The organism is Prochlorococcus marinus str. GP2, assembly GCF_000759885.1.
Taxonomy (GTDB): domain Bacteria; phylum Cyanobacteriota; class Cyanobacteriia; order PCC-6307; family Cyanobiaceae; genus Prochlorococcus_A; species Prochlorococcus_A marinus_J.
The window spans coordinates 286,053-340,815 of the sequence record NZ_JNAH01000003.1 but is presented as its reverse complement, the minus strand read 5'-3'; the positions used below and the strand labels follow the sequence as shown (position 1 = coordinate 340,815).

The 54,763-nt window shown below is 32.3% G+C and carries 72 protein-coding genes, 5 tRNA genes and 3 rRNA genes (2 of these 80 only partly in view); 38 read left to right on the top strand and 42 right to left on the bottom strand.

The genetic code is table 11. The features are described 5' to 3' along the window. Positions 1–617 carry the 5' portion of a lipoyl(octanoyl) transferase LipB gene (gene lipB, locus EU91_RS05780; RefSeq protein WP_032524118.1) on the bottom strand. The gene continues 34 nt to the left of window position 1, outside the view, so only the first 617 of its 651 coding nucleotides appear in the window; its start codon is at positions 615–617; its stop codon lies beyond the left edge, outside the window. 44 nt (positions 618–661) lie between these two features. Between lipB and hpf the strand changes: the two genes are divergently transcribed. The 4 genes from hpf to EU91_RS05800 all read left to right on the top strand — a co-directional run bounded on the left by hpf (position 662) and on the right by EU91_RS05800 (position 3,951). Next, a complete protein-coding gene (gene hpf, locus EU91_RS05785; RefSeq protein ID WP_032524117.1) occupies positions 662–1,246 on the top strand; it encodes a ribosome hibernation-promoting factor, HPF/YfiA family in 585 nt (194 codons plus the stop codon). Positions 1,247–1,253: 7 nt separating this feature from the next. Beyond that, entirely contained in the window at positions 1,254–1,913 is a 660-nt protein-coding gene (locus EU91_RS05790) for a deoxyribose-phosphate aldolase (protein WP_032524116.1), read from the top strand. Continuing rightward, a complete protein-coding gene (gene recO / locus EU91_RS05795) occupies positions 1,914–2,699 on the top strand; it encodes a DNA repair protein RecO (RefSeq protein WP_032524115.1) in 786 nt (261 codons plus the stop codon). 85 nt (positions 2,700–2,784) lie between these two features. After that, positions 2,785–3,951, top strand: coding sequence for a glycosyltransferase family 4 protein (locus EU91_RS05800; protein WP_032524114.1), 1,167 nt, complete (start codon positions 2,785–2,787; stop codon positions 3,949–3,951). On the opposite strand, the gene proC is transcribed toward EU91_RS05800, so the two are convergent. The 10 genes from proC to aroQ all read right to left on the bottom strand — a co-directional run bounded on the left by proC (position 3,948) and on the right by aroQ (position 11,076). Beyond that, entirely contained in the window at positions 3,948–4,760 is an 813-nt protein-coding gene (proC, locus tag EU91_RS05805; protein ID WP_032524113.1) for a pyrroline-5-carboxylate reductase, read from the bottom strand. The genes EU91_RS05800 and proC overlap by 4 nt on opposite strands. 7 nt (positions 4,761–4,767) lie before the next feature. Then, positions 4,768–5,340: a cell division protein SepF gene (locus tag EU91_RS05810; RefSeq protein WP_032524112.1), complete on the bottom strand. Its 573-nt coding sequence runs from the start codon at positions 5,338–5,340 to the stop codon at positions 4,768–4,770. Between the two features lie 144 nt (positions 5,341–5,484). Continuing rightward, positions 5,485–6,120, bottom strand: a complete 636-nt coding sequence (locus tag EU91_RS05815) for a YggS family pyridoxal phosphate-dependent enzyme (RefSeq protein ID WP_032524111.1) — start codon at positions 6,118–6,120, stop codon at positions 5,485–5,487. A gap of 3 nt (positions 6,121–6,123) precedes the next feature. Continuing rightward, a complete protein-coding gene (locus EU91_RS05820) occupies positions 6,124–6,390 on the bottom strand; it encodes a PII-interacting protein PipX family protein (RefSeq protein ID WP_032524110.1) in 267 nt (88 codons plus the stop codon). 18 nt (positions 6,391–6,408) lie between these two features. Beyond that, positions 6,409–7,323, bottom strand: a complete 915-nt coding sequence (locus tag EU91_RS05825; RefSeq protein WP_032524109.1) for an energy-coupling factor transporter transmembrane component T — start codon at positions 7,321–7,323, stop codon at positions 6,409–6,411. Further along, positions 7,323–8,696, bottom strand: a complete 1,374-nt coding sequence (gene der, locus EU91_RS05830) for a ribosome biogenesis GTPase Der (RefSeq protein ID WP_032524108.1) — start codon at positions 8,694–8,696, stop codon at positions 7,323–7,325. The genes EU91_RS05825 and der overlap by 1 nt, the downstream gene beginning before the upstream one ends. Positions 8,697–8,769: 73 nt before the next feature. Continuing rightward, entirely contained in the window at positions 8,770–9,255 is a 486-nt protein-coding gene (locus tag EU91_RS05835; protein ID WP_032524107.1) for a DUF1823 family protein, read from the bottom strand. Further along, on the bottom strand, positions 9,255–10,010 hold the full coding sequence (gene cobI / locus EU91_RS05840; RefSeq protein WP_032524106.1) for a precorrin-2 C(20)-methyltransferase: 756 nt from the start codon (positions 10,008–10,010) through the stop codon (positions 9,255–9,257). Before cobI ends, EU91_RS05835 begins: the two co-directional genes overlap by 1 nt. 16 nt (positions 10,011–10,026) lie before the next feature. Further along, on the bottom strand, positions 10,027–10,635 hold the full coding sequence (locus EU91_RS05845) for a tRNA-(ms[2]io[6]A)-hydroxylase (RefSeq protein ID WP_032524105.1): 609 nt from the start codon (positions 10,633–10,635) through the stop codon (positions 10,027–10,029). Next, positions 10,636–11,076, bottom strand: coding sequence for a type II 3-dehydroquinate dehydratase (gene aroQ / locus EU91_RS05850; RefSeq protein WP_032524199.1), 441 nt, complete (start codon positions 11,074–11,076; stop codon positions 10,636–10,638). A gap of 102 nt (positions 11,077–11,178) precedes the next feature. Here aroQ and EU91_RS05855 point away from each other — a divergent pair. From EU91_RS05855 to EU91_RS0108495, 5 genes are all read left to right on the top strand, one after another. After that, a tRNA-Tyr gene (locus EU91_RS05855) sits at positions 11,179–11,260 on the top strand. A gap of 9 nt (positions 11,261–11,269) precedes the next feature. Next, positions 11,270–11,341: transfer RNA gene (locus EU91_RS05860), tRNA-Thr, on the top strand. An 86-nt stretch (positions 11,342–11,427) separates the two neighbouring features. Further along, positions 11,428–11,619 carry a hypothetical protein gene (locus tag EU91_RS0108500; protein WP_032524104.1) on the top strand — a complete coding sequence of 64 codons (192 nt, stop codon included), beginning with the start codon at positions 11,428–11,430 and terminating at the stop codon, positions 11,617–11,619. Positions 11,620–11,843: 224 nt separating this feature from the next. Then, the gene (locus tag EU91_RS09285; RefSeq protein WP_193741588.1) at positions 11,844–11,981 is read left to right on the top strand and encodes a hypothetical protein; all 138 of its coding nucleotides are present in this window, start codon (positions 11,844–11,846) and stop codon (positions 11,979–11,981) included. A 28-nt stretch (positions 11,982–12,009) separates the two neighbouring features. After that, a complete protein-coding gene (locus EU91_RS0108495) occupies positions 12,010–12,195 on the top strand; it encodes a hypothetical protein (protein ID WP_032524103.1) in 186 nt (61 codons plus the stop codon). Positions 12,196–12,934: 739 nt separating this feature from the next. Here the strand turns inward: EU91_RS0108495 and EU91_RS0108490 are convergent. Together EU91_RS0108490 and EU91_RS09570 are read right to left on the bottom strand one after the other, a co-directional pair. After that, entirely contained in the window at positions 12,935–13,219 is a 285-nt protein-coding gene (locus EU91_RS0108490) for a DUF3764 family protein (RefSeq protein ID WP_011817861.1), read from the bottom strand. A 173-nt stretch (positions 13,220–13,392) separates the two neighbouring features. Then, positions 13,393–13,536, bottom strand: a complete 144-nt coding sequence (locus tag EU91_RS09570) for a hypothetical protein (RefSeq protein ID WP_241433921.1) — start codon at positions 13,534–13,536, stop codon at positions 13,393–13,395. 145 nt (positions 13,537–13,681) lie between these two features. Here EU91_RS09570 and EU91_RS0108480 point away from each other — a divergent pair, with 145 nt between their 5' ends. Beyond that, entirely contained in the window at positions 13,682–13,864 is a 183-nt protein-coding gene (locus EU91_RS0108480) for a hypothetical protein (protein WP_032524102.1), read from the top strand. A gap of 36 nt (positions 13,865–13,900) precedes the next feature. Here the strand turns inward: EU91_RS0108480 and EU91_RS05865 are convergent, their stop codons facing one another. The 3 genes from EU91_RS05865 to EU91_RS09280 form a co-directional block, all read right to left on the bottom strand. Beyond that, positions 13,901–14,278: a hypothetical protein gene (locus EU91_RS05865; RefSeq protein WP_032524101.1), complete on the bottom strand. Its 378-nt coding sequence runs from the start codon at positions 14,276–14,278 to the stop codon at positions 13,901–13,903. Positions 14,279–14,346: 68 nt separating this feature from the next. Continuing rightward, positions 14,347–14,814: a cupin domain-containing protein gene (locus tag EU91_RS05870; RefSeq protein ID WP_032524100.1), complete on the bottom strand. Its 468-nt coding sequence runs from the start codon at positions 14,812–14,814 to the stop codon at positions 14,347–14,349. 72 nt (positions 14,815–14,886) lie between these two features. Further along, on the bottom strand, positions 14,887–15,030 hold the full coding sequence (locus tag EU91_RS09280; RefSeq protein WP_193741587.1) for a hypothetical protein: 144 nt from the start codon (positions 15,028–15,030) through the stop codon (positions 14,887–14,889). Between the two features lie 182 nt (positions 15,031–15,212). On the opposite strand from EU91_RS09280, the gene EU91_RS09170 reads away from it, so the two are divergent. Beyond that, positions 15,213–15,398: a hypothetical protein gene (locus EU91_RS09170; RefSeq protein ID WP_152556166.1), complete on the top strand. Its 186-nt coding sequence runs from the start codon at positions 15,213–15,215 to the stop codon at positions 15,396–15,398. 18 nt (positions 15,399–15,416) lie between these two features. Here EU91_RS09170 and thiD read toward each other — a convergent pair whose 3' ends face one another. Both thiD and EU91_RS05880 read right to left on the bottom strand, forming a co-directional pair. After that, positions 15,417–16,196: a bifunctional hydroxymethylpyrimidine kinase/phosphomethylpyrimidine kinase gene (gene thiD, locus EU91_RS05875; protein ID WP_032524099.1), complete on the bottom strand. Its 780-nt coding sequence runs from the start codon at positions 16,194–16,196 to the stop codon at positions 15,417–15,419. A 49-nt stretch (positions 16,197–16,245) separates the two neighbouring features. Next, complete coding sequence (locus EU91_RS05880; RefSeq protein ID WP_032524098.1) at positions 16,246–16,869, bottom strand: TenA family protein; 624 nt, start codon at positions 16,867–16,869, stop codon at positions 16,246–16,248. An 86-nt stretch (positions 16,870–16,955) separates the two neighbouring features. On the opposite strand from EU91_RS05880, the gene EU91_RS05885 reads away from it, so the two are divergent. Both EU91_RS05885 and EU91_RS09275 read left to right on the top strand, forming a co-directional pair. Further along, positions 16,956–18,452 carry an FAD-binding domain-containing protein gene (locus EU91_RS05885; RefSeq protein ID WP_032524097.1) on the top strand — a complete coding sequence of 499 codons (1,497 nt, stop codon included), beginning with the start codon at positions 16,956–16,958 and terminating at the stop codon, positions 18,450–18,452. A gap of 125 nt (positions 18,453–18,577) precedes the next feature. Beyond that, a complete protein-coding gene (locus EU91_RS09275; RefSeq protein ID WP_179850524.1) occupies positions 18,578–18,751 on the top strand; it encodes a hypothetical protein in 174 nt (57 codons plus the stop codon). 23 nt (positions 18,752–18,774) lie between these two features. Here the strand turns inward: EU91_RS09275 and pip are convergent, their stop codons facing one another. Continuing rightward, entirely contained in the window at positions 18,775–19,725 is a 951-nt protein-coding gene (gene pip / locus EU91_RS05890; protein WP_032524096.1) for a prolyl aminopeptidase, read from the bottom strand. Between the two features lie 1,212 nt (positions 19,726–20,937). Here pip and EU91_RS05895 point away from each other — a divergent pair. Further along, entirely contained in the window at positions 20,938–21,135 is a 198-nt protein-coding gene (locus EU91_RS05895; protein ID WP_032524095.1) for a hypothetical protein, read from the top strand. A 29-nt stretch (positions 21,136–21,164) separates the two neighbouring features. Further along, the gene (locus EU91_RS05900; RefSeq protein ID WP_241433920.1) at positions 21,165–22,013 is read left to right on the top strand and encodes a CPBP family intramembrane glutamic endopeptidase; all 849 of its coding nucleotides are present in this window, start codon (positions 21,165–21,167) and stop codon (positions 22,011–22,013) included. 255 nt (positions 22,014–22,268) lie between these two features. Here the strand turns inward: EU91_RS05900 and EU91_RS0108475 are convergent, their stop codons facing one another. Beyond that, complete coding sequence (locus EU91_RS0108475) at positions 22,269–22,517, bottom strand: DUF1651 domain-containing protein (RefSeq protein ID WP_025891419.1); 249 nt, start codon at positions 22,515–22,517, stop codon at positions 22,269–22,271. A 72-nt stretch (positions 22,518–22,589) separates the two neighbouring features. Continuing rightward, entirely contained in the window at positions 22,590–23,018 is a 429-nt protein-coding gene (gene arfB / locus EU91_RS05905; protein ID WP_032524094.1) for an alternative ribosome rescue aminoacyl-tRNA hydrolase ArfB, read from the bottom strand. A gap of 203 nt (positions 23,019–23,221) precedes the next feature. On the opposite strand from arfB, the gene EU91_RS05910 reads away from it, so the two are divergent. Beyond that, positions 23,222–23,458, top strand: coding sequence for a hypothetical protein (locus EU91_RS05910; protein ID WP_012007144.1), 237 nt, complete (start codon positions 23,222–23,224; stop codon positions 23,456–23,458). A gap of 230 nt (positions 23,459–23,688) precedes the next feature. After that, complete coding sequence (locus EU91_RS05915; protein WP_032524093.1) at positions 23,689–24,033, top strand: hypothetical protein; 345 nt, start codon at positions 23,689–23,691, stop codon at positions 24,031–24,033. Between the two features lie 101 nt (positions 24,034–24,134). Here EU91_RS05915 and EU91_RS05920 read toward each other — a convergent pair whose 3' ends face one another. The 3 genes from EU91_RS05920 to EU91_RS0108470 form a co-directional block, all read right to left on the bottom strand. Further along, positions 24,135–24,407: a small RNA NsiR4-regulated ssr1528 family protein gene (locus tag EU91_RS05920; RefSeq protein WP_032524092.1), complete on the bottom strand. Its 273-nt coding sequence runs from the start codon at positions 24,405–24,407 to the stop codon at positions 24,135–24,137. Between the two features lie 67 nt (positions 24,408–24,474). Next, positions 24,475–24,924 (bottom strand): peroxiredoxin, encoded by a 450-nt coding sequence (locus EU91_RS05925; protein WP_082303025.1) that lies wholly within the window; start codon positions 24,922–24,924, stop codon positions 24,475–24,477. Between the two features lie 302 nt (positions 24,925–25,226). Further along, positions 25,227–25,466: a hypothetical protein gene (locus EU91_RS0108470; RefSeq protein WP_032524090.1), complete on the bottom strand. Its 240-nt coding sequence runs from the start codon at positions 25,464–25,466 to the stop codon at positions 25,227–25,229. Positions 25,467–25,859: 393 nt separating this feature from the next. Here EU91_RS0108470 and EU91_RS05930 point away from each other — a divergent pair, with 393 nt between their 5' ends. Beyond that, positions 25,860–26,126, top strand: coding sequence for a TatA/E family twin arginine-targeting protein translocase (locus EU91_RS05930; protein WP_032524089.1), 267 nt, complete (start codon positions 25,860–25,862; stop codon positions 26,124–26,126). Positions 26,127–26,130: 4 nt separating this feature from the next. Continuing rightward, positions 26,131–26,523, top strand: a complete 393-nt coding sequence (locus EU91_RS05935; RefSeq protein WP_032524088.1) for a hypothetical protein — start codon at positions 26,131–26,133, stop codon at positions 26,521–26,523. 11 nt (positions 26,524–26,534) lie between these two features. Here the strand turns inward: EU91_RS05935 and EU91_RS05940 are convergent, their stop codons facing one another. After that, the gene (locus tag EU91_RS05940; RefSeq protein ID WP_032524087.1) at positions 26,535–26,852 is read right to left on the bottom strand and encodes a hypothetical protein; all 318 of its coding nucleotides are present in this window, start codon (positions 26,850–26,852) and stop codon (positions 26,535–26,537) included. Between the two features lie 90 nt (positions 26,853–26,942). Here EU91_RS05940 and EU91_RS05945 point away from each other — a divergent pair, with 90 nt between their 5' ends. Then, the gene (locus EU91_RS05945) at positions 26,943–27,158 is read left to right on the top strand and encodes a Nif11-like leader peptide family natural product precursor (RefSeq protein ID WP_011817836.1); all 216 of its coding nucleotides are present in this window, start codon (positions 26,943–26,945) and stop codon (positions 27,156–27,158) included. Between the two features lies 1 nt (position 27,159). Here EU91_RS05945 and EU91_RS05950 read toward each other — a convergent pair whose 3' ends face one another. Next, a complete protein-coding gene (locus EU91_RS05950) occupies positions 27,160–27,645 on the bottom strand; it encodes a hypothetical protein (RefSeq protein WP_032524086.1) in 486 nt (161 codons plus the stop codon). 323 nt (positions 27,646–27,968) lie between these two features. On the opposite strand from EU91_RS05950, the gene EU91_RS05955 reads away from it, so the two are divergent. Together EU91_RS05955 and EU91_RS05960 are read left to right on the top strand one after the other, a co-directional pair. After that, positions 27,969–29,498, top strand: coding sequence for a phytoene desaturase family protein (locus EU91_RS05955; RefSeq protein ID WP_032524084.1), 1,530 nt, complete (start codon positions 27,969–27,971; stop codon positions 29,496–29,498). 117 nt (positions 29,499–29,615) lie between these two features. Continuing rightward, the gene (locus EU91_RS05960) at positions 29,616–29,819 is read left to right on the top strand and encodes a hypothetical protein (RefSeq protein ID WP_025931386.1); all 204 of its coding nucleotides are present in this window, start codon (positions 29,616–29,618) and stop codon (positions 29,817–29,819) included. Positions 29,820–29,830: 11 nt separating this feature from the next. Here the strand turns inward: EU91_RS05960 and EU91_RS05965 are convergent, their stop codons facing one another. Then, positions 29,831–30,121: a TIGR03894 family protein gene (locus EU91_RS05965; RefSeq protein WP_032524083.1), complete on the bottom strand. Its 291-nt coding sequence runs from the start codon at positions 30,119–30,121 to the stop codon at positions 29,831–29,833. 90 nt (positions 30,122–30,211) lie between these two features. Further along, positions 30,212–30,418: a hypothetical protein gene (locus EU91_RS05970; protein ID WP_032524082.1), complete on the bottom strand. Its 207-nt coding sequence runs from the start codon at positions 30,416–30,418 to the stop codon at positions 30,212–30,214. Between the two features lie 300 nt (positions 30,419–30,718). On the opposite strand from EU91_RS05970, the gene EU91_RS05975 reads away from it, so the two are divergent. Beyond that, positions 30,719–31,027, top strand: coding sequence for a hypothetical protein (locus EU91_RS05975; protein ID WP_032524197.1), 309 nt, complete (start codon positions 30,719–30,721; stop codon positions 31,025–31,027). 274 nt (positions 31,028–31,301) lie between these two features. On the opposite strand, the gene EU91_RS09270 is transcribed toward EU91_RS05975, so the two are convergent. Beyond that, positions 31,302–31,442, bottom strand: a complete 141-nt coding sequence (locus EU91_RS09270; RefSeq protein ID WP_193741586.1) for a hypothetical protein — start codon at positions 31,440–31,442, stop codon at positions 31,302–31,304. Positions 31,443–31,596: 154 nt separating this feature from the next. Here EU91_RS09270 and EU91_RS05980 point away from each other — a divergent pair, with 154 nt between their 5' ends. Further along, complete coding sequence (locus EU91_RS05980; RefSeq protein ID WP_032524081.1) at positions 31,597–32,106, top strand: alternative oxidase; 510 nt, start codon at positions 31,597–31,599, stop codon at positions 32,104–32,106. On the opposite strand, the gene EU91_RS05985 is transcribed toward EU91_RS05980, so the two are convergent. Then, positions 32,103–32,537: a hypothetical protein gene (locus EU91_RS05985; protein ID WP_032524080.1), complete on the bottom strand. Its 435-nt coding sequence runs from the start codon at positions 32,535–32,537 to the stop codon at positions 32,103–32,105. The genes EU91_RS05980 and EU91_RS05985 overlap by 4 nt on opposite strands. A 365-nt stretch (positions 32,538–32,902) precedes the next feature. On the opposite strand from EU91_RS05985, the gene EU91_RS09265 reads away from it, so the two are divergent. Together EU91_RS09265 and EU91_RS05990 are read left to right on the top strand one after the other, a co-directional pair. Continuing rightward, a complete protein-coding gene (locus EU91_RS09265) occupies positions 32,903–33,040 on the top strand; it encodes a hypothetical protein (RefSeq protein WP_002807298.1) in 138 nt (45 codons plus the stop codon). Between the two features lie 461 nt (positions 33,041–33,501). Next, the gene (locus EU91_RS05990) at positions 33,502–33,750 is read left to right on the top strand and encodes a DUF3104 domain-containing protein (protein ID WP_032524079.1); all 249 of its coding nucleotides are present in this window, start codon (positions 33,502–33,504) and stop codon (positions 33,748–33,750) included. Positions 33,751–33,822: 72 nt separating this feature from the next. Here the strand turns inward: EU91_RS05990 and EU91_RS05995 are convergent, their stop codons facing one another. Beyond that, positions 33,823–34,713 carry a GNAT family N-acetyltransferase gene (locus tag EU91_RS05995; RefSeq protein ID WP_032524078.1) on the bottom strand — a complete coding sequence of 297 codons (891 nt, stop codon included), beginning with the start codon at positions 34,711–34,713 and terminating at the stop codon, positions 33,823–33,825. A gap of 156 nt (positions 34,714–34,869) precedes the next feature. Here EU91_RS05995 and EU91_RS06000 point away from each other — a divergent pair, with 156 nt between their 5' ends. From EU91_RS06000 to EU91_RS06015, 4 genes are all read left to right on the top strand, one after another. Then, on the top strand, positions 34,870–36,261 hold the full coding sequence (locus tag EU91_RS06000) for an aldehyde dehydrogenase family protein (protein WP_032524077.1): 1,392 nt from the start codon (positions 34,870–34,872) through the stop codon (positions 36,259–36,261). Positions 36,262–36,333: 72 nt separating this feature from the next. After that, positions 36,334–37,095: a LysM peptidoglycan-binding domain-containing protein gene (locus EU91_RS06005; RefSeq protein ID WP_032524076.1), complete on the top strand. Its 762-nt coding sequence runs from the start codon at positions 36,334–36,336 to the stop codon at positions 37,093–37,095. Between the two features lie 80 nt (positions 37,096–37,175). Next, positions 37,176–37,385 carry a photosystem I reaction center subunit IV gene (locus EU91_RS06010; protein WP_011817817.1) on the top strand — a complete coding sequence of 70 codons (210 nt, stop codon included), beginning with the start codon at positions 37,176–37,178 and terminating at the stop codon, positions 37,383–37,385. Between the two features lie 4 nt (positions 37,386–37,389). Then, entirely contained in the window at positions 37,390–38,271 is an 882-nt protein-coding gene (locus EU91_RS06015; protein WP_032524075.1) for a DNA-formamidopyrimidine glycosylase, read from the top strand. 43 nt (positions 38,272–38,314) lie between these two features. Here the strand turns inward: EU91_RS06015 and rrf are convergent. From rrf to EU91_RS06040, 5 genes are all read right to left on the bottom strand, one after another. Beyond that, positions 38,315–38,431, bottom strand: a 5S ribosomal RNA gene (gene rrf / locus EU91_RS06020). Positions 38,432–38,494: 63 nt separating this feature from the next. After that, positions 38,495–41,370, bottom strand: a 23S ribosomal RNA gene (locus EU91_RS06025). Between the two features lie 259 nt (positions 41,371–41,629). Next, positions 41,630–41,702, bottom strand: a tRNA-Ala gene (locus EU91_RS06030). 12 nt (positions 41,703–41,714) lie between these two features. Further along, a tRNA-Ile gene (locus EU91_RS06035) sits at positions 41,715–41,788 on the bottom strand. 125 nt (positions 41,789–41,913) lie between these two features. Continuing rightward, a 16S ribosomal RNA gene (locus EU91_RS06040) occupies positions 41,914–43,398 on the bottom strand. Together the 16S, 23S and 5S rRNA genes with 2 tRNA genes alongside form the textbook arrangement of a ribosomal RNA operon. A gap of 615 nt (positions 43,399–44,013) precedes the next feature. Between EU91_RS06040 and EU91_RS06045 the strand changes: the two genes are divergently transcribed. Continuing rightward, a complete protein-coding gene (locus tag EU91_RS06045) occupies positions 44,014–45,453 on the top strand; it encodes a glycoside hydrolase 100 family protein (protein WP_032524073.1) in 1,440 nt (479 codons plus the stop codon). A gap of 2 nt (positions 45,454–45,455) precedes the next feature. Here EU91_RS06045 and petD read toward each other — a convergent pair whose 3' ends face one another. Together petD and petB are read right to left on the bottom strand one after the other, a co-directional pair. After that, a complete protein-coding gene (petD, locus tag EU91_RS06050; RefSeq protein WP_002808353.1) occupies positions 45,456–45,938 on the bottom strand; it encodes a cytochrome b6-f complex subunit IV in 483 nt (160 codons plus the stop codon). A gap of 32 nt (positions 45,939–45,970) precedes the next feature. Beyond that, complete coding sequence (gene petB / locus EU91_RS06055) at positions 45,971–46,627, bottom strand: cytochrome b6 (protein WP_011817812.1); 657 nt, start codon at positions 46,625–46,627, stop codon at positions 45,971–45,973. Positions 46,628–46,698: 71 nt separating this feature from the next. Here petB and ctpZ point away from each other — a divergent pair, with 71 nt between their 5' ends. The 6 genes from ctpZ (at position 46,699) to EU91_RS06080 (ending at position 51,341) form a co-directional block, all read left to right on the top strand. Next, complete coding sequence (ctpZ, locus tag EU91_RS0108455; RefSeq protein ID WP_032524072.1) at positions 46,699–47,988, top strand: carboxyl-terminal processing protease CtpZ; 1,290 nt, start codon at positions 46,699–46,701, stop codon at positions 47,986–47,988. 31 nt (positions 47,989–48,019) lie between these two features. Continuing rightward, complete coding sequence (locus EU91_RS06060; RefSeq protein ID WP_032524071.1) at positions 48,020–49,276, top strand: HD domain-containing protein; 1,257 nt, start codon at positions 48,020–48,022, stop codon at positions 49,274–49,276. Between the two features lie 10 nt (positions 49,277–49,286). Then, positions 49,287–49,949 carry a septum site-determining protein MinC gene (locus EU91_RS06065; protein ID WP_032524070.1) on the top strand — a complete coding sequence of 221 codons (663 nt, stop codon included), beginning with the start codon at positions 49,287–49,289 and terminating at the stop codon, positions 49,947–49,949. Between the two features lie 111 nt (positions 49,950–50,060). Beyond that, positions 50,061–50,876 carry a septum site-determining protein MinD gene (gene minD / locus EU91_RS06070; RefSeq protein WP_032524069.1) on the top strand — a complete coding sequence of 272 codons (816 nt, stop codon included), beginning with the start codon at positions 50,061–50,063 and terminating at the stop codon, positions 50,874–50,876. 3 nt (positions 50,877–50,879) lie between these two features. Continuing rightward, positions 50,880–51,206 carry a cell division topological specificity factor MinE gene (gene minE, locus EU91_RS06075; protein ID WP_032524068.1) on the top strand — a complete coding sequence of 109 codons (327 nt, stop codon included), beginning with the start codon at positions 50,880–50,882 and terminating at the stop codon, positions 51,204–51,206. 63 nt (positions 51,207–51,269) lie between these two features. Beyond that, positions 51,270–51,341: transfer RNA gene (locus EU91_RS06080), tRNA-Thr, on the top strand. A gap of 178 nt (positions 51,342–51,519) precedes the next feature. Here the strand turns inward: EU91_RS06080 and EU91_RS06085 are convergent. The 4 genes from EU91_RS06085 to EU91_RS06100 all read right to left on the bottom strand — a co-directional run bounded on the left by EU91_RS06085 (position 51,520) and on the right by EU91_RS06100 (position 53,618). Beyond that, positions 51,520–52,101, bottom strand: a complete 582-nt coding sequence (locus tag EU91_RS06085) for an L-threonylcarbamoyladenylate synthase (protein WP_032524067.1) — start codon at positions 52,099–52,101, stop codon at positions 51,520–51,522. Between the two features lie 19 nt (positions 52,102–52,120). Further along, entirely contained in the window at positions 52,121–52,990 is an 870-nt protein-coding gene (gene prmC, locus EU91_RS06090; RefSeq protein ID WP_032524066.1) for a peptide chain release factor N(5)-glutamine methyltransferase, read from the bottom strand. A gap of 10 nt (positions 52,991–53,000) precedes the next feature. Further along, positions 53,001–53,153: a photosystem II reaction center protein PsbM gene (psbM, locus tag EU91_RS06095; RefSeq protein ID WP_011817804.1), complete on the bottom strand. Its 153-nt coding sequence runs from the start codon at positions 53,151–53,153 to the stop codon at positions 53,001–53,003. A 102-nt stretch (positions 53,154–53,255) separates the two neighbouring features. Continuing rightward, a complete protein-coding gene (locus tag EU91_RS06100) occupies positions 53,256–53,618 on the bottom strand; it encodes a 2Fe-2S iron-sulfur cluster-binding protein (protein WP_032524065.1) in 363 nt (120 codons plus the stop codon). Between the two features lie 222 nt (positions 53,619–53,840). Here EU91_RS06100 and psbB point away from each other — a divergent pair, with 222 nt between their 5' ends. Next, on the top strand, positions 53,841–54,763 hold the 5' portion of the coding sequence (gene psbB, locus EU91_RS06105; protein ID WP_032524064.1) for a photosystem II chlorophyll-binding protein CP47. Its footprint extends 601 nt past the window's final position; 923 of the gene's 1,524 nt are visible here — the first part of the coding sequence; it begins with the start codon at positions 53,841–53,843; its stop codon lies beyond the right edge, outside the window.

The following is a 54,763-nucleotide window of genomic DNA, read 5'->3' as shown; positions in this document are numbered from 1 at the left end:
TCGATGGTTTTTTTAACAATTCTCTTGACTTCTTGAGTATTTAAATTTTTGTTGTAATCAATCATATTTGCCATAAGACAATTTTCTATTCCGCAAGGAACAATCTTATTAAAGTTTTCTAATTCGCAGTCAACATTGATTGAAAATCCATTTATCGTAATCCATCTTTTACACCCAATTCCAATTGATGCGATTTTCTTATTTCCTATCCAAACACCAGTAAACCCTTTTCTAGAGTGACAATCTATATTAAAAGCTCCAAGGATTTTTATAATAATTTCTTCAATTTTTCTTAAGTACCAATTTAAATCTTTATTAAAATTTTTCAAATCTAAAACCAAATACGTTACTAATTGTCCTGGCATGTGACAAGTTACCTCACCACCTCTATCAATCTTAAAAACATCATATTCAGCATCATTTAGAGAAAATAGTAAATTATCGTAATTAGATCCTCTCCCCAATGTATAACAGAGTTGATGCTCCCCTATCCAAATAAAATCAGGCTTAGAATTATCTAAAATCAATGCCTCCTGATATTCTTTTTGTAATTTATAAACATCATTAAAAGAAGAAATATTATCAGGTTGTTTAATTATTGCTGTTCTATTATCCATATTTAAGTAGATTTAGAAAGTAAGTAAATATTTTTAGATTTGTTATGAAAATTTTAATCCATGGAAAGAATCTTGAGCTCACTGGAGCATTAAAAGAATATACTGAGGCAAAGATAGAAAAAGCAACACATCACTATAAGGATATCGTTAAAGAAGCTGACATACACCTTTCAATTGAAAAGAATCCAAGAGTCTCGTTCCAAACTGCAGAAGTTACTATTTTTGCAAATGGTACCATAATTAGAGCTGAAGAAAAAACTGAAAATCTATACTCAAGCATTGATTTAGTTTCAAATAAACTTTGTAGAAAATTACGCAAATACAAAGAAAGAAACAATAAAACAATTCATAATAAACAATTTAAAAATAAAGATTCTTTACCAATTGAAAGTATGGAATCAAATTTTTTAGATAAAGCTTTAATTAGGGAAGGAATGGAAGCAAGTCTGCCTGAGCCATCTATAAAAAATAAATACTTTGAAATGACTCCAATTTCATCAGAGGAAGCAAGAAAACAATTAGATCTAATTGATCATGATTTTTATGTTTTTCGAAACAAGAAAAATAATGAACTTCAAGTTATATATAAAAGGAATCATGGGGGTTATGGATTGATTCAATCTAAATAAGTTTTAAATGCCCAATATTGAATATGAATTAAACGAGAAAATTCATGCGATTATTATTAACCCTTATTTATCGTGGGAAGATTTCTGTGTGAATTGCGATTTAATAAGAAAATACAATATCAAAAATATTTCTACTTCACTAAATTATTTAACTGATCTTAAAAACTGTTTGGGTAATTACAGTGCGAATATAAACGCACTTATTTCATACCCTTTAGCAGATTTACCAGTTTCATTTATTGAAGAATTAGTTTGTTTTGCAAAAGATAAGGGTGCCAAAGGAATTGAATATATCCCAAACTTTATCAATTTATCCAAAAGAAATTTAGAAACTTTCGCTGCTGAAATTGAGCAAGTTAAATTATCTGGATTACCAGTTTCAATAATCATAAATAAATCAAAACTACAAGAAGAAGTTTTTACTAATGCGATAGAAATATGTTTGGAATTAGGAATAAAAAATTTTCAGTTTGGGGACGGGTTTGGGTCTCCTCTTACATCTAGTGATTTCCCCGAAATACTAAAAAAAACAGGCTCACAAAATCAAATCAAAGTTGTAGGTGGCATAAAAAAACTGACGCAAGTAATTGATTTGTTGGATATTGGAATTAGTTGCGTGGGAACTTCCAATTTTTGTGAAATTTTTGAAGAAGTTAACTTAATTTAAATGTCTGGTTCTGGTGAGTGGAGACTAAAGGGTCTCTGTATTAAAGCTTCTCCATTAGGCGAGAATGACAGATTAATAACTATGCTTACCGATGAGCAAGGGATTGTTAGATTAGCGGTACCTGGTGCTAGGCGGCCTAAAAGTAGTCTTGCCGCAGCTACTCCTTTAACATATTTAAGTCTGCAGATTTTTGGGAAAAGAAATCTTAAATCTGTACGTCAAATAAAAATATTAAAAAGCTATTCTGGTCTAGGAAAAAATATTGAATGTCTTGCAGCCGCACAAGCAATAACTGAATTAACATTTTTATTAGTAGGTAATAATGACAAGCAACAAGACTATTTATCTTGCGTTCTTGCACATCTTGATAGAATTTATTTATATAAAGAGTCTCAAGAAGAAGATATTAAAATGCTCTCAATGAGTATTCAATCTTTAATCCATCTATTAGCCATCGGGGGTATTAATTTACCAATTCATCATTGTTGTAAAACTGGAGAACCTATTATTCCACCTTTAGGGAATTGGGAGTGGAATTGTTATTATTTGCCAAGTGAAGGGTTTTCATCCATAGAAGATCCTCAAAGTAATCTAAAAATAAATGCATCTGAAGTCGCTCTATTACAGAGACTTCTTTTCCCAGAATTACCAATAAAATCTAATGGAGAGTTGTTGGGTCCCAAAAAAGTCTGGCTCAAAATATTATTCATTATTGAGACATGGATCTCTACTCAATTAGAGAAGGAGCTATCTTCACTAAAAATGTTGAGAGAAATATATAGTTAGCATTTTCATGAACCATTAATAAATTATAAAATTATGATTATCGAAGCTCTAACTGTTAACTTTATAAATAGTTAATTCAATTAATGTGGTTCATATTGCCTGGTTAGGGAAAAAATCCCCTTTTTGTGGAAATGTAACTTATGGTAATTCAACTACTAAGGAATTAAAGGCCAGAGGTCATAAAATTAGCTTTATTCATTTCGACAATCCCTCTAGTTCAAATTCATCAAACCCATTATTTCTTGCAAATGATCCTGATGTAAGTCTCCCATATTTAATTAAATCTCAAGTTTATACAATACCCTCGCCAAGGGCAGAAAAAGAGCTAAGGATATCATTGGAAAAATTAAAACCTGACATAGTACATGCTAGCCTAACTTTATCTCCTTTAGACTTTAGACTTCCAGAGCTTTGTAATGAAATTAATGTTCCTCTTATAGGAACATTTCATCCACCATTTGATGCTAAAAATAGAAATCTAACTGCGAGCACTCAACAATTAACATATCAACTTTATGCTCCATCTTTAGCAAAGTTCGATAAAGTAATAATTTTTTCTGAACCTCAAAAAAATGTTCTTGAGAAATTAGGAGTACCTAAAGAAAAACAAATAATTATTCCAAACGGCGTTGATGAAAATATGTGGAAACCTTTTGGCGAAAAAAGTAAAAAATATGATCAAGTAAAAAACAAACTTGGAAACGAAAGAATCTTTTTATATATGGGAAGGATTGCAAATGAGAAAAATATCGAGGCACTTTTACGTTCTTGGCGCCAAACAAAAACTCAAAATTGCAAATTAGTTATTGTTGGTGATGGACCAATGAAGCCAACACTTGAAAATAGTTTTTCTAACCTTGGCAATGAGAAATTAATTTGGTGGGGTGCCGAATTAGATTTAGAAATTAGGATAGCAATAATGCAAATAGCAGAAGTGTTTTTCTTACCAAGTTTAGTAGAAGGTTTATCACTATCACTTTTAGAGGCAATGTCAGCTGGTACTGCTTGTATAGCTACAGATGCCGGAGCTGATGGCGAAGTTTTAGATAAAGGAGCAGGAATAGTAATTTCAACTGATAATGTAGCAGCACAGCTAAAAACTATAATTCCAATTCTTGTGGAACATCCTTCATTTACAAAAGATCTTGGTGAAAAAGCTAGAGAACGAGTAATTGAGAGATATACAATTACTAAAAATATAAATTCGCTTGAGAATGTCTATATGAACTTAAAAGATAATTATAAAACCTAACGAAACTCTTTACTTCTATTACTAGCTGAAACTATTGATTCAATTAATGCTGACCTTATACTCTTTTTTTCTAATACTCTTAAAGCAGAAATAGTTGTCCCACCTGGAGAAGTGACTAAATTTTTAAGCTCCGAAATAGTTATTTTACTCTCTTTAATTAAAATGATAGTTCCAATTATCATCTCAATCACTAGTTCTTCTGAAAGTTTTTTTGGTAATCCACCACTCAAACCTCCATCACTTAATGCTTCAATAATCAAAGCAATTATTGCTGGCCCTGATGAAGTTAATGCTAAAAATGTATCAAGGTAATCTTCAGAAAATTCGTATACCTTACTAGTATTTTCAAATAATTTTTTTGTCATTTGTTTCTGATCTTTTGTAATTTCTTCACCCCATGCAATTCCTGTTAAACCTTTTCCAACAGTTATTGGAATATTTGTAACAACCCTCACACATTTATGATTTGGAAATTTTTGAGTTAGTCTATTTAATGAAACTCCTGCAAGAATTGAAACTAATAAACTGTCTTTCCCTTTAATATCATGAAGCTCACTTATATCATTAAAATTTTGCGGTTTTATAGAGAGTAGTTTAACTTGACAATCCCAAATTACTTTTGAGTCTTTAGAACTTGATTTATAAACATTAATTTTATATTTATAATTTTTTTTTATATTTTCTAGACTTTTTTCTGAATTAACAACGCAATAAACATTCTCTGGTTGAATTAATTTTTTATCTAATAGAGGCGTAACTATAGCCTTTGCAATATTTCCAAAACCAATAATCGCAATTTTATGAGTCACAGATTAGTCATGAAAAAGCACTTAATTTAGAATCACCCCATGCTGGTTCAGGAGCTGTGTTATTTCCCAAACTATATTTTGGTTTACTATTTGAAGGCACATTAGAAGGAGAAGCTTCTTCTGGAGATGAGCTAGTTACATTTACACAACTTGGAGCAAAAAGAAAAATACTTTCACCCACTCTCTCTTGATGCCCATCAATTGCATACGTTCCCCCAGCAATAAAATCAACTGCTCTTTGGGCCTGATCAGGATCCATCATAGTTAAATTTAGAATTACAGTTTTTCTCTCTCTCAATGCTTGTATGGCTTGAGGCATTTCATCAAAACTTCTAGGTTCCATTAAACTTACTTCTGTTGAGTTTGAGATACCTGGCATTCCAACCACTTTTGATGATCTATTGTTATTCATAAAATCGAACGGATTTGAATTTGCAAGAGCATTTGAATTTCTTGAACCTTGTTTGAAATCGTTAATTTCATTTAATTCATCTTCTGATGCATAATCTAAATCATCAAAATCATCTTCGAGATACTCATCCCCTGCAACAACTGCTTTTAATTTAGAAATAAGTGACACCTTTTAAATCCTCTTGAAATTGATTACTAAGGTTTAAAAACCTAAAGTAATAGATTCATTTTTGAAATGAAAAAACTACCTATTCTTAAATAACGTTACTTGTCCTTTACTGCAAGTTTTAATATTGGATTTTTATAAAAATTATTAGGCTCTTTCTCCAAATATCAATGATCCTAATCTTAACCAAGTTGAACCAGCTTCAATCGCTTCCTGCCAATCCCCTGACATGCCCATTGAACAATCTGGCAGTTGAAGTGAATCGGCAAGTGATCTACATTTTTTAAACAATTCTAAATTTTCTTTAGAGCTTATTCCTTTAGGATTAATAGTCATTAAACCAGATATTGAAATATTTTTTAATTCTTGAATTTCTCTCCATTTCAATATTAAAAGTTCAGGATTAAAACCTCCTTTATTAGGGTCATTACTAAATTTAACCTGCAACATTATCAATGGATTTTTTTTTTCTTCACATGAAATATTTGAAATCTTATGCAATTTTTCAAATGAATCTACTGAATGAATATATTTAAAATTTTGTACTATTTTCCTTATTTTGTTACTTTGTATTCGTCCAATAAAGTGCCAATTTATTTGTTGAAGGTCTTTAAGGATTAATTGTTTCTCATATGCTTCTTGAAACTTACTCTCACCAAAATCATTCTGACCTATATTTTGAATAGTCTTGATTTCTTGACTTTTAAATCCTTTACTCACTGCAAGGATATTTACATTTGATGGGATTTTATTTTTTAATTTTAAATAATTTGAAAGATTCACTTTTTATAAGAAAGTTTGTGTGAATAAATTCTCCCATTTAGTTAGCTCTTCAGATCCTTTTCTTCTTGCTTTTTGAAGGTTTAATTCGGCCTGACTTCTAGCATCTAAATAAGGTATGACTTCAAAAAAAACTTCTCTCTGTCTAACTTCAACTGAAAAAAACATTTTTTGGGCATATAAAGTCGCATAAATATCTCTTCCATCATTTCCTGGAGAGACTTGGTACAACATGCCAAATGTTGGGTGGTTTAAATAACGTTCTGAACTCAAACTACAATATTGTGTTATTTATAATGCACCATACAGTTTTCTAAGAAAAATTGCTATGCAAATAAAACATATCGATAATGTATTAACAATTACATTGAGAGACCCATAAGGATAAAAAATTCTAAATCTATTTATTTTTATATTGATTTCTTTTTTTGAAAGCAATGATTCTGCTCCTTGATCAATTCTCAGCAATATATTTTGAAATAACCTTTCTATAAAAATTAAAAAGACACTAAAGAATTTCTTAAATCCTAATTTTTGGAAATTTATTGATCGAACCGATGCAGATTTAATTAGATTTTGAAATTCTTCCTGTACTAAAGGAATAAAACGTAATGCAATTAATAACTGAAAAAGCCACTTATTTATTGGCAATCCAATTTTTCTCAATGGGTATAGAAACCAACTTAATCCCCACACAATATCTTCTTGCAATGTGGATAAAAGCATCAAATTAACGCTTTGAATAACAGTAAATATCAAGGTAGAGGTTTTTATGCCTAATTCAAGAGATTTTCTTGATAAGTTGAATGGACCAAAATTCATAAACCATATCTTCTGCGAAGGAATTTGCAAAATATTCCAATTTTTATAGTTTTCCAAAGCTACTTCAATCTCATTAGGATTTCTTAAGTAACCATTTAGAGATTGAATATCTGCAGAAGCCAGTATTGATATACATCCAATTAATAAAGATAAGCATGAGAGAAGAAATAATGATCTCCACCAAACTCGAGTTGGTAACAAACTTAAAAAAGTAATTAATAGTAAACTACACACTAAACTTAACCTCCAAATAGGGCCTGCCCAAATTGGAGTGATTAGAAATATCATCACTATAATAATTTTTAATCTACTATCAATAATTCTTAGCCAACTTCTATTGCCATAGACGTATTGACCAACTGGAAATTTGGTAAGTAAATTCATTAATCTTTTTGAATTATTTCAATATTTTCTCTTTGAACTTCTTTATTTAACTCTCTTTGCTGTTTTCCTCTCCAAAGTAAAATGAGAGGTGTGCCTTCAAAGCCTAAATTTACTCTAATTTGTTTTTCAATATATCTTCTATAGGTTATTCCGAATAATTTAGGGTCATTTACAAAAAGAGTAAAAGTGGGAGGTTTGTTCTTTACTTGTGTGCCATAATAAAGCCTACCTTGCTTGCCGCTTCTCTTCGTTGGAGGACTTTTCCAACTAATTGATTCTCTAAGCACTTCATTAACAACAGATGTTGTAACTCTTCTTCTATGTTGATTTACCGCATCTAGAGCATGCTCAAAAATATTGTCTACTCTTTGACCAGTTAAGGCAGAAATAAAAATCATTTTTGACCAGTGTAAAAAATAAAGTTTAGATCTTAGTTCTTTCTCTACTTGATAAATTGTTGAACTATTTTTCTCTACAAGATCCCATTTATTAACAACAATTATACAAGCTCTGCCTTGTTCCTCTATTCGCCCAGCCAACTTCTGGTCTTGATCAGTTACTCCATCTATAGCATCTATAACTAATACACAAACATCACTTCTATCAATAGATTTAAAAGCCCTATTTATACCAAAGAATTCAGTACCGTATTTAACATTTTTCTTTCTTCTAATTCCAGCTGTATCAACAATTTTCCATTGATGATCACCTTTTTTAATAAGAGTATCTATTGAATCAGTTGTCGTTCCACTAAGATCACTAACTATTGCTCTTTTCTCACCAGAGATTGAATTTAACAAACTAGATTTACCAACATTTGGCCTGCCAATAATTGACATCATTATCTTTTCTTCTTCATCCTGAATAATATTATCAGGAAGCTCGTCAATAACTAGGTCTAAAAGATCCCCAGTACCTGAACCATGAATAGCGGAAACAGGTAGAGGTTCGCCCAATCCTAATTTCCAGAACTCTGAAGCCAAAGAGATTCCAAGAGTGGTCGATTCGCATTTATTAACGGCAACAATTGTTTTGCAGCTTGAATTTCTTAACCATTTTGCTATTGATAAATCACCATCAGTAACACCTTGATTTCCATCTACCACGAGTAATGCTAATGAAGCCTCTTCGAGAGCCAAGAAAACTTGTGTTCTTATCTCTGGGAGAAATTCGCTATCATCATCAAAAACTAAACCTCCAGTATCTACTATTTGAAATTCCTTACCTCCCCATGATGCATTTTGATAAGTTCTATCTCTTGTAACACCAGGTTTATCAAATACTATTGCATCATTACTTTGGCAAAGACGATTAACCAAGGTAGATTTTCCAACGTTAGGTCTTCCAATAATTGCTATTGTAGGAAGAATCAATTCTTCTCTCCAAAGAAAGTAGTTTTCATTACAACTATACCTTTAATACAATTATTTACCTTATTTAAAAATTTCATTTGATTTCTGGATCACCAAAATGCCCTTTTGCTGGATTAACAGGAGGTGAACTGGGACTGGGGATTACTTCATTATCATTTGAAAAACAATTATTTTCAATAGCCCAATAAATCAACCAATTTACTGCGGTAGCTCTTCTAGTTCTTCTTGGATAAAGTTCATTAATCTTGTAACCTTTAAAATTTAGAAAATTTTTCAATCCCTGTTTATGTTCTTTTGGAATTGATCGAGTCAAATGTACTGAGGCTGATCGCTCTGAAATGATTTGAGGGGCTTTTTCAAATTTTTCTGACCAATAAGAAGGAGTTAATTCACTAGAAACCCAATTATTTTGCGTTATTTCTCTAGTATAAAAAAGTCTTTCCCAAACCAATTCACAAACAAAAACATCACTAACCCGATCTTCAAGAACAAGAAATAATAGTTCCTTACATATTGGCCATCTAAATTGATGACCAAGGAATTTTTCTTTTTTTTGCATTAATCGAACCTTATCAAAATCAAAGAAAAGTAAGGCATAAAATCCTTTTTATATTGGGATGCATATTGAATAATTTGATCAGGCATACCTACATTTAAAGCTATTGATGATTTATCGATGATATCCTCTTTTTTTAAAATATCCCTAATTAGATGCCATCTTTTCCCAACTTTCATAATGGCCATGACCGTTTTATTCCCCTTACTTTCACATATTAGGGATGCCAATTCTGATTTTGAAGAAGGACATTCTTTGATAATCAAGGTCTCGCCTTTTTTAACTAAATCAAAATCATTCAAAGCTGCTGCTGCTGAAATTGAGGAAATACCAGGTATGGTTTTGGTAATAATTTCCGCATGATTTTTTTTTATTAACCTCAAGATATTAGAAGAACTTGCAAATATTGAGGTATCTCCTAAACAAAGTAAAACAACTGATTCACCATTTTTTATAAATTTCACAATTTTTTCTACTGCGTTAGACCATATTTCATCTGGATCAAAATCCTCCCTAGCCATTGGAAAGATGATAGGTATATTTTTTTTAAATTTGGTGTATTTCTTGACTATTTCTGCAGCGAAACTCTTTTTATTATCATCTGATATTGGAAAAACTATAACTTTCGCCTTTTTTATTGCATCAACAGCAGCAATTGTTAAAAGCGATGGATCTCCAGGGCCAACACCAACGATTGTTAATGATGTTGAATCACTTTTATAACCTTTAAATACTGTAAAAAATTTTTTTGTTAACATTCGAAATTTATTATTTCTAGCTATGGACCCTTGGCATCGTACAAGTCTCAGCAAGAATTTCTGACTCAATTTCGGACAACTCATCTAGCCTTTTGAAAGTTTGATTTTTAGAGAATTTAGTTTGCGCTAGTTTCCAATAAATTCCAAAGTGCCTTGCCTCACTCTCAAGCAAAGATTCATAAAGAATTTTAAAAGATTCTTCTCTAGAATTAAGCGCAAGCAAGCTTAATCTTTCATGACTTCTTGCTTCAATAAGTCCTGCGATTAAGAAACTATCAAGCATTCTATCGGGCTCTTCCTTTCTTATATTCTTGGACAATTCGGCACCATATGGAGGTGGTTTTAGGGACTCAAGAGAATGTCCAAGATCCTTTAAAAAATAAAGTATTTTTTCAAAATGCTCTAATTCCTCTCTCGCTATTGGACTTAGAACTTCTGCGAGATTTGGTTCCGATGGATATCTGAACATCAATTGAATAGCCACTCCTGCTGCTTTTCTCTCACAATGAGCATGGTCAATAAGAATGTCTATTGGATTAGATAATGCGAGTTGGATCCACTCATCTGAGGTTAATGAGTATAAATATTTAATATGAGAAGAAGGCCTTTTAAAATCGACTAGCATTTAATCTCTACTACTTAAATAACCAATGATTCCTTCAAGAGCTAAGGAATAACTTGATATTCCGAATCCACTGATTATTCCTATAGCTTTATCTGTAAGAAAAGATTCTTTACGAAATTCTTCTCTACTAAAAATATTTGAAATATGTAACTCTACAAAAGGAATTTTTGATCCAATTAAAGCATCACGAATAGAAATCGAGGTATGAGTAAAAGCGCCAGCATTTATAAGAACACCTTGGATATTGTTTACAGACGTCTGAATTTTATCTACTATTTCTCCTTCGTGATTACTTTGAAAACATTCAAGATTAATACTTTTTTCTTTAGCAACTTTAATCAAATCTTTTTCTATATCAATCAATGTTTTATTACCATATATTTCAGGTTCTCTAGTGCCCAAAAGATTTAGATTTGGTCCATTTATCAATAAAATATTCATCATCAATAAAGTTTTTTCTTTACAAATGCTATCTAGAAAGAAACAAAAAAACCAAAACAATTTCACACAAAGTGTCCATTAACTGATAAGTTCAAATAGTGGGGGTCGGTGCCCGAGTGGTTAAAGGGGGCGGACTGTAAATCCGCTGGCTCTGCCTACGTTGGTTCAAATCCAACCCGGCCCACTTTAAATTGCCCTTGTAGCTCAGCGGTAGAGCACTCCCTTGGTAAGGGAGAGGTCTCGGGTTCAAGTCCCGACGAGGGCACTTGAGCAATTGATTAATATAACTGATCTCGTAGATCAGCACTTTAAATAGAATTCAAATATATTCTAAATAGTTTGTCTTTATTAATGGCACTATCGTATTACCGGATGCACAAAATATATATTGCAGCAACCATGAATTATGGTCTTGGTTCTGATAATCCAGAAGAGTTGGCTTACTACAACAAAATCAGAAATGAGATGGATGATATAAAAAATCAACCAATTAAAAAAGGAATATCCCCCAATTGGGATATCCTCGAAGGAATGGATAAATGAACCTGAATACTTTTTTATTAATTGATGGGAGTTTGATGCTTATTGGTCTACCTTTATTGATGATTCTTAAAGGCAAAAATTGATAAATTTCCTCACATTTTACCCATATTTAAATTGAATTGTTGATCCTTTATCCGTATATGGGAGTACCTCAAACCGTACATGCTTATTAGTCGAATGGCCTCTCTAACTAGTTAGAACATAGATGTAGTCGTCATGAGCAAATGTCTACCAAATCCAAACTAAAAGAAGATTTTAAATCTGAGATTGAAGAAAGATCAGAAGAAGAACTTCTTGAGGAAGAAATCAGAAATCAGCAAACATTGGATAGCTTTGTTGAATCTGATAAAAACTGGAGCTGATTAAATTTTATTTATTTAGGAGAAAGTTATGAATTTTAAAAGATCACCATTCTCAATTCTAGACAAAAACAAAAGAGAAATGGACTATATCAAAGGAGTTTACAAGAGAAAAATTCAAGCTGAAATTGAATCTTATAAAGATCCCGAAGACGAAGATAAGAGAGATACAATCCAAGCTCAAGATGTATTGATGCTTGATAGGATCTCAATTTAGTGATTTTTTTTTCTTCTTCTTATCTTTCTTTCTCTTCTTTACCTTTTCATAAACCTAATCAACCTTCTAAGCTTCTGCTTTTCCTTATTTAACTACAGTATCTTTTACCTCAATAATTTTAACGGACTTTCCTTTAACTACAGTATTTTTTGTCTTTTCAGTTTTAATTCCAAACTCACCTTTAATAAAATTAGCTATAAAAATAAGAACAGGTACATGAGCTAAACCGCCTATTACTATTCTTGTGTCTGAATAAGCCTTTTATATAGTTAAGAGAACTGAGATATCTAAGCATAAATTTAATTTTTAAATTCATTTTATTAAGCCAATAAACATTAATAATCATTTCCTGATTCGTAAATCAATAATCTTGCTATTAATTGATTAGAGACTTTTTTATTAAATGCCATTAGACGTATTTCTAATGAACATGTGTGTTATAGTTATTGCTTTGCTAATCAGAAGAGAAATCAAACTTAAGAAGGCGAGATAAATCATGAAAACTCAAATTTTTAAAGAGCAATACATTCCAAATATCCATGCCATTACTCTTTTGCTAATGCTTCTTCTATGTCTATGGTTACCTCTAGTACTCAGATTCTTATTAATAATTTAGCCAAATTAATTAGTTAATACTCTAATCCTTAAACAAGGCTATATCCTAATTTTGTTTTAAAGATCTTATATGGAACTCCTGTTGGCATTAAACTTATATATGTTTGCATAGTTAGTTTTTCAACTAATCAGAAACCCAACTTGTGATTTTCGTTGTGCTATAAATATGTCCTCCAGATTCTATATTTTTAATGGTTTCAGGATCTGAAAAAACATGCTTGGCAACACCTTCTTCAGCTTGATGAATAACAATAACTTCTTTTGGATCAATTAAACTTTTACCACGATATAAAGGAGTAAGTCCTACCGTTTTATGAAATGCATCTATCTCTGGACTATCAAACATTTTTACCCATTCCTCAAATGTATTTGAAAGTTTAAAGGTGAAAACAGTAGTTTCAATAGTCATAAAAACAAGCTAATTGCTATTTATTTTAAATCGACTGTCAATAATCAAGAAAAAACTGGAGAATATGGTGTTTTTCCATTCATTAATGATGTACCAATTGGTTTATAGATATTAATCAATGTATCTTATCCGAACCTAGAACTGAGGGGCCATCTATAAACTCCTGAAAATCTTCAGCAGAAATACCTTCTTTTACTTCCCAAAAAAAAATATACAGGACCAGTTTTAGTTACGGCATTTGCAGAGTGGTTAAAAAATCCTTTTTCTTTAGTAATTGCTACCGCATCATCCAATCCACCACCTGGTGACATTGCCACATAAGCTGTTTCCCACCATTTTTCAGCTTTTCAAACCTTAAATTCAAGAAGAACAAGTTAAAAATAGAAATTATCTAAAAATTAAGAATTTTAATTTGGTATCGCATGTACCGTTTATACGTTTTTTACCAGCTATTTATTAGATATGAGTTATTTTGCTGAACCAAACTATATTGAATATGATGCATGGTTCGATGAAAACATCGACCCATTGGATCTTGTGAATTACTCAGATGAAAAGGAGTTCAGTGATTCGGTACACTTTAAGTTCCATAAGATTTCCACTAGAAATTTAACGATTGGTTCTTCTGATAATTTTCACTGGTAAGTAAAAGATTTTTCACTCCATAGATAGTTATGAATCTTACGCAGAATATGTTCCATCACTTTCTCTTCGTGCTTTAGCTAATACAATTTCATCTACAACTTTTTCAATCATGTAAGCACTTTTTTTACCAAAGCATTTTTCTTTTTTTATACTCTCAAAATCATTTGAGATTAAATCATTATTTTCACAACAATCGCATTTAATATCAATTTCCTTACCTCTGAGAACCTCCAAAGCTCTAGAAAAAATCCATTGCTGAACTGAAATACTTTCCCAAGTATCAAAATTAGACCATTCATCAAAATCCCTATTAAGGATGCCTTTTAATCCATCAGCCTGATTTATATATACTAAGTGTGAATCTTTTCTTGGTTCATCATTAATACCAATTGTTTTGATAGAATTTTGATTCATTAAATATAGATTTATTGAGTAGCCTTATCAATCTAGAGGATTCTTTAAAAATATAAACAAAAAATTTCTCAAATAAGATCATTAATTGCTTTATCCAATCTAGAAGTATGATTTGTATTTCTGAGTAATTCAAAATCCTTAAAATCAAAGCCCGGGCCAACACAACAACTCACTAAAGTAAATTCGCCTGTACTTTTTGCAGCTTGCCAATATCCAGATGGGATCATTTCTACTGGATTATTGGAATCTAATATTAAATTTCTTATTAACTTATTATCATTATCTAGGCACCATAAATTCAGAGGATCGCCCCTTAAATAAATCCAAATCTCATCAGCATTTTTTACTCTGTGCCAAGCACTTTTTGCATCTCTCTCCAAAAGATAATAAATTCCCGTAATAAAGTTTCTACTTTGGCCATCTTCCCTTATTAGAGAATTCTTACTCCTTATTATCTCTCTAAACCATCCACCCTCAGGATGAGGAGATAAATTGAATTGTTTAATGATTTCTATGTTTTTTTTATTAGGATTCACATCACAAAACTATATTTTTAATTTCTCTTATACTTAAAAGCAAACTGAAAATAAACTATATTTTCTAAAAAATTAAGCACAAATAACTGACAAATCTACAAAATTTTTCTTTTCATCTGCCAGTTCAGTAATGATTCTATCAAGCCATTCAGAGGTCGTTTCACAATAGCCTACATTTAAAATAGTTTTTTGCTTTGCTGTTTCTTCTTTATTCATGGTTAAAGTATTTTTATATAAATTAGTCTTTAATTAAATCTATGTGAATAAGTCTTAATTACTATCTATTTTAAAAAGTTGTATTTAATACATATTTAAGAACTGCTAGTAAACAAATAAAATTAAATCGTTGACAAGAAAATGTATACAAGTAAGAGTAGAAAAAATTTATTATTTAACCTATGAATAACATCAAGATTGAGGAATTGATGAAAGTAAGGTTTGATGGTATTGCTAATAGAATTGGGCAATTAAGCAAAAGCGAAAGTGAGTCTTTATTACTTGAGCATCTTGAGTGGTTGGAGGGGGGATGGGAGACTGAAGAAATCTTATTTTTAAAAAAGCCCTACAGAAAATGGTGGTTCTAATTCCACTTCTATAAATAATTAATGATGGCCTAAGGGACCAGGGCCAGATCCTATTTTATAAGAATTGTCTAAAGATTTCTCAACAAATAATTTCGCTTTTTGTATGGAATCAAATAGATCAAAACCTAAAGCCTTATAACCACAAATAGCAGCACTCAAAGTACAACCACTACCGTGGGTATTCTTTGTATTTATAAAATTATTAAATAGCCACTCTTTTCTACCATTTAAGTCAAGGAAAAAATCCTTCCCTTTCATATCTGTTAAACCTCCACCTTTTATAAGTACCGCTTTAGCTCCAAGACCAATAATTTTTCTTGCTGAATTTTCGATATCTTCTTTACTCCTTATTGCTAAACCAGAAAGTAGATTTGCTTCATAAATATTTGGTGTTACCAAATCAGCAATTGGTAATAAGAGTTTTTTATAAGCATTAATAGCAGAATCTTCCAGTAATTTAGAACCAGTTCTTGTAACCATTACAGGGTCAATAATTTTGGTTATTTTGTATGTATTTAATTTTGAAGCAGTATCATTAATTATCCTTTCATTTAATAACATTCCAGTCTTTAAGGCATCAATAACAAAATCAGCAAATAAAGTATCTAACTGATTTAATAAAGTATTCTTCTCTACTGGTTGAACGCATGTAACCTCTATACTATTTTGTGCGGTAATACATGTAATAACAGAACATCCATGTACTTTAAGGGCCATGAAAGTTCTCAAGTCAGCCTGTATGCCTGCTCCACCCCCAGAGTCACTACCGCCTATTGAAAGTGCAATTTTAGAATACATAATTTATTAACTCGTTTTTGAAAGTACTATAAATAAATTTTAATTTAAATCAGAAATCTGAATATGCATTAAAAAAATCTAATTCCAATTCCATAGCTCTTTTGTATAAATATTTGGCCTGATTAATATCATATGTTTCTTTATTGGTCTCAATAAGATTTTCAAGTGATTCTGCTAGTTTTTCAAAGCTCACATCAGAGTATGTAATAATCCATTCTTTATATTTAATGTCAAACGCCTCCTTATACAAACTTTTACCTATCCAAGAATAAAGTCGCATACATGGAGTCATTGCAAACATTATTTCAACGGAACTAAGTCTTTTGGAAGTATCATCAAGAAAATCAGTATAATTTTTAGTAGCTTTTTTTATATAGTTATTAGATAAATCAATATCCCATTCTTTCGCATAAGTTTCATGAAGTATTAACTCCTCTGAAACGCCCATTAAAAGTTCACTCAACTTTCTTATTGAATACTTATCTTTTGATTTAGAAACTGCAAGGCCATATGCCTTAGCAAAAGTCTCTAAAAAGAAATAATCTTGAGCTAAATATTCTTGAAATATTTTTTTAGGGAGACTTCCATTCTTTAAACCTTGTACAAATTTTGTATTTAAACTTAGTAAAGCAATCTCATAATTATCCTCCCAAAGTTTTTTTGTTATTTTCATTTTTTTGATTTTTAGTTATTCTAAAATTTTTTATATTTTTTACCTACAAACTTAATCTTATTTTTCTAAGATTAAAAGAAAAAATTATGAAAGAAATAAATATCATATGGTTTAAGAAAGATTTAAGAATTTATGATAACGAAGCTCTTTGTGAGGCTACAAAAGATTGTGATATTTTACCTATTTACATTATTGAGCTAGATATTTGGAGCCAAAATACTCATTCACATAGACAATGGCAATTTTGCAAAGAAAGTTTAATAGATTTAAGGAATGCACTTACTGAGATCGGACAACCATTAATTATTAGAACTGGAAATGTTATTAATATTTTTGATGAAATTAGTTCAAAATTTAAAATCAAAGGTATATATAGCCATCAAGAAACCGGAGATTGGCTTACATATAAAAGAGATCAAAAAGTAAGAGAATGGGTTTTAAGCAAAAATATTATTTGGAATGAATTTCTACAATTTTCAGTTTTTAGAGGAAATTTAGATAGGAATGATTGGTCTAAAAAGTGGCAAAAAAATTCCGAAAAAAACTTACTTAAAGCTCCATTAAGAATTAATTCTATTAACTTTAATATTGGAGAAATACCTTCAGACGAAATTTTTAACTTTAAAAAAGAAACTTGTCCAGGAAGAATGCAAGGAGGAAGAAAGAAAGGTTTAGAGAGAATGCAATACTTCTTTAGTAATAAATTAGATTCTTATTCAAAAGATATATCTAGCCCAGAAAAATCATTTGATAGTTGTACAAGACTATCCCCATATATTTGTTGGGGATGCATTTCATTAAAAGAAATTTTTGAAAAGGCAAATTTATCAAAAAACAATAATTCCAGGATGTTAAAAAGCAGATTAACTTGGCATTGTCATTTTATTCAGAAACTTGAAAGTGAACCAGAACTAGAGTTTAGGGAATACCATCCTTTTTTTAAAAATATTAGAGAAAAAAATAATGAATTACTTTATTCATGGAGTTCAGGTAATACTGGCTTTCCTTTTATAGATGCATGTATGCGTTCATTAAATTTCAATGGATGGATTAACTTCAGGATGCGAGCGATGTTAATGTCTTTTGCTAGCTATAATTTATGGCTACCATGGCAAGATTCAGGTTCTGAATTAGCAAATAAATTTGTAGATTATGAGCCTGGAATACATTGGAATCAATGCCAAATGCAATCTGGAACTACATCTATAAATACCAATAGAATTTATAATCCTATTAAGCAGGGAAAAGATCATGATCCTCAAGGAAAATTTATAAAAAAATGGATACCAGAATTAAATGATATATCACCTAATTTCATTCATGAACCATGGCTATTATCTAGATTTAATCAAGAAGAATATGAACAAATTAATTACATAAGACCAATAATTGACATCCCAAATAGCACTAAAACTGCAAAGAAGAAAATTCAGGAAATCACTAAAAAGGATGGATATTGGGATATCTCAGAAGAGATTTATTTAAAGCATGGTTCTAGAAAAAGGCTTAGAAAAAATATAAATAATAAAAAAATTGTTTCTAAGGCAAAGGAAAAGCAATACGAACTGAAATTAGATTTCTAAATTTTATTTTCAGAAATTTCCAGATTCTTTTTGCGCATAGGAAAATTTCTTAATTTTGAAATTTAATATATAAATCCACGATGAAGTATTGGAAGCTTTAATGTATTTAATAGATTTTATTAATCATGTCTGAAAGATTTGAATGGGACGATACCAATAGTTCAGGTATATGGTGGAGTACTAATGTAAGCATTAGAGACGAGTGCATTTTGCTCAAAGAAGATACTAAATGCGAAGATTCTGATATCGTCGAACTTCTTAGGAGTATTGCACAAAATATTGAAGATAATGGCCTTTAATTTTTAAAGGAATATTCTCTCTTTTAAAGATTTTGAATTCCTTTTACAGCTTTTATTAGTTCGATAGTAATACCTTTTTCACTCATTGAATGACCAGCATCATCAACAATAATTAATTCAGAATTCTTTAATTTTTTATTTAGATCCCAAGCGCTCCTAACAGGACATACTACGTCATACCTACCCTGAATTATTTTTGTTGGAATCGATTCTATTGTTTTTATATTTTTCAAAATAAAATCATCCTCTAAGAAAATATTATTAATAAAATAATGACATTCGATCCTTGCAAAGGCATCTGAAAAAGAATTAACTTCAGACTTATCAAAATCAAATTTTTTATTTATTAAATGACTTGTTGAGAGTTCCCATTTTGTCCAAGCTGCCGCTGCTTTTGATCTAAGATTTGCATCTGATGATGTTAGATATTTATAAAAAGAACTTATTAAATCATTTCTTTCTGCTTTTGGTATTACAGAAATATATTCTTCAAATTCATCGGGGAATATCTCACTTGCACCATATTGATAGAACCACAATAATTCAAACTTTCTACATAAAAATATTCCTCGCAAAGTTAAGCTCCTAACTCTTGAGGGATTTTTAATTGCATATATAAGTGAAAGTGTTGAGCCCCAGGATCCACCAAACAAATGCCAAGTATCTATTTTTAAAAGGATCCTTAATTTCTCAATGTCATCAACTAAATGATTGGTCGTATTTTCTTTTAATTCGGAGAAAGGAGTTGAAGAACCGCAACCTCTTTGGTCAAATTGAATAATATCGAATTTATCTGGGTCAAAGTATCTTCTGTATCTTGGTTGACTTCCTCCTCCTGGACCTCCATGAATAACAAGAATTTTTTTGCCTTTTGGATTACCAGATCTTTCCCAATAAATAGTATGAATATCACTTACTTTTAAAAAACCCTTTTCACATACTTCAATTTTCGGAAATAAGACTTGATCTTTCATTTTGAAATATTTTTAATCACTTTATTTATCTATATTATCCAAAAAGAAGTCTAGTTTAGAAGTAATTTGTAAAAAAAAAGGACTGGTTGTACAGTCCTTTTTAATATTTAATTTCCTTCTAACAGGATATAAAATTACATATTTTAAAGTCTATTTACTCATAAACCTATAATACGTGAATTCGGGGATTTCTCTCGATAATTTCAGTTCCTGTTATCGCTAGTAATTATAAAGCGAAGTCTTATCAGACTAATTGATTGAACTTTAATTTTCGAATAATCCCATTCTCAGGAATACGCTTCCTATATTTTGGAATTTGCTAAATTTCAGGCGGACTATCAATCATTTAGATTGCCTCCGAACTCAACATTTATAAATTACTCCTTTTTATATGTTCAGTAAATCCGTAAATATGCTGATTTACTTTTGTCTTGATTTGTAAGAGGATTTTAATGACCCTTTGTTTTTTATTGATAAATATAAAAATTAAAGTCTATAGTACTTAGTTATTCAGATTCATAGAGCAAAATAGATTCAATTATTCTTTTATCACTTTCAGAAACTTTATAATCTTCCAATTTCCACTCAACAAATTTTATATACTCATCAATAGAAGGATTCTTATCAAGGCACTTACGTCACTCTCTAATCCAATCTGCTAAGGCAAAAGTTATTTTTGTAGTAAGCATATTTACCAATCAAAGTAATTAAAATCTAGGCCATTAGTTTTTCATAAAATTCCCCCTCTTTTATACCTTTATCATATTTTTTAATAATCTTTTTAGAAGAAGCTATTGAGGGAATTAAATCTCCTAAATATATTTGCTCCATCGTAATTGATATAATGATCTTAAATTATTTATTATTCTATATTAAGAATTTGATAAATAGATTATTAATATTGATTATGGATTTCATCAAAAAGAACAAGATCTTAACACTAATGGCGGTAATTGCAGTTTTGTCATTTGTATTAGAAAAAGTAGGTATAATACACCCTTAAATTAATTAAGTTTATTTGATAAATACTTCCTAATGAAATAAGTAAACAGATACTATTACTGCCAAAATAAGCAATGGAGATAATAATGTAAAAATTAAAGTTGAAAGATTAATCAGCATAAATTTTAAATAAATACACAAATTTAATAAACATCACTTTTAAGCATTTGCAATAAGTAAAATTTAAATTATTACGATATAAAAAAACATTTGATTAAAGAGAGATATAAAGAAGAATATGAAGAAGGCTCAAACTTACTATGGCCTAGCGATAAAGAAGATAAAATAACTCGGCAATTTTATAAAGATTTATCTATTCTTTCAAAAAACATAAACTATAGTAAAAAGAAAAGGCTAAAACTTTTTGAACAAGTGGTTAGAATAATAAAAGGCAAAGGTTGGGGTTAATTAATATTCAAACTAAAATGAAAAATGTAATGATATTAATTAGAAGTTTTTTTCTCTTAAGACCAAGATTTTTATCCACTATATTTTTTATTCCTATTCTTTATGGCATTGGCTGGGCTTTATCTCAGCCACTTTTATTATTTAATTTTGAAAAAGAAAATTTATCCTTAATTGGTACTATTATTACTTTCTTTCTTTTTATCCTTTTACTTCCATATTGGTTTTATATCAAACGAAACAAATCAAGTGCTTGGATACTTCTTGGGATAACAAAAGACAAATTCTTAAAAAACATTGTCAATTTTTCTCAAGGTATTTTATTTGCTTTAGTTTTAATAATTATAATTCTGGTACCACTATTGCAAAAAAATTATATTTCATGGATAGGTGAATTCTCGCCAATAATATTGTTAAATTCTATTTTACTGGGATTAGGTGTTGGATTCGCAGAGGAAATAATTTTTAGAGGCTGGTTATTAGAAGAATTAAAATTTGAATATGGCACAAAAATATCAATAGCTTTGCAAGCTATGATTTTTAGCTTCGTTCATAATTTATCAAATGAGATCTTTTGGAACATAGCAGGATTACGTTTGGGATTTATTTTACTTGGGATATTTCTATCATTAGTAAAAATTAGAGATAAAGGTTCTTTATGGAATTGCATAGGAATTCATGGAGGACTTGTGGGCATTTGGTTTTTATTAAATAACGGATTAATAGAATTCAAAGAAAATACACCTTCTTTTTTAGCAGGGCCTTTCACAGAAAATGTTCCGAACCCAATCGGAAGCTTTAGTGCAATTTTAATATTACTTTTTTTATGTATTTTTTATACAGTAAAATTAAAAAAGATTTTCACGAGACGTTTTAATTAGATATAAATACGGATTGATTTTCGATTAGTAATTGCCAAATTAAAATAAAGCTTAATATTCATATGAACTTTGAAGCAGGAATAAGGTTTATTGTGTTTTTAATAATTTTTGGAGTTACAAACTATCTAATGATGTTGAGAAGATATGAAAACGACATCAAAAAAAAGAAATATTTACAGCAGAAAAAGATTTCCAGGCTATACCCTAAAGGTTCATTTATTTTCTGAAATTAAAAAAAGTTTTTGTAAAATTAACTCACCATTTTTTATTAGTTTTTTGCCAACCTTCATTTAACAATTTTTGCCATAATAATCTTGCTTCTTCAATAACAATTTTTTTTCTAGTTTTCATTAATGGAGGATTTTCTCCATGAATTCCCATAATAATTCCTTCTTCAATAAACATATAATCAATAGATTTATCAGAATTATCTCTATCTTTATAGAAACGCATCACCCCTACAAAATTAGAGTCAATTAACCAGAAATCATTAGTTGTATTCAAAAAGCCAAAATGAAATTAAATTAATAATATGCTTCCATTACAATTTGCGAGGGAAATATTTATTTAGTTTATTCATATTTGATATATTTTTTCTTTTTGTCTACTTTTTTTCAATTCGCCACGTTTCTTCTTAACCTCAACTCTTTTCTTTTGTGATGCTTTAGTGGGTTGTGTAGATTTTCTTAATTTAAAAGGTTTATTTAAAGCATTTTTTATTATTGAACTAAATTTCATTAAAGCTAGCTGCCTATTTAATAATTGATTTCTATGTTCTTGAACTACTAAACGTAAGCTATTATTTACTAATTTGTTTTTCAAGTTTCTCTTAAGAATTTCTTTCTGATAATCATTTAATACTTTGGAATCTTCTAAATCAAAAATAATCTCTACTCTGCTTTCAATTTTATTTACATTTTGCCCTCCAGGACCGGAGGATCTGGAAAAGCGCCACTTAATTTCGTTGGAGGGGATTACTAATGTTTTAGAAATTTTTAAATCCATTTTTAGTTCTTTTTGATTTAAATTTTATAATCATCTCCTTAATACTTTAAAACATACCTTAAAATTCGATCGGTAAATACTGGGCGGTTGTGTTAGGTAAACCGAAGTTCGGTGTATTTGCCGTATCAATATCTACGGTATTTATCCTTTAATATTTCAAAGAATTATCAGATATTGAACTTGTACTAATTCAAAGGTCACTTATGTATTCAATGTTTGATCTTCTTTTTGAAACACCTTCATATCGCCCTGTATATGTTATTTCCGATAGTGAAATGAAGGAGTTAAAGAAAAACCAACATCAAGAAGAGCTTGATGAAATTACAACACAAAAAGTAAGACTTGAAGATGCTTTTAAAGCTCAACTAAAACATCTTGAAGAGAGAGAAAAAGAAGTAAAAAAAGAACTTAAAGTACTCTCAGCCTCAAAAGATAAATAATTTATTTTTAGAGAAATTACTTTTTTAAAAGACGGTTAAAAACCGTCTTTTTTTAATTCTTATAGTTTTCAGGGATATATTAAATCCACAGATTTTAAAAATATTTTCCATAATTAAAAAATGAATAACAATAAAGAAAAAATAAGAATGTTCTTACCCTTTAGTTGGGTAATTTGTGCAGCAATATCCTTTGCTTATATAAATTCGCATTTAATAAATACCTAAAATAAATGTCTTATCCCTCAAGAGACGAAATACTTGCATCTTCAAAAGGGTGGGTAGCATCTTTTTTAAATTTTCTTCCTGGTTTAGGATCGGGTTACTTATATCAAAGAAGATGGAAACCCTATTTTTTTACCATCACTGCTAGTACTGCATGGTTCGCTTTAGGTATTTTTTTACAAGGAGATTCAGAACCCTCTCAAAATGAACAAATAATTGGCATTTCTGGTCTTTTTTTCATATCAATAGTTACCGTTATAGAAGCTAACTTGGCTTTCAAAAAATCAAGTAATAAAACAAAAGCTGAAAAAGAGAAAATAATTTCCTCTGAAAAAAAAGGATGGTTTAAATAATTCAATAAATTAGATCTAAAAAAATATTTAATTAATTCTCAGTTTCTTAATTTAAAAAATAATTACCATAAATTATTTTAAAGATAATTAAAAGATTTTTTTTAGTTATAAAAAAATAAAATTTCCTTTTCTTTAAGACCTTCCCATCCCGAGTCTATTAATAATTGATTCAAAGTTTCTTTATCAAAATGCTTAGAACCCGTTTTGACGCATCTATTTCTCATTGATTTTTTAACACCACTCCTTTGTCTTTTATTCTCCTCATCCATAATTCTATTATATAGATTTAGCATTTTTTGAGGTATTGGAGTACCGTCAAGATCCACTCCATTTTCAATAGCAAGATCAACAGCCTGCATTCCCATTTTCTTCATATATTAAAAAAAAGCTGAAACAATAATAAAACAAAAGTTATTAATCTAAAATTCTTTAAATAATAATTTATTGATTTTGAATTTCCTTAAGTACTCTAATAGCCTCTTTAATGTGTTCAGGACCATTCAATAAATCTCTAAAAATATGCCTAACTGTCCCTTTGCGATCAATAACGTAAGTTACCCTACCATCCATAAAACCTAATACTTTAGGAACTTTAAAAGTTTTTCTAAGAGAGTCATTTATGTCGCAAAGTAATGGATATTGTAATTTATTTTTATTAGCAAATGCCAAATGACTTGAGGTACTTCCATTACTTACTCCCCAAACTTGCGCACCTAATACTTTAAATAAGTCATATTTATCTCTAAATCCGCAAACTTCTATAGTGCAACCCGGCGTATCATCTTTAGGATAAAAAAACAAAACAAGGGGATTTTTTAATCCCTTATTTGATCTTTGAACTCCATTTTGATCCAGTAAAGAAAATTCTGGAATTTTATCTCCAATCTGCACAATTATTGTTTATAAAATTCCATATTAAAGGTTAATATGTTTTTTTTGTGGCCTTAAATTAAATAACTGATATTAAAGTCAGTTTTTTTGTTTTAAAAGATACTAAAAAATTATTGAAATAAACTAGGCTGAATTTATTGATTCAGTGTTATGGAATTAATAGTTTATATTTTTTTGTTTCTTATTCTTTTTTTGGGAGTTATTTTTAATTTAAAAATAACTAATTTTAAAAAAGTTAAAGAAATACGAAACAAAGTTAAAGATTGTTCAACAAAGAATAATTAGATTATGTATTACTAAGATTAAAATTCAATTTTTTCATTTGGAGTAAATACTGAGCAGTATTCTCTTACTAAGTCCTTTGGCTGATTAATGGAAGAATTCGTTAATTTTAATTTTAGTTTTTCTATGGCCTCATTAGTATCAATCTCACCAAGTCGATATCTTGCGCAGGTATCCAATACTTTAAACATTTTTGTGGTAACGGCTTCAGCTGGATAAATCAGAAAATTTAGGTAAAAAACAACAAATAAATACTTCATTTTTTTTAAAAGAAATTAGATATTTAGCTAATAGTTTCAATAATTTAGAAAAAGAATAAAATTTAATAGAATAATTCAATTTGAATTAACTCTAGGAATTATATAAAACAATAATAAAAGAAATTAAAATAAAATATGTGATAATGATAAATAATCTTGGTAAAAATGAGAAAATTAATAGATAAACATAAAACTCTTATAAATTGGTACCAAAAAAAATTCAAATTGAGTGATTATCAATTACTTTGGTTAGTTTTCTTTAAAGGAGTATTAATAACAATAATATTTTTCAAAATTTTTTAATATTAATAAAGCTATTTCAAGAATGAAATTTTTACGTGTTTTGACTATATTTAATAATAGATTTTCTCATAAGTTAAATAGTTATCAGCTATGAATATTTTTGGTGTAGGTTTGCCTGAAGTTACTGTAATACTGATCTTAGCTCTTTTAATCTTTGGTCCAAAAAAGCTTCCAGAATTAGGAAAACAGCTTGGCAAAACTTTAAAAAGTCTTAAAAAAGCATCGAACGAATTTCAAAATGAAATCGATCAAGTGATGAAAGAAGAAGATAAAGAGGAATCTCCTAAATCTATAGAAAACAATCAAACAAATAAAATTAATCAAGAAAAAATAGATTCAGAAAACAGCAACAACTAATATCTTGGATAGGCCCATAACCCCCTTAGACGAATTTGAAAGAGCATTAGATAAGGCAGCTCTTACTAAAGAAGAATATGAATTAATAGACTACATCCGCTATACAAGCGTTTTTACACAGCCAAGTCTTATTAAAGATTTAAAAAGGCCATCAAAGCCTCCTCTTTTGTCAGTTCTATGTCAAATTTGCAGAAAAATTGGTTCAGAGATGCCAGATCATTTCAACAAAGTGATTGAGTGGTCAATTAAAATTAGTGATCACGATACAAAATGGGATGCTCATTTAATTTGCGCAGAGGCATTAAATATAGACAAAATTCCATTAAGTCCTATTCATGGAACAACTTTATTTGATGTTCTTGTTGTACACAAAGAATTATTTCTTGGCTTTGATTGAATTAACTTTAATTAATCATCTAAAGGCACAGAATCAGTATCTATAACCTCCGAATCATCATATTTATTTATTTTTTTTTCAATCCAGTTATTTATATAACTAACTAGAGGCAATGAACCTCTAAAAATAAAAATAGAAGTAGGCAAAGCGCTTAATAAACCGACTACAGGACTTTTAAAAAGTAATCTTCCAGCTTTAATGTTAAACAAGATTATGAGCGCTGAGGGTACTAAAACTTTAACTACTGTTTTGAGCGCCTGAAGCCAACCAACACGATATATCCACCAAATTAAAATAATGCCAATTATATAAAGGAATAAGTAAGTCATAAAAATAGTATAATAATTTTCTATTTATCTTGTTCTTACTAAGAAAAAGATTTTTATAAATTTTTTACATCAATCAATCAAATTCTAGTAATGAGTTTTTCTGAAATAAGAAAATTTTTAATTAAGATGCAATCTGATGAAGAATTAAAAAAGCAGGTTACGACATCCTCTACAGCAGATGATGTAGCCCTAATAGGACAACGCTTAGGTTATGACTTTTCAGGAGATGATCTCTTAAGATTTAATGGCCAAAAAGTTGATAAAGTTACCGTAAGAAAGGTAGATCATCCAGGGGAATACCACTAAATTAAGACTTCACCCATATTGCAAGCCCTCCACCCCTGCCTCGAGCACATAACCAATTATCTTTAGTGCTAATTCCTACAAGTGAGAAAAAAGGCATTTTTTTATCTTCTGGTTTTTTTAATTCCTTATTAAATATAGGAAAACTACTAATACTAATTTTCAATTCTTCAAAATAGAAAGCCAATAAAGGTCTAATCCCTTTTAATTCTGCGCTGCCTATAAAAGTAATATTTAATAATCCGAAATTAATTGAATTTTTTATTTCATAATTTATTTGATCCTCTTTATTTTTACTTTTCAATTCGAGTCTTGCCGACAATACTTGGAGAATCGAACTGGATATATTTTTGATTTCATCTGACTCCTTTCCCCATACATACTTAAACTTCCATATTCCTAATAATTCCTCATATACAATTCCGCTACCATTTTTTTGGGAATTTTTTTCTAATAGTTTTATCTCATTAATATCAGGAAAGTATTTCATAATAGACTTTAATCTAAGAATCAAATACTAAGATAACTTCATAAAAAATGTTCTGAGTTAAAAAATCTCCCCAAAAAGATTTCTTTGTTTCAATATATTTCCAAAAAAATAATTTTTTGGCACACATAAGGAACAAGATCTCGTTAATATATTTACATAAAGTAACTAAATTAATGGATTTCATCTCAAAAAGCCAAGGATACATACCCCTAAAAGCTGTCCCTTACATATTTTTCCTTGCTGTTGTTCTAAGTATTACAACTTCAACTAATACATTTGTCTAAAAAGCATTAGTTCTACGAGAAGAGTAAAATAAATAATTAATGAAGAAGTTCGATGTTGTAATAGTTGGTAGTGGAATAGGTGGATTATGTTGTGGTTCGATCCTCGCTTTATCAGGCAAAACAGTTCTTATGTGTGAAGCACATACCCAGCCGGGAGGTGTTGCTCACAGTTTTAAAAGAAAAGGTTACACTTTCGAATCAGGACCTTCATTGTGGAGTGGAATTGGTAAATGGCCGACAACTAATCCCCTTGGGCAAATTCTTAAATTACTTGATGAAGAAGTTGAACTATTTCAATACAAAGGTTGGCAAGTAATTGTCCCAGAAGGCAATTTTATTCTTGATGTAGGGGAAGAACCCTTTAAACAAACAATTAAAACTTTAAGAGGTGAGAAATCTGTTAAAGAATGGGAATCATTTATTTCCGGAATAAAACCTCTTAGCAAAATAATAAATGAAATACCTTTACTCTCATTTTCTCCCGAATCAATAAATTTCTTAGATCTAATAAATTTAACCTCAAAATTTTTACCTAATATCAATCAAATACCAAAAATTAATAAAGGCTTTGGGAATTTAGTTAATAATCATCTAGAGGATCCTTTTCTCAGAAATTGGGTTGATTTATTGAGCTTTTTGATAAGTGGTATGTCAATGCATGATACAAATACAGCTGCAATGGCTACTTTATTTAACGAATGGTTTGAACCAGATTCATACCTTGAATACCCTAAAGGTGGTAGTGATTCTATTGTAAAAGCCTTAATTAATGGATTTAAAAAAAATGGAGGAGAATTAATTCTCTCTTCGAGAGTAAAGACAATTAACTTCAATAAAAATTTAGCGACAGGTATAACCCTTAATAATGGTGAGAGTTATAGGTGTGAATCTATCGTCACTAATACTGATGTTTGGAATTTAAAAAAGTTAATTCCAAATGAAATTTCAAAAAAATGGAATACAAAGGTTTTGAACCCAAATAAATGTGATTCTTTCCTTCATATACATTTAGGTTTTGATGCTGATGGTCTTAAAGATTTGCCAATACATGCGATACATGTTGATGAGTGGGAAAAAGGTATAACCGCAGAAAGAAATATAGCTGTATTTTCAATCCCATCTGTTTTAGATAAAAATATGGCTCCTAAAGGGAAACATGTTCTTCATGGATATACTCCAGCAAATGAACCTTGGGAAATTTGGGAAAACCTAAATCCAAAGGAATTAGAATATAGAAATTTGAAAGAAGAAAGATGTTCAATATTCCTTAATGCAGTGCGAAAATTCATCCCTGATATAGATGAAAGGATTGATTTAAAGATGCTAGGAACACCAATCACTCATAAAAAATTCACCAATACCTATTGCGGTAGTTACGGCCCTGCATTATCTGCAGCAAAAGGTCTTTTCCCTGGCTGCAAAACTCCAGTGAAAAATCTATTTACTTGCGGGGCAAGTACATTTCCAGGTATTGGAATTCCTGCTGTTTCAGCAAGTGGTGCTTACGCAGCTGAAAAAATTATTGGTAAAAAAGAATTTAAAACTCTTCTTAAGAAAATAAATTTATGAATCAAGTTCTTTTTCATAACTACACAAACAGTTAGTTAAGAAATAAGAATAAAGAAAGCAAAAACGTTCAATAATGATAATCTTTATCTGAACATAAACTTAACTTATAGCTCTTATATGTTTTTCTTATCAATTCCTCAAGCCTGGCATTTAGTTGGCACTTGGTCAGAACAACTTCCAAGCGAGTCAAATCTTATAGGAATGGGCCAAACAGAATTAATGATGACATTACATTCAATATTTGTTCCTCTCTTACTTGTAATTTCATATTATCTATTCAACAGACTTAATAAAAACGAATCAAAGAAAATTAAAGGCTGATAGTTAAAGTTTTATTTAGCTGAACTTCTTCTAACTACTTTTCTACCTGTAGAAGTATCAACTCCGCTTGAATCACTCGTTTGTGAATTTGTTTCGTCATTATCAATATCACTCTTATCCAATTCTGCGCAAACTCCTACTACCATGGCAGCTTGCATTTGATCTGGCAAATCTCCAATAGTTAGTAAGGCCTTTAAAACTAATTGAAGTCGAGTTTGCCGATCTATTTCAGGTCTTAGTTTTTTTACGGTATTCCAAAGTTCTTGGGTAACTTCTTTTAAAAGTTCTCGATCTACAGCCAAATTAAATCCTTTTTATATTTCTACTAATCTAACAAAAAATTGGATCTCGTAAAATAATATTCAATAAAAAGATTGTTACTTAATATTTTTCTATCCGAATAAAAGTTGCATTTGTTGATGCAATTCATTCTTCTCTTTCAAAAGTTCATTTTTTTCAATCTTTTTAAGAGTAAAAGTTCTATAAAATTTTTTTTGAATCTTTATTGGAGTATTTTCAAACTTTGCATTTTTGCTTATTAGGAAATTCCATTCTTTTGAATTAAAAGGGGCATAAGGAGAAGATGGGATCACTTTCATATTGTAATAATACATCTGTACTAATAATAGTACGGATTTACTATAGTGCAACAGTTTCTTCTAATATCTTAATTTTAAAGTCTCTTTTGAGGGTGGATTGATTTTTTTTATCTAATTTGTAGGATTTATAAGTTTCATAAATGAATAAAAGTATCGTTCATAACTTTTTGATCCTTTTTTTTAGTGTCTTAAGACTTTTCTTTCTAAAAACCCTTTTAAAATAGTGAATTTGTTGAAATTAACATTGACAAGATATTTTTAATAATCCCTCCTATAAAAGGTTTAATGAACTTTTCAAAAATGCTTCTTAGTAATCAAAAAAGACAAAAGATTCAAGGAATAATTAAAAGAATTGCTCGAGATCAATCAATTACATTGGAAGAAAGGATATATGTTGAGAAATTTGCGCACTATAATTCGACAATTTCACTTTGGCTGAAAAAAGCTAACAGCTTTAGAAGGAATGGGACAAAAAATGATGGGGGGATTGATAACCTCTTACAGTCGTTTGGGATAGATGGACTAGATAAAGAAAATCATTTCAACCCAAATGAAGATGATATATCGGATTGGTTTGGCGGTGCTCCTGGTTGGCTAAGGAAAAGCTAGATTCATTAATTATTCAACTTACCCAGGCTATCTTACACAAATATATGCTCATAAAAGATATAAATACCCAAAAAACCCATGGTATAAATTTAATCGGAACTAGATATTTTTTTGAAAAGCTTTTCATATAGAATTTTCTTTTAGACTATTTCTTACTCGCCGTTTTTGAGAATAGGTTTAATTGCTCTATTTAAAATTTAAATAATATTCGAAACCTCAAAGATATTAAATCACTTTAAGTAGATAAAAGTTAATCAGCCTTAATCATCACAATCTAAGCGACTATATTTTCAATGATCCTTGTAAAATTTACTGTTTTTGCCTCATCATGGTCTAAATCATTCCAATATTTTATAAGTCTTTCTAATTCATCAATCCTCTTTTTGGCATTTGCAATTTTTTCAGTATTTGTCATATAAAATTTTTATCTATCCAATTAATGCATGAAAAAAAAATATTTCAATGGAAGTATCAATTTTTAGTCCATAAATATTAATTTTTGGTTAATTAATTAAATACTTTATAGTCCTTAAACTGTTGAGTAATTATACTTAAAGAAAACGTAATTTATGAAGAAATTCAATTCTTTGATTTTGAATAGTACAGTTAACTTCTTAGACTTTATATACTCTGGTAGATCTTTGCAGAGATTTTGGGTTTTAGAAGTAATAGCTAGATCACCTTATTTTGCATTTCTTTCAGTTCTTCATTTTAAAGAATCCCTTGGAATTAAAAATGAAAAAACAATGATTTTAATGAAAGAACATTTTTATCAAGCTATTAACGAAACTGAGCATCTTAAAGAAATGGAAAAAAGAGGAGGAGATAGGTTCTGGATTGATAGATTTTTTGCGAGACACCTTGTGCTTGTCTATTACTGGATCATGGTTTTTTATTATTTTTTCTCTCCAGCTAATGCTTATGATGTCAACATAAAAATCGAAGAGCATGCATTTGAAACTTATTCCAAATATTTAATACATAATCCAAATGATCAAAAAATAAAAGAAATTGCTCAAGATGAATTAAATCATGTCCAAGAACTTAACGAAGCTTTGTCAATGCTTACTACAGTTTAGATTAGTGCTGAGAAATCTATTAGCAATATTGAGAGCATCACCGAAGAAGATATTAATCCTAGACTAATCATTAATGAGACATAACCTTTTTTTCTAGGCAATTTATAAAAAGATATTCCAATAATTAATATCATTATTAATGAGAAAAAAATTATAATTTTTTCATTTAATAAATTGAGATGTAAAACTAAATTTTTTTCTTCAAAAAATTTAAGAAATTCAAATAAAACTAATTCTTCTTCTATTTTCTTAAAATAGTCAAATAAGCTTATAAAAGCAGAACTTAATAAAGATAATGCAACCAGTGCACTAACTGGTTTTGTTAACCTGTTAAGTGTTCTATTAAAACTTACCAATAAAATAAAAATAAATAACGAGGTTACTAAAGGTATTAAAGGTATTAGAGTCGTTGAATTTATGAAATTTCTCACGAAAAGAATATGTATCTAAATTAAAATTTTATATTATTTCGACGCGTTTTTTTATTAAATAAGATTTTTTAAAATCTTAAATGTAATTAGTACCTATTGCATTCTGTGTAAATTGATACCAAAATTAAATTAGTATTGAAAAATAAAATGTTAGCCATTTCTGAAATTATTATTGCAAGTGCTATCTTCCTAGGAATTGTATATTGGGAAGTTAAATTCCTATATGCCAAAACTACTGTCGCGAAATAACTCCACTCAAAGCAGGGAAATTAAAAACATAGAAAATTTAAATAAAATTTAAGAATTTAATTTGACAAAAAAAGCTATAAATATGAGAGAATAAACACAATTATTAAGTTCCTCTAATGAGCGAAGTCCAAAATCCTAATACTAACTCAACTCAGCAGCAGCAACAGCAACAGCAACAATCCTATTCGGACAGCAAAATTAATTCTGCTGAGAGCGAGAGGCTTTATCTTGAGATGAAAGAAGCTTGGCTTTAAATTTAATTTGTATTTGAAATAATATTTCTATAAATTTTTTAATTTTTTTTTAATTTTGAATTAATCAATACTTTTTTATTTTCTATACCCTTTAAATTTTGTTTAATTGCAAAAGTAATTTGTTTAGAAAACTTAAAATGTTAGAGAAAATTAATGGAAGGCTCGCAATGGGAGGGTTGATATATTTAGTCTTTACAAAATTAGTTTCCAACCGTGCCGACATATTAGATCAGCTTAAATCTTATTTGATTTAAGAGATTAATTTGAAATATTATCCAGGAATATTTCTTTCTATATAAGCGTCAGTTAAAGCTAAAATTAACCCCAATAATGTTGAAAATATAACAATTTCAGTCGATTCCATTTTTTTTTTAAATTACCCCTAGTTTGCTAAATAACTCAAAGTTCGGCAACAAAACTAATAACTTACTATAGTACGTTTATACTATAAGTTATTTATTGTGAGCTCAGCAACCCCTGAGTTTCTTTTCGTTAGGCCTGGTGATTATGTCGCAATTAAAAAAGAAAATTGCGAAAATACTAACGTAAAGAATAAAAATTATTGGGTCGGTCAAGTTATCGACTGTATTGGAGGAGCTAGAAATCCAAATTCATGGACCTTGTTTCAAGTAGCCAATATTGATAATGGAGAGATCACTATAATCAACTCGGATCTTGTAGAAAAAATTTTGAAACCCTCTGAAAGTTAAGCTTATGGATAATCAAACAAACTTTCTTCAGTATTACAGAAACAAAAGGCAAAATGCTCGCTTTAAAGGGAATTACCCCAGTTCCAAGCAGGCAAGTCCGTATACTTGATTCATTGGGCAGGGAGGTTGAATGCCTTTATACATTCTGTAAGTTTTTGATATTTCCTCAAATCCCAAACTTGATAAAAGATAATTTGCATATGGATTCAGATTAGAGCAATCCAATAAGATTTGGGCATCTAAATCACCAACCAAATCCCTTATTAATAATTCAGCAAGTGGTGGGGTATCCGCCAAAAGAGGTCCGATTCTCCAGCCTTGCTTATTGTCCTCCAAAACACAAGGTCTTATTCTGCCAAATCCATGGCACATCCCATTATTATCAACAATTGCACTGACATTACCATGAGAATTTTTCAACCAGTCATTTAGAAAATGTGGTCTGGGACTAGGTTCTCTTTGATCATCATAAATTAAGACCGCTTCAGAGGAAATTTTATTACCCGGTACAACTTTAAAAGAATGAAATTGATCTTTATAGAAATTTCTCAATGGCAAATTATGAGAACCATTTAATTTCCATCGATTTGTAATAGAAGATTTTCTAAACCCCCACTTTGCGTAATCATTCAATCTATCTGGGGCAGCCTCAAGACCAATACAATCAACATTTTTCAAATATTCGAGGGCATGATTCCATAATCTCACTCCATATCCATTATTTCGAAATTCTTTTTTAACGATAAATAAACCTATAAAACCATAAGAGGAATTATATTTTATACACGCAATAGAACCTATAGGATTATTGTCGAGACAAGCTACCCATACCCCTTGTGTATCTGTATTTCTATAAATTGATACGTCATCCATTCCAGGAGAAAATCCTTCTAACCTTGCCCAGTTTGTAACGTCTGGTATTTCATTTTTAGATATCAATCTAATAGAAAATTTTTCTCTCATAAAAATATACTAACCAAGAAAAATTTGAATTTTTAAAGACAACATCAATAAATTTGATTATTTCTTATAAATCATTCACTTTGATTTAAGTGGCTAAAAACCTTACTTATTTAATATTTATCCTCTGATATATTTAATACTATTCATAGTAATAAAATGAAAATTTCTGGTAAATTTCATTTAGAAGACATTAATAAATTAAAAAATACAGTTCTCTCTGGTAAAACGGAAAATATAAAATGGCGGATACAAAATCTAAATATAGTTTCTAAACTTTTGGATGAAAATAAAAAAGAAATAATAAAATCACTTTTTGTTGATTTAGGTAAATCTGAAATTGAAGGGCTTTCAGAAATCCTATTAGTGAAAGAAGAAATTTCACTTATAAAAAAGAAGCTCAATTCTTGGATGCGACCAAAAAAAATTGATACACCTTTTTATCTATTTCCATCATCCTCCAAAGTTATTTATGAACCTCTTGGGTGTGTCTTAATTCTTGGTCCTTATAATTATCCATTACTTTATGTTTTAAAGCCATTGGTAAATATTTTCTCAGCCGGAAATACCGCAGTTATAAAACCATCAGAGAAATGTCCTGCGACTTCAAAACTTATTAAAAAGCTTACTGCCAAATATTTCCGTAAAGATGTCCTAATGACAGTAGAGGGTGACTATAAACAATCCATGCAATTAATTGAACAAAATTTTGACCACATATTTTTTACAGGAAGTACTGAAACTGGAAAATTTATAATGAAATTAGCTTCAAAAAACTTAACTCCATTAACTCTTGAGTTAAGCGGAACAAATCCTGTAATTATTTTCAAAAATGCAAATTTAGATGTTGCTGCTAAAAGAATTGTTTGGGGTAAATTTTTTAATTCTGGTCAATCCTGCATAGCTCCGAATCATATCTTTGTAGATAAAGAAATTGAAACTATTTTTATAGAAAAATTAAAGAAATACATAGTAAGTTTTTACGGAGATAATCCAATTATTTCCGAAAACTTATCAAAATTAGAGAAAAAGCAATTTACATCAACTGTAGAAATTTTAAAACAATTTAAAAAAGAAAAAAGAATTTTATTTGGGGGAACTTTTAGTAAAAAAAAGTTGAAAATATCTCCCACAATTTTGAGATGTAAATTAAACGAAACAGATATTTTGCAGAAAGAACTATTCAGTTCACTACTCCCAGTAATTGGAATAAATGATAAAGAATCAGCTTTAAAACAGATTAGTCAAACATCAAAACCATTAGCAATCTACTTATTTGGAGGCAATAAGAAAATCCATAATCATATTTCAAAAGTAACCAGCTCAGGAACAATTTGTATAAATGATGTGATGTTGCCAGTCCTTATTCCAAATTTACCGTTTGGAGGTGTTGGGCAAAGTGGTTTTGGTAAATTTCATGGAGAAGAAGGGTTTCGAAATTTTTCAAATCAAAAATCTATTACTTTTAAAGGTTTTTTATTTGATTCAAATCTGCGGTATCCCCCCTACGAAAGAGTAATGAAATTTTTAAAGTTTATTTTTCAAGTTTAAATTACTTAAATTATTTTCAAAAACCTAGCGATTTTAAATTTAAAGATTATCTTTAAATAAATAGTGAGTTTTATGAAATTTGCATTTTTAATAATTGCCATATTTATTAATTTTTTTAATCATTCATTAATAAAATCAGAAGAGAAGATATTTTCACCAAAAAATAAAATTGAGAATATTGCTAGAAAAGAATCCATTACTGATGAAAAAACTGAACTAAAAAAAATTCATATTGTAAAAAGTGGAGATACAATATCGAGTATTTCAAAATTCTATTCAATAAATAAAGATTTAATTATTAAATTGAATAACTTAAAAGATGAAAATTATATCTTTGTTGGCCAAAATATTATTATTTCGGAATCTACTGAAAATCTTACAAAACAATCAGATTTAGTAAATAATTATCATATTGTTCAAACTGGCGAAAATCTTACTGAGATATCAAACAAATATAATTTAAAAGTAATCGATATTATCGAGATTAATAATCTCATTAATCCTGATTCAATAAAAGTTGGTCAGAAGCTCATAATAAGAAAAAAGAACACAATTAATTCAGGAAATTATGAAACAACTGAAAATAAAAAAAATAATGACTTACTTGAGTTAGATAAAAAAATTTATGGTCCTATAATTATTCAAAGTAAATCATATAAAAATAATAAAGGTAAAAAAGTTCTAAACGTATTAAATAAAGATAATAAAAAACTGATTCTTTCAATAAATTGCGAAAAAAATGAATTAGATGTAAGAATCCCAGGCAGAAAATGGATAGGAGCACAGCCGGCTCAAGAAGAATTCGAAAAGGATTTAATAAACGATTTTTGTTAAAATTTTTAATTAATATGTGTGAATAATTTGTCTAAGAATATTAATGATGGGTTATTCTACAAAAAGTTAAATTAATAGTAATGGCTATTTCAAGAGGAGATCTCGTAAGAGTAAAAAGACCAGAATCATATTGGTACAATGAAATTGGTAAAGTCGCTTCAGTTGATACCTCAGGTATTAAATATAACTGTGTAGTTAGATTTGATAAAGTAAATTACGCCGGAATAAGCGGAACTGATGGTGGAGCAAATACAAATAATTTTGCTGAAAGTGAATTAGAAAAAGCTTAAATAATTGCCTGAGTTACCTGAAGTAGAAACTGTTAGAAGAGGTTTAGAGCAAAAACTTAATGAATTTATCGTTAAAAAAATAGTAGTCTGCAGGGATTCAACAGTTGCATTCCCTTCTAATAAAAAAGAATTTATTAAGGGACTTCAGAACTCACTTTTATACAAATGGAATCGGAGAGGAAAATATTTAATTGCTGAACTAAAAAAAATTGAGAATGAGAATACTCAAATTAATGAAAAAATAACATTGAAACAAAATGGATTTCTTGTGGTTCACTTAAGAATGACTGGATATTTCAAATTTATTACTAACTCTACTCCCCCCTGTAAACATACAAGAATAAGATTTTTAGATAAAAATAATAATGAGCTTAGATACATTGACGTTAGAAGTTTTGGCCAAATGTGGTGGATTAAGCAAGGGTTATCACCCAATAAAATAATCAAAGGATTAGGATCATTAGGACCAGAACCATTTTCTAAAGACTTTGATACAAATTACCTTAAGAAAGTTATTTCAAAAAGAACAAAATCTATCAAAGCTATTTTATTAGATCAAACAATAGTGGCGGGCATAGGTAATATTTATGCTGATGAAAGTTTATACTCGGCTGGCATTTCACCTTTTAGGGAAGCTCAAACAATAAAGAAGAATGAGTTAATAAAGCTCAAAAAATCAATCGTAACTGTATTAAAAAAAAGTATAGGTTCTGGAGGTACAACATTTAGTGACTTTAGAGACCTGGACGGAGAGAATGGGAATTTTGGCATACAGACTAATGTCTATAGGAGAACTGGTAAAGAATGTCATAAATGTGGAAGTTTAATTGAAAGGCAAAAAATTACTGGAAGAAGTACACATTGGTGTCCTAAATGCCAAAAATAAAAAAGGGCTTACTCAAGAAAAGTAAGCCCTTTTAAATATTTTTACCTGGCATTGAGCTATTTTCTCAAGGGGCTACCCCCTAAATATTTTCGCCGCTGATGCGTTTCACAACCGAGTTCGAGATGGATCGGAGTGGTTCCACATCGCCATGAACACCAGGATAGTGTGAACCTTGAGAACTGCATAGAAAATTATATAAATTAAAACAATAAATTAAGTTTATTTGGTCAAGCCCTCGGTCTATTAGTACTCCTCCGCTGCACTTGTTACCAAGCTTCCACGTAGAGCCTATCAACGGGTGTTCTTCCCGTGACCTTACTGGCTTAAGCCATGGCAATACTCATCTTGAGGTGGGCTTCCCACTTAGATGCTTTCAGCGGTTATCCACTCCGCACATGGCTACCCAGCGTTTACCGTTGGCACGATAACTGGCACACCAGAGGTGCGTTCCTCCCGGTCCTCTCGTACTAGGGAGAAATCCTCTCAATATTCCTGCGCATACACCGGATATGGACCGAACTGTCTCACGACGTTCTGAACCCAGCTCGCGTACCGCTTTAATGGGCGAACAGCCCAACCCTTGGGACCGACTTCAGCCCCAGGTTGCGATGAGCCGACATCGAGGTGCCAAACCTCCCCGTCGATGTGAACTCTTGGGGGAGATCAGCCTGTTATCCCTAGAGTAACTTTTATCCGTTGAGCGACGGCCCTTCCACGCAGAACCGTCGGATCACTAAAACCGACTTTCGTCCCTGTTCGACTTGTAGGTCTCACAGTCAAGCTCCCTTCTGCTTTTGCACTCAACGACTGATTTCCAACCAGCCTGAGGGAACCTTTGTGCGCCTCCGTTACCTTTTAGGAGGCGACCGCCCCAGTCAAACTGCCCATCAGATACTGTCCGCTTCCCGGATAACGGGTAAGCGTTAGAACCCTAGCTCTAAAAGAGTGGTATCTCACCGATGACTCAATAATACCCACAAGTACTATTTCAACGTCTCCCACCTATTCTGCGCATTCAGAGCCCGAGCACAATATCAAACTACAGTAAAGCTTCATAGGGTCTTTCTGTCCGGGTGTATGTAGTCCGCATCTTCACAGACAATTCTATTTCGCCGAGCCTCTCTCCGAGACAGCGCGCAAATCGTTACACCTTTCGTGCGGGTCGGAACTTACCCGACAAGGAATTTCGCTACCTTAGGACCGTTATAGTTACGGCCGCCGTTCACCGGGGCTTCAGTCGCCAGCTTCACTAAAAGCTAACCAGCTTCCTTAACCTTCCGGCACTGGGCAGGTGTCAGCCCCCATACATCGTCTTGCGACTTAGCGGAGACCTGTGTTTTTGGTAAACAGTCGCTTGCGCCTCTTCACTGCGACCAGCTCTCGCTGGCACCCCTTCTCCCGAAGTTACGGGGCCATTTTGCCGAGTTCCTTAGAGAGAGTTATCTCGCGCCCCTCGGTATTCTCTACCACCCCACCTGTGTCGGTTTCGGGTACTGGCATATGTGCCTTAACGAGTATAGGGCTTTTCTTGGAAGTATGACATCACCAACTTCGCTGCCGTAGCAGCTCGTACTCACGCCTTAGCTCAAGATGTTTTCTCCATCTCTCAAAGCCTCGAACGCTTGAACCAGTAACCAACATCTGGCCTGGTTAGCCTTCTCCGTCCCCCTTCTCAAAACACATCTGGTACAGGAATATTGACCTGTTATCCATCGACTACGCCTTTCGGCCTCGCCTTAGGTCCAGACTAACCCTCCGCGGACGAGCCTGCCGGAGGAACCCTTAGGGTTTCGGGGCATGGGATTCTCACCCATGTTTTCGCTACTCAAGCCGACATTCTCACTTCTATGCTGTCCACGTCCGCTTACGCTAACGCTTCACCCTACATAGAACGCTCCCCTACCATAAATAAATTTATCCGCAGCTTCGGTATAACGCTTAGCCCCGTTCATTTTCGGCGCAGGATCGCTCGACCAGTGAGCTATTACGCACTCCTTTGAGGATGGCTGCTTCTAGGCAAACCTCCTGGTTGTCTGGGCAATCCCACCTCCTTTATCACTTAGCGTTAATTTTGGGACCTTAGCTGGCGGTCTGGGCTGTTTCCCTCTTGACTATGGAGCTTATCCCCCACAGTCTGACTGCCTAGTTACACACAGGGTATTCAGAGTTCATATCGATTTGGTACCGCTTTCGCAGCCCGCACCGAAATGGTTGCTTTACCCCCCTGCTGGAGCACTAGACGCTACGCCTCAACGTATTTCGGGGAGAACCAGCTAGCTCCTGGTTCGATTGGCATTTCACCCCTAACCACAGCTCATCCGCTGAATTTTCAACTTCAGTCGGTTCGGACCTCCACTTGGTATCACCCAAGCTTCATCCTGGCCATGGTTAGATCACCAGGGTTCGGGTCTATAAACACTGACAAACGCCCTATTAAGACTCGCTTTCGCTGTGGCTCCACCATTTCCGGTTTAACCCGCCAGTGCCTATAAGTCGCCGGCTCATTCTTCAACAGGCACACGGTCACCCGATTAGTCGGGCTCCCATTGCTTGTAAGCTCACGGTTTCATGTTCTATTTCACTCCCCTCCCGGGGTTCTTTTCACCTTTCCCTCGCGGTACTGTTTCTCTATCGGTCACACAGTAGTACTTAGCCTTACGAGGTGGTCCTCGCAGATTCACACGGAATTCCACGTGCTCCGTGCTACTCGGGATACAGCTAGGTCAACTTATCTTTCGATTACGGGGCTTTCACCCTCTGTGGCACGCCATTCAAACGTTTCTTCTAGACTTGTTGATCCATATTGCTGTCCCACAACCCCGATAGTCAAGACTATCGGTTTGGGCTATTCCCCGTTCGCTCGCCGCTACTGAGGGAGTCGTTATTTACTTTCTCTTCCTCCAGCTACTAAGATGTTTCAGTTCGCTGGGTTAGCTCGCACCAACCTATATATTCAGCTGGCCGTACATGGGGTTGCCCCATTCGGAAATTCCCGGATCAAAGTGTGCTTCCAACTCCCCGAGACTTATCGCAGGTAACCACGTCCTTCATCGCCTCTGTGTGCCTAGGTATCCTCCGTGAGCCCTTTGTAGCTTGACCAATAACTTCAAAAAATTGAAGCATCAGCTTAATAGAATTGTTATTTAATGCATTCGCACAAATAATAAATCTGCATCATTAAAGATGCTTATTGTCTTTAAAAATAATCTATGCAGTTGTCAAGGTTCTCTGAAAACAATGAAAATAATTCAATGAGTCCAGCATCTTAATAAGTTTGATTAGGAAGCTAGATTCGTTCAGAATTTGATCACACCTAAAAATTTCCCTTCAATAAATTTATGGAAGAGGTGGTAATCAGTGGAGGTAAGCGGACTCGAACCGCTGACATCCTGCTTGCAAAGCAGGCGCTCTACCAACTGAGCTATACCCCCAACATAGAGATATGGGCCATCCTGGACTTGAACCAGGGACCTCACCCTTATCAGGGGTGCGCTCTAACCACCTGAGCTAATGGCCCAGGAAAAATAATGGGTGTGACCTAGAAAAAACTTAGGAAATAAAATCCTTAAATAAATTAAGAATGTGAGATACCGATCGACCTAAGGTGACAAAATTAATATTTAACATTTTGTTGTCTCCCTGTTAGGAGGTGATCCAGCCGCACCTTCCGGTACGGCTACCTTGTTACGACTTCACCCCAGTCATTAGCCCCACCTTCGGCGTCCTCCTCCACAAGGGTTGGAGTAACGACTTCGGGCATGGCCAACTTCCATGGTGTGACGGGCGGTGTGTACAAGGCCCGGGAACGTATTCACCGCAGTATGCTGACCTGCGATTACTAGCGATTCCTACTTCACGTAGGCGAGTTGCAGCCTACGATCTGAACTGAGCCACGGTTTATGGGATTTGCTAGCCCTCGCGAGTTTGCTGCCCTTTGTCCGTAGCATTGTAGTACGTGTGTAGCCCAGGGTGTAAGGGGCATGATGACTTGACGTCATCCACACCTTCCTCCGGTTTATCACCGGCGGTCTTTCTAGAGTGCCCAACTAAATGCTGGCAACTAAAAACGTGGGTTGCGCTCGTTGCGGGACTTAACCCAACATCTCACGACACGAGCTGACGACAGCCATGCACCACCTGTCACTGCATTCCCGAAGGCACCCTCAAATTTCTAAGAGGTTCGCAGGATGTCAAACCCTGGTAAGGTTCTTCGCGTTGCATCGAATTAAACCACATACTCCACCGCTTGTGCGGGCCCCCGTCAATTCCTTTGAGTTTCACACTTGCGTGCGTACTCCCCAGGCGGAACACTTAACGCGTTAGCTACGACACCGAAGGGGTCGATTCCCCCGACACCTAGTGTTCATCGTTTACGGCCAGGACTACAGGGGTATCTAATCCCTTTCGCTCCCCTGGCTTTCGTCCATGAGCGTCAGTAATGGCCCAGCAGAGCGCCTTCGCCACTGGTGTTCTTCCCGATATCTACGCATTTCACCGCTACACCGGGAATTCCCTCTGCCCCTACCATACTCAAGCCTTTCAGTTTCCACTGCCATGATGGAGTTAAGCTCCACGCTTTAACAGCAGACTTGAAAAGCCGCCTGCGGACGCTTTACGCCCAATAATTCCGGATAACGCTTGCCACTCCCGTATTACCGCGGCTGCTGGCACGGAATTAGCCGTGGCTTATTCCTCAAGTACCGTCATATCTTCTTCCTTGAGAAAAGAGGTTTACAGCCCAGAGGCCTTCGTCCCTCACGCGGCGTTGCTCCGTCAGGCTTTCGCCCATTGCGGAAAATTCCCCACTGCTGCCTCCCGTAGGAGTCTGGGCCGTGTCTCAGTCCCAGTGTGGCTGATCATCCTCTCAGACCAGCTACTGATCGAAGCCTTGGTGAGCCATTACCTCACCAACTAGCTAATCAGACGCGAGCTCATCCTCAGGCGAAATTCATTTCACCAATAGGCATATGGGGTATTAGCGGTCGTTTCCAACCGTTATCCCCCTCCTGAGGGCAGATTCTCACGCGTTACTCACCCGTCCGCCACTAACCCGAAGGTTCGTTCGACTTGCATGTGTTAAGCACGCCGCCAGCGTTCATCCTGAGCCAGGATCAAACTCTCCGTTGTGTTCAAATCCTTTTGTAGATAAATCTACTCAATATGAATTGCATTCTCCAAATAAATATAAGATTGACTTAAGTTATTTAGGTTCAGCCTCCTTAAATAATTAAGGATTACTTTGAGTGCACATTAAAAAAAATTTCTAAAGTGACTTTCCAAGATCTCAGATCCGTTGGTTTCCAAAAGAACTAAAAGTTAGCAATTGAAAACAATTTATATATTCTTGACGGGACCTCACACCTTTATTGCAAATACATCTAAAAATTACCAATATAAATTTGATAAAGTCTAGACGCAATAAAAGCATCAGTTCCTAAGTTTTTAAATTTTCTAGGTGCCGAGTTAAACAAAAAGTGGATAACTCAATTAGAAGGGTAAACCCTTCTTCTGGCTGGAGATATTGACCGAAATCAAATGTCCAAAAAATTCATTCATTTACCAAAAATCAGATTTAAGATTAATGCTTGAATCATGCAAAAAAAAATATATTTTTGCCCAGAAGAAAATACTAAACCATCCAACTGTAATTGTGCAACCTTTTATACAAAAAATTTTTATTAATTTTTTATTTGTTCAAAGTCTCTTTAAACAACTAGGCTTAAATAGAAGGTTATAAATGTAATGGCAGAAAGATTTAGTCAGAAAAATTTAAGAGTGAGACCAAGTTCTGATGAAGAAAAAATTGTAACAAATGCAAAAAAACACTTCGAGAAGACTTTAGTCGAAATCTCAGGCGAGTTAGTCGGCAGTGTTGCTGCACTAGAACACCCCACAAAAGATAAAAAGTTAAATTACGTAGAAATATTTTTAAGAGACAACGTCCCAGTAATGATTTATCTCATTACTCAAAAACGATACGAAATCGTAAAAAAGTTCCTTACTGTGTGTCTTGAGCTACAAAGCACTAATTATCAAACGCGTGGAGTGTTTCCTACTAGTTTTGTTGAAGAAAATGGAAAGCTTATCGGAGACTACGGTCAAAGATCGATTGGCAGAATTACTTCAGCTGATGCGAGTTTATGGTGGCCCATTTTATGTTGGTACTATGTCAACAAAAGTGGTGATTATGCTTTTGGAAAAAGTCAAAGCGTACAAAGAGGTATTCAACTTTTACTAGATCTAGTTCTGCATCCAACCTTTGAGGGCACTCCTGTACTTTTCGTTCCAGATTGCGCATTTATGATAGATAGACCTATGGATGTATGGGGAGCACCTTTAGAAGTTGAGGTTTTACTTCATGGATGTTTAAAAAGTTGTATAAACTTGATGGAATTAAGTCGAGCAGATCATGTGAGCAGACTTTTAGATCAAAGACTTATTCTTACAAATCAATGGGTTAGGGATTTAGGAAGTTTCCTCCTAAAACACTATTGGGTTACCAGCCAAACAATGCAGATTTTAAGGAGAAGGCCAACAGAGCAATATGGAGATGATCAACACTTTAATGAATTTAATGTTCAACCACAAGTAGTTCCCTCATGGCTTCAAGATTGGCTAGAAAATAGAGGTGGTTATTTGATAGGAAATATAAGAACAGGTAGACCTGACTTTCGATTTTACAGTTTAGGAAATTCTCTGGCCTGTATATTTGGGGTACTGCCACCTGCAGAACAAAGAGCCTTATTTAGATTAGTTTTACACAACAGACAGCATTTAATGGCTCAAATGCCTATGAGAATATGTCATCCTCACATGGATGTCGAAGAATGGCAAAATAAAACCGGATCAGACCCAAAGAATTGGCCTTGGAGTTACCACAATGGGGGGCATTGGCCAAGTTTACTTTGGTTTTTTGGTGCGGCTGTTCTTTTACATCAAAAAAATTACACTTCTGATGATGTAATTCTTATGGAAGAAATGAGATCTTTAATAGAGGAATCGTATTGGTGTCAACTTAATCAGCTACCTAAGCAAGAGTGGGCAGAATATTTTGATGGACCGACAGGTACTTGGGTTGGTCAACAATCAAGAACTTACCAAACCTGGACAATAGTTGGTTTTTTATTAATGAATCACTTTTTAAGGGTAGAAAATAATGACCTAGATATGTTTAAAATTTAAACTTAAAATAAGCCAAGAGTTAATGATTTATCAATTGGTAAACATGCACCAATACCGAGATATATTGTTAGAAAAGTTCCAAACAAGAAAACAGACATTGCTATAGGTCTTCTAAAAGGATTAGAAAATTTATTAACGTTTTCTATGAAGGGTAGAATCATTAAACCTAGGGGTATTAGAGTTTGAAGGGCAATACCCAAAAGTTTATTAGGAACTACTCTAAGTATTTGAAAAACTGGATAAAGGTACCATTCAGGAAGTATTTCTAATGGCGTTGCGAATGGGTTTGCTTTATCACCTAACATTGCAGGATCAAGAACCGCTAGACCAACTACACATGCAATAGTTCCTAAAATAACAACAGGGAAAATATATAATAAATCATTTGGCCATGCTGGTTCACCATAGTAATTATGACCCATACCTTTTGCTAATTTTGCTCTTAATTTTGGATCAGATAGATCAGGTTTTTTTAACGTAGACATTTAATTTTTGTTAATGGTTTAAGTATAGAAGTTTATAAAGGTCCTGAAATGCCCTGTTTACGAATCATTAAAAAGTGCATCAACATGAATACAGCTAATGACCATGGTAAGACAAAAGTATGAAGACTATAGAATCTGGTAAGGGTTGATTGTCCAACACTTTCTCCACCTCTGAGTAACTCAACCATAAAATCACCAATTACTGGAATAGCTGCAGGAACACCAGAAACAATTTTGACTGCCCAATAACCCACTTGATCCCAAGGCAAGGAATATCCTGTAACACCAAAAGCAACTGTAATAACAGCCATTACAACACCTGTTACCCAAGTTAATTCTCTTGGCCTTTTAAAACCACCGGTTAAGTAAACCCTAAAGACATGAAGAATTAACATCAAAACCATCATTGATGCACTCCATCTATGCACAGATCTTATTAGCCATCCAAAACTAACATCAGTCATGAGATAACTTACTGAACTATAAGCTTGCGTTACTGTTGGCTTATAGTAAAAAGTCATTGCAAAACCTGTTGCAAATTGGATTAGGAAGCATACTAAAGTTATGCCTCCTAAACAATAAAAAATATTAACGTGAGGGGGTACGTACTTGGAAGTTACGTCGTCAGTTATGTCTTGGATTTCAAGTCTTTCTTGAAACCAGTCATAAACAGATGAAGAATTCGCCATCCAAAAAAAAATTAGCTTTGATATAAAGAGCTTACTTAAAATTCTTATACTTGGTGTTAACACTTAACCCAATGAATTCATCTTTTAACAAACTTTTAACATTCAAAATATTGATCGCTGTATTAATGATCAGTATTTTTTCTACCAATTTTTTATTCATTGATAGAGCCTATGCTCTTAGTGATAGCAAGCAATTAGTACTTGACGCTTGGACCTTGGTGAATGAGGGGTTTTATGACCCAGAAAAGTTTGATGAAATCCAATGGAAGAGAATTAGACAAAAAACATTACAGAAACAAATTGAAACAACTGAAGAGGCTTATTCTGCAATTGAAGACATGTTAAGACCTCTAGACGATCCTTTCACGAGAGTTTTACGCCCAAAAGATTATGAACTTCTGAAATCAAGCAATTTTGGTAGTGAGATTAATGGTGTTGGGCTTCAATTAGGTGACGATGAGGATAGAAATAAAGTTAAAGTTATATCTACTCTTGGGGGCTCCCCAGCAGAAGAAGCTGGAATAGTTAGCGGGGATATTATAGAGAAAGTAGATGGAATTTCATCTCAAGAACTTGGCCTTGCAAGTACTGCCTCAAAATTAAGAGGTGAATCAGGAACCAAAGTTTTAGTTGAAATTTCTTCGGAATCTGGAGAAATTAGAGAAGTAGATTTAGAGAGAAGATCAGTAGACCTTAGACCAGTAAGGACAAAAAGATTAAGAGAAGATTCTCATACAATAGGATATTTGAGAATAACTCAATTTAGTGAAAGCGTACCAAAAAAAGTTGAAGAAGCTCTTCAAGAGTTAAAAGAGAAAGATGTTGAAGGATTGATTCTGGATCTTAGAAATAATTCAGGCGGACTAGTAAGCTCAGGGATAGCAGTTGCAGACTCTTTATTAAGTGAGAGACCAGTAGTAGAAACAAAAGATAGGAATGGAATCAAAGATGCAATAATTTCACAAAAAGAGATATCTTTTGATGGCCCAATGGTCACTTTGGTAAATAAAGGGACGGCTAGTGCTAGTGAAATACTTGCAGGTTCTTTACAAGATAACGGTAGATCAATTCTTATGGGAAAACAAACTTATGGTAAAGGTTTAATTCAATCCCTAAAAAGTTTGGGCGAAGACAGTGGAATAGCCATTACTGTTGCTAGTTACATAACTCCTAACGGTAATAATATTCAAGGTCAAGGAATGACGCCTGACAAATTACTAGATTTACCTGAAGCGAGTGAATACGGAAATGCTGATGATAAATGGGTAAGGAATGCAGAATTATTTCTGGAGTCGGTTCTTGAAAAAGAAGATTTTTTAAATCAAGCTAGTGAAGCGAGTGATGAGGGAATAAAAAGCTGAAACGGCAAAATAAAAAGATAATTTAATCATTATGACTATTCAACGAATTTTTCATGACCCAATTCATAAAGAAATAGTATTTGATTCAGGAAAGCCAGAAGAATTAATGATTATGGAATTAATTGATACAGTTGCTTTTCAAAGATTAAGAAGAATAAAGCAACTAGGGGCGGCATCATTACTTTTTCATGGTGCAGAATCGAGTAGATTTACTCATTCAATTGGCGTATTTTGTATCGCAAGAAAGATATTTAAGAAATTAATTGAGTCTAAATCTTCATTTTGCGAAAATAAATTTGTACTATATGGAGCTGCTTTATTGCATGATTTAGGTCATGGACCTTTAAGCCATACCAGTGAAGTTTTATTCGATCATAATCACGAAGAATGGTCTCGAAAATTAGTTCAAAATTATTCTCCAATAAATTCAATACTCAAAAAATATGACAATAAATTACCCAGACAAATTGGGGAATTATTTGAATCAAAACAAATATTTTCAAAACCTTTAAAAACATTAATTAGCAGTGAAATTGATTGCGATCGTCTCGATTATCTTTTACGTGATAGTTACAACACTGGGACCAAATATGGTTTAGTGGATTTAGAAAGAATTATTTCAGCTCTTACTTTTTCACCTGATGGGAATATTGCAATCAAGCCAAAAGGAGTTATCGCCATTGAGCATTTCCTAGTACTAAGAAACTTAATGTATAGAACTATTTATAACCACAGAATTAATGAAATATCAACATGGATTCTGGAAAAAATAATATATACGATAAAACATAATTATTCAAAAAAAATTTGGTTAGATAAATCCCTCCATAAATGGATATTTTCCCCAGGAAACGTAGATTTTGATGAATTCATTAGATGTGATGATATAACCTTTTATTACCATTTAATAAGATGGAAAGATGAATCTTTTGAGCCCCTTTCTACACTATGCAAAATGTTTATCGATAGGGATTTATTAAAAGCATCAGATATAAGTTTTTTAAGTATGATAGAAAGACTAGAAATCCTTGCATTTGCAAGAAAATTATGCAAATCCAATAATTACGATTCAGAAATTTTTTGTGGAATTAAGGAAAGATCTTTTAATGGTTTTGAAACTAATAATGCATTAAAAATATGGGATGGCACCTTTCAAAACTCATTAGAAAATAGTTCTGCATTAATAAAAACTTTAATAAAACCTGAGGAAAGTACCTTTATTATTTACCCAGGTGTAATCAAAAATGAAATCGAAAATCAAATTTCAACATTAAAGAATCATATCTAAATTTATATCAATGGAACTCGTTTTAAATTATCCTAAATGTAAATATTCAGAAATTATATCTTTAAGAGACTTAGACAATATTAACGAATACCTTAAAAAATTTTCTTCGATTAAAGGACCTGTCGAAGCAAAATTTTTCGTAATAAACGACTCAATAAGTTCTCATCAATTATCAGAATTCAAAAATATTATTCACAAAATTAACGCTTGTTCTTTAACTATTTATTCTAATAATAGGAATACGATATTAGCTGGAAAGTCTCTAAAAATAGATTCAAATTTTGTTAATGCACAAGAGATTAAAAATAAGTTGCATTTATTTAATTCAAAAGAGAAAGAAGATACTCTTCATGAAGGGACAGTAAGATCAGGAGAGAGAATATCTTCAAATGGAAATCTCTGCATAATTGGAGACGTTAATCCCGGAGCCATAGTTTCCGCTCAAAAAAACATTTACGTTTGGGGCAAACTTCTAGGGATTGCTTTTGCAGGGAAGGGCGGAGATAAAAATGCCTCTATAGCATCACTTTATTTAAAACCTGTACAGTTAAGAATTGCTGATGTAATCGCTATTGGTCCAGAGGAGAAGCCTAAAAATCATTATCCTGAAATTGCCTTCATAGATGAGCAAACAATCTCTATTAATCCTTACATAATAGAAACTAAAAATTAATCAATAGATTTGAAATATTTTAACTAAAATTGAGAAATTTAAGAATTACTTAATCTTTAAAAGATTTAACTTTTAAAAAGTGGTCTTATTATTTAAAAAATTATTAAATTCTTGGCGGAAAATACTCGCACAATCTTAATTTGCTCAGGTAAAGGTGGAGTTGGTAAAACTACACTTACTGCAAATCTAGGCATTGCACTTGCTAACAGCGGAGCGACCACTGCTGTATTAGATGCTGATTTTGGTTTAAGAAATTTAGATCTTCTCTTAGGATTAGAAAATCGCATAATTTACACGGCTCAGGATGTTTTAGACAATAATTGTCGCCTTGACCAAGCATTGGTCAGACACAAAAAGGAACCCAATCTTGCTCTCTTACCTGCCGGAGACCCTAGGATGTTGGATTGGATGAAGCCCGAAGATATGAAAAAAATTAGTGAGCTACTAAGTAAAAAATTCGATTTTGTTTTAGTAGATTGTCCTGCAGGAGTAGAAGACGGTTTCAAAAATGCTCTTGCAGCTTGTAAAGAAGCTATCGTAGTTACCAACCCGGAATTATCTGCAGTGCGTGACGCCGATAGAGTGATAGGAATTCTTAATACTTCAGATATTAAGCCCATACAGCTTGTAATTAATAGAGTTCGGCCAAATATGATGGCTAGCCAAGAAATGCTATCTATCGAAGATGTTCAAGGGATCCTTTCTTTGCCTTTATTGGGTATTGTTTTAGAAGATGAGCAGGTAATAATAAGCACAAACAGGGGAGAACCGCTAACACTTACAGATACAAGATCTCCCGCGAAAAAATGCTATTTGAATGTTTCTCAAAGACTTACAGGAAAAGATGTACCAATTATCGACCCAAAAAATGAAGGTAAAAGCCTAAAAGATAAATTCATGAGATTAATGCAAACAAAGGTTTTTTAAAAAATGATGACTCTAAGAGATCTTATAAATAAGTTACTAGGCAGGGAAACGGCTAGTGCAAACACAGCAAGAGAAAGATTACAACTTGTGCTAGCACATGACAGAGTTGATATGAGTTCACTAACAACTGATCTTTTGGATAAGATGAGAAAAGAAATTCTTGACGTTGTTGCTAAATATGTTGAGATTGATTTTGAAGAGGTAGCAGTAAGCTTGGAAACTGAGGATAGAATGACTGCATTAGTAGCTAATCTACCAATCAAAAGAACTATTTCTGGAGAAATAAAATTCAAGAAAAATGATAAAGCGGATAAAGATATCAAAAAGTAATAAATTTTAAAAAAGCCAAAAATACTAATAATTGACCCTTCCTAATTGTAAGATGGGATGATAGCCGGCTTAGCTCAGCGGTAGAGCAGCGCTTTTGTAAAGCGAAGGCCATCAGTTCAAATCTGTTAGCCGGCATTTTGGGCTATTTAATTCCTACCAATAGTTTTTCTCGAAAATAACGAAATCAAACCTATTAAAGCGATTATCGGAAATAATCTTATTTCAAGAACATGCTCTAAAAAAGATGCGAGGGGTTCAAATATCCAATAGGAAAAAAATTGAATTAATAAAACAAAAAGTAATAATACAAACACTAATTCAATTCCCTAACTAATACTTCTCCTTCTCTTATTATTCTCCAATCGCCACTTCTCTGCCAAGATATAATAGTACTAGCTTTCCCACTACTTTTTCCCCATGGGAAAGGTCCTAAAATTTTTACCGAAGGGAAGTCTAAAGCAATTCCTTCAGCTGTCATTGATCCTGTAAAACCTGAAATATTAGCACTTGAAGTTAATAATGGACCGGTTTCTTTCATTAGAGATTGAGCTATATTTGAATTTGGGATCCTTAACCCAAGAGTAAGATCTTTGCTTGTAAGAATTAAGGTGTGTTTTTTTGAAGAGGGAATAACCATTGTCAGAGCTCCAGGCCAATAATTCGAAGCTATATTTTTGTAATCTTCTTTAGCTGATTCGTGAACATAATCTATTAATTGTTTTTGTTCTGATCCCATAAGAATTAAGGGTTTATTTTGATCTCTTTTTTTAAATTTATAAATAATGTTTGAAAAATTTGGCAGGCATCCAATTGCAGGCAAGGTATCTGTTGGGAAAATAATTGGTAAACCACTTTTAAGAGTGTTCAAAGCTGATTCTTGATCTACTAAATTCATTTATATTTTTATCAATAATTTATTTATATCTCCCAATCGTAAACCTACCAATACCAGAAAGATCATTCACGATTTCAATTGATGTAAATTTATTTTTTAAAAGTAGTTGTTTTACTTTTTCACCTTGATCATAGTGATTTTCTAAAATCAACCATCCCTTATCTTTTAGATAAAATGGTGCTTTTTGAATTATTTCCCTAATGTGTTTTAAACCATCGTCGCCTCCAAGTAAAGCAATTTTTGGTTCAAAATTTTTAACCTCTTTGGGTAATCTTTCATAAGTATCCTCAGGGATATATGGTGGGTTTGAAATAGCGAGATCTAATTTTCCCTTAAAGCTTTCGAGAGGGTTCCACCAATGTCCGCAACTAAATTTTAAATTTGATTGACTAAAAGAATTATTATAATTTTCAGTAGCTATTTCTAATACATCTTTATCTATGTCAGTCGCTATTCCATCCCATAATGGATACGCTAACGACAACGCAATGCTTATAGCACCTGATCCCGTTCCTAATTCTGCAAAAAGTAATTTTTGTGAATTTTCTCCAAATATTTTTAAAACAATATCAATTATCAGCTCAGTCTCTGGCCTAGGGATTAGTACTTTATTTGTGACTTTTAATTTTAAGTTTCTCCAAAAAGCTACTCCACATAGATGTTGAATAGGATTAGATTTTAATAAATGATCTTCCCAAACAGATTCTAAAAAGTCTAAGTTTTTTTTTAAATATAAATTTCCCTCAGGATTAATATTTAAAATATTTTGATCGCAAGCAGATAATCCCCCCAAACAATCAAGTAATAAAATAAAGGATTGTTGGTCTCCACCTTTAGAAAGTTGCTTTTTTTTCCAAAATAAAAATTCTTTTATAGGAATGCAAAGCATTTATTAAACTTTAGCGTTTTGGGCCAAGCCTACCTTTACTGGAGTCAGAATAGAAGCTTGATTTTTCGCCATCTTGAGTAGAAATAAATAAGCCAATAAGGAAAATTGTTGGCACCCCTACAAATAAAAGACTAGCTACGAATCCAAAATTAGTTGTTTCCATTTAGTTGGCAATTCTGTTAAGTACTAAGACTATAGACATATAACTTTAAATTAAGTGGAAAAATCAACAAATTTTATTAACAGATTAACAGTCTTAAACAATTTAGCGAGGTAATTTTTTATTTTCGCTAATTTTTTTGAGTTCTTCCAAATTTGAAGGAGGAGATTGAGGTTTTGTTAAAATTACTGCAGACGATTTTATCAAAGTTTGACAGGCAAGTCGCCAATTCTCTGGTCTATTTTGAAGTTTTTCTTCTTCAACTGATGTAAGTGGGCTAAGAGAATTTTTATTTCCTCCTTCAACGGAAATAAAACAAGTACTACATTGTCCAGCCCCTCCACAATTTCCTAAAATACCTTTTAATCCATAAAGCTGTAAATTCTCTTTAAGTACAAGTTCCCTTAAATTTTCACCAGGATTGCATTGAACCTCAATATCCTCACGGATGAATCTGATAGTTGCCATTTTTTTTGTTATTTTTCTTATTTTGGCGTTTTACTTTGAGAATTGTGACCAAAATATTAACAATTTTCAGCCATAATTTCCTTATAAACAAGCTCATAGCAATTGATTTACCCAGTTTTAGCAATAAAGTTAATTTATTTACAAAAATCCCTCAAAGACTAAAAAACCCTTACTATCATGTTGTTTAGCTGTTTATTCAGCATAGTTACTAGAAATTAACCGATGGGATTGCCTTGGTATCGAGTTCACACAGTAGTTATTAACGACCCAGGTCGACTACTTGCTGTGCATCTTATGCATACTGCATTATTAGCCGGCTGGGCCGGTTCTATGGCTCTTTATGAATTAGCCATTTTTGATCCTTCTGATGCTGTTCTCAATCCAATGTGGAGACAGGGAATGTACGTTATGCCTTTTATGGCTAGATTAGGAATCACAAGTAGTTGGAATGGATGGGATATTACGGGTGCTACGGGTGTTGATCCTGGATTCTGGAGTTTTGAGGGAGTTGCTGCAGCACACATAGTATTTAGTGGACTATTAATGTTGGCCTCAATCTGGCACTGGACATACTGGGACTTAGAGTTATGGGAAGATTCAAGAACAGGAGAACCCGCTCTCGATCTTCCAAGAATTTTTGGAATTCATCTTCTTCTAGCTGGAATTACATGCTTTGGCTTTGGAGCATTTCATTGCGCGAACGTGGGTATTTGGGTTTCTGACCCCTATGGTTTAAATGGCCATGTAGAAGCAGTTGCTCCTTCATGGGGAGTGGATGGATTTAATCCTTTTAATCCGGGTGGGATAGTTGCAAATCATATAGCAGCCGGACTTTTGGGAATAATTGGAGGAATCTTTCACATTACTAATAGGCCGGGAGAAAGACTTTATAGAGCATTAAAACTTGGTAGTCTTGAAGGAGTTTTAGCTAGTGCTTTAGCTGCTGTGCTTTTTGTATCTTTTGTTGTATCAGGAACAATGTGGTACGGTTCAGCCACAACTCCAATTGAGTTATTTGGTCCAACTAGATATCAGTGGGATTCAGGTTATTTCAAAACTGAAATCAATAGAAGGGTTCAAGCTGCCATTGATAATGGTGCTACAAAAGAAGAAGCATATGCTTCTATTCCAGAGAAATTAGCTTT

Coding starts and splice junctions, on each gene's coding strand:
- EU91_RS05955 (WP_032524084.1), top strand. CDS start 27,969: ATGAAGAAGTTCGATGTTGTAATAGTTGGTAGTGGAATAGGTGGATTA.
- prmC (WP_032524066.1), bottom strand. CDS start 52,990: ATGCTTTGCATTCCTATAAAAGAATTTTTATTTTGGAAAAAAAAGCAA.
- psbM (WP_011817804.1), bottom strand. CDS start 53,153: ATGGAAACAACTAATTTTGGATTCGTAGCTAGTCTTTTATTTGTAGGG.
- EU91_RS05930 (WP_032524089.1), top strand. CDS start 25,860: ATGAATATTTTTGGTGTAGGTTTGCCTGAAGTTACTGTAATACTGATC.
- EU91_RS0108495 (WP_032524103.1), top strand. CDS start 12,010: ATGAATTTTAAAAGATCACCATTCTCAATTCTAGACAAAAACAAAAGA.
- EU91_RS06000 (WP_032524077.1), top strand. CDS start 34,870: ATGAAAATTTCTGGTAAATTTCATTTAGAAGACATTAATAAATTAAAA.
- EU91_RS05920 (WP_032524092.1), bottom strand. CDS start 24,407: ATGAAGAAAATGGGAATGCAGGCTGTTGATCTTGCTATTGAAAATGGA.
- EU91_RS09270 (WP_193741586.1), bottom strand. CDS start 31,442: ATGACAAATACTGAAAAAATTGCAAATGCCAAAAAGAGGATTGATGAA.
- EU91_RS0108480 (WP_032524102.1), top strand. CDS start 13,682: ATGAGTTATTTTGCTGAACCAAACTATATTGAATATGATGCATGGTTC.
- thiD (WP_032524099.1), bottom strand. CDS start 16,196: ATGTATTCTAAAATTGCACTTTCAATAGGCGGTAGTGACTCTGGGGGT.
- EU91_RS05845 (WP_032524105.1), bottom strand. CDS start 10,635: ATGCTAGTCGATTTTAAAAGGCCTTCTTCTCATATTAAATATTTATAC.
- EU91_RS06085 (WP_032524067.1), bottom strand. CDS start 52,101: ATGAATTTAGTAGATCAAGAATCAGCTTTGAACACTCTTAAAAGTGGT.
- EU91_RS05950 (WP_032524086.1), bottom strand. CDS start 27,645: ATGAAATACTTTCCTGATATTAATGAGATAAAACTATTAGAAAAAAAT.
- EU91_RS0108490 (WP_011817861.1), bottom strand. CDS start 13,219: ATGACTATTGAAACTACTGTTTTCACCTTTAAACTTTCAAATACATTT.
- EU91_RS05900 (WP_241433920.1), top strand. CDS start 21,165: ATGATATTAATTAGAAGTTTTTTTCTCTTAAGACCAAGATTTTTATCC.
- EU91_RS06065 (WP_032524070.1), top strand. CDS start 49,287: ATGGAACTCGTTTTAAATTATCCTAAATGTAAATATTCAGAAATTATA.
- EU91_RS06005 (WP_032524076.1), top strand. CDS start 36,334: ATGAAATTTGCATTTTTAATAATTGCCATATTTATTAATTTTTTTAAT.
- EU91_RS06045 (WP_032524073.1), top strand. CDS start 44,014: ATGGCAGAAAGATTTAGTCAGAAAAATTTAAGAGTGAGACCAAGTTCT.
- EU91_RS05945 (WP_011817836.1), top strand. CDS start 26,943: ATGAGTTTTTCTGAAATAAGAAAATTTTTAATTAAGATGCAATCTGAT.
- EU91_RS05995 (WP_032524078.1), bottom strand. CDS start 34,713: ATGAGAGAAAAATTTTCTATTAGATTGATATCTAAAAATGAAATACCA.
- EU91_RS05940 (WP_032524087.1), bottom strand. CDS start 26,852: ATGACTTACTTATTCCTTTATATAATTGGCATTATTTTAATTTGGTGG.
- EU91_RS05915 (WP_032524093.1), top strand. CDS start 23,689: ATGTCTTATCCCTCAAGAGACGAAATACTTGCATCTTCAAAAGGGTGG.
- minE (WP_032524068.1), top strand. CDS start 50,880: ATGATGACTCTAAGAGATCTTATAAATAAGTTACTAGGCAGGGAAACG.
- pip (WP_032524096.1), bottom strand. CDS start 19,725: ATGAAAGATCAAGTCTTATTTCCGAAAATTGAAGTATGTGAAAAGGGT.
- petB (WP_011817812.1), bottom strand. CDS start 46,627: ATGGCGAATTCTTCATCTGTTTATGACTGGTTTCAAGAAAGACTTGAA.
- arfB (WP_032524094.1), bottom strand. CDS start 23,018: ATGGATTTAAAAATTTCTAAAACATTAGTAATCCCCTCCAACGAAATT.
- EU91_RS05865 (WP_032524101.1), bottom strand. CDS start 14,278: ATGAATCAAAATTCTATCAAAACAATTGGTATTAATGATGAACCAAGA.
- EU91_RS0108470 (WP_032524090.1), bottom strand. CDS start 25,466: ATGAAGTATTTATTTGTTGTTTTTTACCTAAATTTTCTGATTTATCCA.
- cobI (WP_032524106.1), bottom strand. CDS start 10,010: ATGTTAACAAAAAAATTTTTTACAGTATTTAAAGGTTATAAAAGTGAT.
- EU91_RS09280 (WP_193741587.1), bottom strand. CDS start 15,030: ATGAATAAAGAAGAAACAGCAAAGCAAAAAACTATTTTAAATGTAGGC.
- EU91_RS09265 (WP_002807298.1), top strand. CDS start 32,903: ATGAGCGAAGTCCAAAATCCTAATACTAACTCAACTCAGCAGCAGCAA.
- EU91_RS09170 (WP_152556166.1), top strand. CDS start 15,213: ATGAATAACATCAAGATTGAGGAATTGATGAAAGTAAGGTTTGATGGT.
- EU91_RS05975 (WP_032524197.1), top strand. CDS start 30,719: ATGCTTCTTAGTAATCAAAAAAGACAAAAGATTCAAGGAATAATTAAA.
- aroQ (WP_032524199.1), bottom strand. CDS start 11,076: ATGAATATTTTATTGATAAATGGACCAAATCTAAATCTTTTGGGCACT.
- EU91_RS09275 (WP_179850524.1), top strand. CDS start 18,578: ATGTCTGAAAGATTTGAATGGGACGATACCAATAGTTCAGGTATATGG.
- EU91_RS05790 (WP_032524116.1), top strand. CDS start 1,254: ATGCCCAATATTGAATATGAATTAAACGAGAAAATTCATGCGATTATT.
- EU91_RS05910 (WP_012007144.1), top strand. CDS start 23,222: ATGTATTCAATGTTTGATCTTCTTTTTGAAACACCTTCATATCGCCCT.
- EU91_RS06100 (WP_032524065.1), bottom strand. CDS start 53,618: ATGGCAACTATCAGATTCATCCGTGAGGATATTGAGGTTCAATGCAAT.
- hpf (WP_032524117.1), top strand. CDS start 662: ATGAAAATTTTAATCCATGGAAAGAATCTTGAGCTCACTGGAGCATTA.
- EU91_RS0108500 (WP_032524104.1), top strand. CDS start 11,428: ATGGCACTATCGTATTACCGGATGCACAAAATATATATTGCAGCAACC.
- petD (WP_002808353.1), bottom strand. CDS start 45,938: ATGTCTACGTTAAAAAAACCTGATCTATCTGATCCAAAATTAAGAGCA.
- EU91_RS05970 (WP_032524082.1), bottom strand. CDS start 30,418: ATGAAAGTGATCCCATCTTCTCCTTATGCCCCTTTTAATTCAAAAGAA.
- EU91_RS06010 (WP_011817817.1), top strand. CDS start 37,176: ATGGCTATTTCAAGAGGAGATCTCGTAAGAGTAAAAAGACCAGAATCA.
- recO (WP_032524115.1), top strand. CDS start 1,914: ATGTCTGGTTCTGGTGAGTGGAGACTAAAGGGTCTCTGTATTAAAGCT.
- EU91_RS05825 (WP_032524109.1), bottom strand. CDS start 7,323: ATGAATTTACTTACCAAATTTCCAGTTGGTCAATACGTCTATGGCAAT.
- EU91_RS06060 (WP_032524071.1), top strand. CDS start 48,020: ATGACTATTCAACGAATTTTTCATGACCCAATTCATAAAGAAATAGTA.
- EU91_RS05885 (WP_032524097.1), top strand. CDS start 16,956: ATGAAAGAAATAAATATCATATGGTTTAAGAAAGATTTAAGAATTTAT.
- EU91_RS09285 (WP_193741588.1), top strand. CDS start 11,844: ATGTCTACCAAATCCAAACTAAAAGAAGATTTTAAATCTGAGATTGAA.
- EU91_RS05960 (WP_025931386.1), top strand. CDS start 29,616: ATGTTTTTCTTATCAATTCCTCAAGCCTGGCATTTAGTTGGCACTTGG.
- EU91_RS05880 (WP_032524098.1), bottom strand. CDS start 16,869: ATGAAAATAACAAAAAAACTTTGGGAGGATAATTATGAGATTGCTTTA.
- EU91_RS05980 (WP_032524081.1), top strand. CDS start 31,597: ATGAAGAAATTCAATTCTTTGATTTTGAATAGTACAGTTAACTTCTTA.
- EU91_RS05835 (WP_032524107.1), bottom strand. CDS start 9,255: ATGCAAAAAAAAGAAAAATTCCTTGGTCATCAATTTAGATGGCCAATA.
- ctpZ (WP_032524072.1), top strand. CDS start 46,699: ATGAATTCATCTTTTAACAAACTTTTAACATTCAAAATATTGATCGCT.